This is a genomic window from Phenylobacterium sp. (assembly GCF_965229015.1).
Classification (GTDB): Bacteria; Pseudomonadota; Alphaproteobacteria; order Caulobacterales; family Caulobacteraceae; genus Phenylobacterium.
This window is the reverse complement of record NZ_CBDDIM010000001.1, coordinates 664,537-718,510: the sequence shown is the minus strand read 5'-3', so window position 1 is coordinate 718,510 and position 53,974 is coordinate 664,537. Positions and strand designations below refer to the sequence as shown.

The following is a 53,974-nucleotide window of genomic DNA, read 5'->3' as shown; positions in this document are numbered from 1 at the left end:
CCGCGGCCGGGCCGCTCTTGGCCTCGCCCTCGGCGAAGGGGTTCTTGTTCGACTTCACCGTCAGCCGCATGGGCACGCCGGGCAGGTCGAAGCTCTCCCGCAACGAGTTGATCAGATAGCGGCGATAATGGTCCGGCAACTGGTCGGCGCGGCTGGCGAACAGCACGAAGGTCGGCGGCCGGGCCTTGGTCTGGGCCATGTATTTCGGCTTGATCCGGCGACCGCCCACCGAGGGGGGCGGATGACGCTGGGTGGCCATGGAGAGCCAGTCGTTCAGGTCGCGGGTCTTGACCTTGGTGGACCAGTCGGCGTGCACCTTGAAGACCGCGGGCATCAGCTTGTCGAGGCCGCGGCCGGTCTCGGCCGACAGGGCCACCACCGGCGTGCCGCGAAGCTGCGGCAGCAGGCGCGCGGCCTCCTCGTTGAACATGGCGAGCGTCGCGCGCTGGTCCTCCACCAGGTCCCACTTGGCCAGGCAGAAGACCAGTCCCCGGCCTTCCCGCTCGACAAGGTCGGCGATCTGCAGGTCCTGGACCTCGAAGGGGTGGGTGGCGTCCATCACCAGGATGACCACCTCGGCATAGGTGATGGCGCGGATGGAGTCCTGGCCCGACAGCTTCTCCAGCTTCTCCTCGACCCTCGCCTTGCGGCGCAGGCCGGCGGTGTCCACCAGGCGGATGGCCCGGTCGTCCCAAGTCCAGTCGACGGGAATCGCGTCGCGGGTGATGCCGGCCTCGGGGCCGGTCAGCAGCCGGTCCTCGCCGATCAGCTTGTTCACCAGGGTCGACTTGCCGGCGTTGGGACGCCCGACGATGGCGATCTGCACCGGCTTCTCGACGGCCTCGCCGTCCTCGAATTCGTGCTCGACCGAATAGGGGGCGATCGCCTGATAGAGATCGGCCATGCCCTCGCCGTGCTCGGCGGAGATGGGGATCGGCTCCCCGAGACCCAGGCTGAAGGCGTCGTTGATGCCGGCGTCGCCGCGTTTGCCCTCGGCCTTGTTGGCCAGCAGGATCACCGGCTTGTCCCGGCGGCGCAGGATCTCGCCGAACACCCGGTCCATCGGGGTGATGCCGTCGCGCGAATCCACCACGAACAGGGCCACGTCGGCCTCGTCGATGGCGAGCTCGGTCTGGGCGCGCATCCGCGCCTCCAGGCTCTCGTCGGTGACGTCCTCGAATCCGGCGGTGTCGATCAGCTCCAGATCGATGTCGCCGATGGTCCCGACGCCGAAGCGCCGGTCGCGGGTGACCCCGGGCCGGTCATCGACGATGGCGAGCTTCTTGCCCGCCAGCCGATTGAACAGGGTCGATTTGCCGACGTTCGGACGCCCTACGATCGCAAGCCTGAGCGGCATGGGGTCCTGGTCTTCTCTGGCTTAGCGCAGCGCGATGAGTTGAGCCTCATCGGTCGCGATATAGATGACGCCATTAACGGCGATCGGGCCCAGCAGCACGCTGGAACCGAGGTTCATGGTCTTCTCCACCACGCCGGTCTTGGCGTTGAGCGCCACCAGCTCGCCCTGGTTGGACACGGTGATCAGCTTGCCGGAGGCCAGCAACGGGCTCGACCAGATCGGCTTGGAGACATATTTCTTGCGGCCCAGGCTGATACCCATCAGGCCGCCCTTGGCCTTGCCGCGGCCCACGCCGAGGTCGCGGATCCAGTAGATCTGGCCGCTGTCGCGGGCCACGCAGATCACCTGGCCGCCCTTGTCGATGACATAGACCACGTCCCCCGCCGGCCAGGGGGTGGTGATGCCGGTGATCGGCAGGCTCCAGCGCGCCTGACCGGTGCGCAGGTCGGTGGCCGCGAAGACGCCGGAGTGGCTCACCGCGAACACGTCGCCCTGATAGATGACCGGGCGGCCGGGAATGTCGCGGATCTCGGAGAGCGCGTTGTTGCGGCTGGCCCGCGACAGGGCCTCGTTCCACAGGTCGTTGCCGTTGGCGGCGCGCAGGGCCACCAGCTCGCCGGACCCGAAGGCGGCCACCACGGTGTCGCCCGACACCGCCGGCGTCGAGGCGCCCAGGATGCGCGAGGATTCCGACAGGGCCTGATAGGTCCAGCTGGGGGTCCCGTCGGCGGTGTTGTAGGTCAGCAGGGTGTTGTCCACCGCCACCACGAACAGGCGGCCGCCGGACACGGTGGGGGCCGCGTGGATCGGTTGCTCGGTCTTCACCTTCCAGCCGACCGCGCCGGTGTCGGCGTTGAGCTGGGCGACGAACCGATAGCCGGAGGCGACGTAGAGCTTGCCGTCGGCGATGGCGATGCCGCCGCCGAAGGATTCCTTGTCGCGCTTGCCGTCCGGACGCAGGTCGACCTTCCACACCTCGGCGCCCGACTGGGCGTCATGGGCCGAGACCGTGGCCTCGCCGTCCATCACATAGATCTTGCCGTTGACGGCCACCGGCGGGGCGGTGACGTGGGCGCCGCGGTCGGAGCCCTTGCCGAAGCCGCGCTTCCAGGCGACCGACAGGTCGCCGCCGGCGGCGACATGCTCGACCGAGTTCTCCAGCGTGCCCCCCGGCAGGGACCACTGGGTCACCTGGACGGGGTCGGGCAGGAAGAAGTCGGCGCCCTTCAGGGCCTCGGCGGCCTCCACCTTCTGGTCGAAGGCGACGATGGCGATGCGCTCGCCCTCGCTGGCGACCTCGCCGGGGGCTTCCTTCTTGGGGAAGGGATTGAGGCGGCTAAGGGTCGAGCACCCGCTCGCGGCCAGGGCGGCCGTCAGGAGCAGGGCAAGTCCGGTGCGGCTGCGAAGCGTCATTTGGCGTCCGGGGTTTGTTGCGTCGGAGCGGAAGGGCCGGCGGCGGCCCCCGGTTGGAGAAGGCTCTGCGGCGGCAGGGCCGCGGCGGCGCGAGCGGCGGCGGCCACGTTCTTGGCCGAGCCGGAGTCGATGAGGTCCATGGCGGCCTTGGCGCGGTTGCGCGCGCCTTCCGAGGCGTCGGCCAGCAGCGAGATCACCACGAAGTCGCCCCGCGCGCCGGCCAGGTCGCCGGCCATGATCTTGGCGAACGCCAGGGCTTCGCGCGCCTCGGTGCGATAGGGCCGACCTTCTTTGAGCATCGGCGTCAGGCGCGCCTCCAAGTCCTTGTAAGGAGCCGTGTCCAGCAAGGCGAAGGCGGATTTGAGGCGGGCGGCGTCACCGATGATGTCGTTCGGCGCGGCCTCCGCGGCCTGGTCGAAATACTTCACCGCCTCGGCGGTCTTGCCGGCGGCCAGCTTCACCCCGCCCTGATGCTGCAGGGCCAGGGACTTGTAGGCCTTGGAGCCCGACTTCGCGACCTCGGTCCACAGCCGGTCGGCCTCGTCGGCGCGGCCGGCGTTGAAGGCGTCCAGGGCCTGGCTGTACTGCTCCGAGGCCTTCGACGTGGTCTTGGTCTGATAGGTCTCGTAGCCCCAGATCGCGAGGGCCACCACCAGGGCGGCGACCAGGACGGCGCCGACCCAGGGCAGGGCTTTCAGCGCAAGCGCCTTGTAGCGGTCGGTGCGGAGCTGCTCCTCGACCTCTTCAAAGACATCAACCACGTCGGGAAACTCCGCACGAAAGGCGCAAGGGAATAGAGCGGCGGAACCTATAGCGGCAGCTTGGCCGCCGCAACGGTTCGGCTCTCCGCCCGACTTAACCTGCCCCGAGCTTCGACGCCATGAAAGTCTCGAAGGCGGCCATGTAGTCCGGATCCCAGCGCGACAGGGCCGATCGATTGAGGATCAGATCGTCGGCGGCCCAGCGGATGCGCTTCTCGTCGGTCTCGCGGGTGACGTCGTTGTCCGGGCACAGGATGTAGAAGTCCCCCTTCCCCATCGCCGCGATCATGAAATCGGCCACCTGCTCGGCGCTCCAGGCGCCGGGCGGCTTCTCCGTGGCCCGCGCCGTCATGCCGGTGAAGGTGAAGCCGGGAATCAGCAGGTGAGCGCTCACCTGGCCGCCCTCGACGTTGCGCAGCTGGTGCGCCAGGCCCTCGGTCAGGGCCTTCACCGCCGCCTTGCTGGTGTTGTAGGCCACGTCCCCCGGCGGATTGGTGATCCCCTGCTTGGAGCCGGTGTTGACGATGGCGCAGGGGGTCTGCTGGTCGATCATCAGCTGGGTGAAGGCCTGCAGGCCGTTGATCACGCCCCACAGATTGACCTCCAGCAGCCGGCGCCAGCGGTCCGGATGCTCCCAGGCCCCGGCCCCGCCGCCGACCCCGGCATTGTTCATCAGCACCCCCACCTCGCCGAACCGCTCGTAGGCGGCGTCCCGCAGGCGGTTGACCGCCTCGGCGTCGGAGACGTCGGTGGGGACGCCGAACACCTGGTCGGGCGCGGCCGCCACGGCGGCGACCGCCTTCACCGCGGCCTTCAGGGCCTCGGCGTTCTGATCGGCCAGGCAGACCTTCATCCCCAGGGCGGCGAACCGCTTGGCGGCCGCCAGGCCGATGCCGCTGGCGGCGCCGGCCACCACCGCGGCGCGGCCGGAGGTCAGGGCGGGGTGGGTCATGGTCGTCTCCGGGATGTCAGGGCGCGGCGGCGTCGAAGCCGGAGAGATACGGCCAACCCGCGCCGCGATATAGTGATCACCACATTGAATCGGTCACGCCATCCAGGGAGTACGCGCATGAAGACCCGTCAACTGGGGGCCAAGGGCCCGACCGTCTCGGCCATGGGCCTGGGCTGCATGACCATGACCGCCGTCTATGGCGCCCCCTCCGACAAGGCCGAGAGCCTGGCCACCCTGGACCGCGCCCTGGAGCTGGGGATCAACTTCTGGGACACCGCGGACATCTACGGCCCCTATGAGAACGAGGAGCTGCTGGGCGAGGCCCTGGCCGGCCGCCGGGACAAGGTGTTCCTGGCCACCAAGTTCGGCATCGTCCGCAAGGGCGACGCCACCGGGGTGGACGGCAGCCCGGCCTATGTCCGCTCGGCTTGCGACGCCAGCCTGAAGCGCCTGAAGACCGACGTCATCGACCTCTACTATCTGCACCGCGTCGACCGCGACACGCCCATCGAGGAGACGGTCGGCGCCATGGCCGAGCTGGTGAAGGCCGGCAAGGTCCGCCACGTCGGCCTGTCGGAAACCTCGGCCGAGACCCTGGAGCGCGCCTGCAAGGTCCACCAGATCACCGCCCTGCAGAGCGAATACTCCCTCTGGACCCGCGATCCGGAGACCGGCCCCCTGGCCGCCTGCGAGCGCCTCGGCGTCGGCTTCGTGCCCTACAGTCCGCTGGGTCGCGGCTTCCTCACCGGCGAGATCAGGACCCCCGACGACTTCGGCGCCGCCGACTGGCGCCGCTCCAACCCCCGCTTCCAGGGCGAGAACTTCGCCCGCAACCTGGCCATCGTCGACAAGGTGAAGGCGCTGGCCGGGGCCAAGGGCGTCACCGCCTCGCAGCTGGCGCTCGCCTGGGTGATGTCCAAGGGCGAGCACGTCGTCCCGATCCCGGGCACCCGCCGCATCAAGTATCTGGAAGACAACGCCGGCGCCGTCGACGTGGTGCTCACCGCCGCCGACCTCGCCGAGATCAACGCCGCCTTCCCGCCGGACATCTCCGTCGGCGACCGCTACGCCGCCGGGATGATGGGCTCGCTGAACGGCTAGAAGGTGACCGCCTGGAGTGGGAACCGGTTCATGCGACCGTCACGTTCCCACTTCAAGACTCAATGTTACTTCCGGCCCCGGCGGAACGGCTCGGGGTCGGCCTCGTGCTCGTCGAAGCCGAAGCGGGCGAAGCCCTCCTTCATCTCCGGACTCAGGGGCGCCTCCAGCACCAGGGTTCCGCTGGAGGGGTGGGGCAGGCTCAGGCGCCGGGCGTGCAGCTGCAGCTTCAGCGGCCCCGACAGCTCCTTGGAGGCCGGGGTGTTGTACTTGGGGTCCCCGAGGATCGGGTGACCCATGGCCAGCATGTGGGCCCGCAGCTGGTGGGTCCGGCCGGTGTGGGGCCGCAGGGCCATCCAGGCGGCCCGGGGCCCGGCGCGGCTGATGGTGACGAACTCGGTCTCGGCGGGCTCGGCGCCCGGCTCCTTGGGCTGGGCCGGGACCACCATCTCGCGGTCGCCGACCCCCTTCTTCACCAGGGGCAGTTCGAGAACCCCCTCCCCCGGCTTGGGGAAGCCGATGACGATGGCCCAGTAGGTCTTGTGCGCCTTGCGCCGGGCGAAGGCGCCGGCCAGCTTGGCCGCCGCGCCGGGCGTCTTGCCCAGCACCAGGACGCCGGAGGTGTCGCGGTCCAGGCGGTGGACCAGGCGCGGCCGCTCCAGCCCCTCGCCCCAGGCGCTCAGCAGCCGGTCGATATGCTTGTGGGTCTTGGTGCCCCCCTGGACCGCCAGGCCCGCGGGCTTGTTCAGCACCAGCACCTCTTCGTCCTCGTAGAGCACCAGGCTCTTGGCGTAGGCCGCCTCGCGGGCGTCGATGCCCTTGTCGCGGGTCCCCGGCTCCGGGGCGTCGGGCAGCGGCGGCACGCGGATCTGGGCGCCGGCCGACAGCCGCGAGTCCGGCTTGGCCCGGCCGCCGTCGACGCGGATCTGGCCCGAGCGGGTCAGTTTCTGGATCTGGATATGGTTCAGGTGCGGCCAGCGGCGCTTGAACCAGCGGTCCAGCCGGACCCCGTCCTCGCCGGCGTCCACGAACAGGGTGCGGACCTCCTTCATGCGAACATCCGCCGCGCCAGCAGCAGGCCCGCGAACAGGGCGGTGATGGAGAGCAGGACCGAGGCGGTGGCGTAGGAGGCGGCCACGCCATAGGCGCGCCGCTCGATCATCAGGGCCGTCTCCAGGGAGAAGGCCGAGAAGGTGGTGAAGCCCCCCAGCACCCCCACCCCCAGCAGCAGCCGCAGCCGCTCCTGGTCGGCCCCGCCGCGATGGGCCAGGAACCCGGCCAGCATGCCCATCAGCAGCCCCCCGAGGATGTTGGCGAGGAAGGTCCCGAACGGCCAGGCCGGGCCGAACAGCCGCATCGCCTGGAGTCCCAGGCCGTAGCGCGCCATCGCGCCGGTCGCCCCGCCGGCGGCCACCAGAAGCAGTTTTTCCATGGCCCCTTATGCGACGGTGCGCCGCCGCCGTCGAGAAGCCGCGCTCGGTAACCCTGGGCCGCAACGCCTAGTTAAGGGCTGGGCGGGATTATGCTCGTCCAAGTTCCTGAACCCGGCCCCGCAACGTGTCCCCCGGCGAGCCCAAGAGTATCGAGCGTCTCACCGCCGGCGGCGCCGCCGCGGCGCTCGAGCGGCTGGCCGCGACCGACCTGGTGGAACGGGGCTGTGTCACCATCATCAGCGTCGAGGCCATCCGTCAGCGCTCCGGGGACCGCTGGACGCGCAAGCGGGACGCGGTCTGGGCCTATGTCGGCAAGAAGTGCGACGAACACCTGGCCTACCAGGACATCCGCCACCGCGTCGGCGAGACCGATTTCCTGATCGCCATGACCTCGGAGGAAGGCGTCGCGGCCCAGGCCGTCAGCCTGAAGATCCTCGAGGAGGTGCTGCTGTTCTTCCTCGGCGTCGCCGACCGCGCCGACATGAAGATCCGGGCGGTCAGCGCCATCGACGGCGACGAGCTCTCCTGCTCGGAGATCGACCTGACCCGCATCGCCGCCCCGCGCGCCGCGCCGCCCGAGGAGGTGATCGCCGTCTCGCCCTACCACGCCGGCGTCGACCCGGCCGAGGAGCGCCGACGCAATCCGATCTCCTTCGTCACCGCCTCGGGCCAGAACCTGCGGATCGACTTCGCCCTGCAGGAGGTGGTGAGCCTGCGCCACAAGGTGACCGCCGCCCTGCGGGTCGATCCCACCGTGACCCACATCGCCAGCGGCCGGCTGATCCCGGCCCGGGCCTTCGGCAAGCTGTCGGACGACGACATCGCCTTCATCGACCGCTCGGCCCTGGACTTCGCCGCCCTGTTCGCCGGCGTCGAGGGCCGCCCCGCGCCGCCGCTGATCCTGCCGCTGTCCTTCCGCACCATGTCGGCGCGCAAGGGCCGTCAGGCCTTGATCTCGGTCCCCGGCCTCACCCCCGCCCGCATGAAGACCGGCATGATGGTGGAGTTGATCGATGTCGACCGCGGCACGCCCGAGGCGCGCCTGCTGGAGGTCACCGGCCTGGTGGGTCAGGTCTGCAAGGGGGTGCTGGCCCGCATCCAGCCGGTGCGCGACCCCGTCGGCGCGGTGCGGGGCGCGCGGCTCCAGGGCCTGACGGTGGACGCCGGCGATCTCGTTGGCGGGGATTCCCAGGTCGCGAGCCAGATGATCGCCCTGGCCGCCCAGGCCCGCGGCCGGGCCCCCGCCCTGATGATCCACGGCCTGACCTCCGAGGGCTTCCTGGACGTGGCCGGCGTCGCGGGCTTCACCCACGCCTCGATGAAGGTCGTCCGGCCCGCCCAGCAGCAACAGCAGCCGGCGGCCTAGACCCGCGGCCCGATGGTCGCGCGCAGCTGATGGGCGTCATAGACGTCGCCGCCCGGGGGCTTGGCGCCCTTGCCCATCACCACCTCGATCGTCTGGGCCAGGGCCGGGCCGCCGCCCAGATTGAAGCTGGTCCCCAGCCCGATCCCCACGCCGCCGCCCCGGCCATAGCTGCCGCCGCCCGTGCCCAGGGAGACCCGCGGTCCGTTGTCGGGACCGGCCTGGCGCATCACCCGGTCGGCCACCCGGAACCAGTCATAGCCGTCGGCGAGCGCGATATCGGCGGCCCGCAGCAGGGCGTAGTCGGCCACCTGCTCAGGCGGCGCGCCGGGGCCGCCGCGGAAGGTCACCCGGTAGCGGCCCGGTTCGATCCGGTAGTCGGAGAACCCGACGGCCTGGGGCCCGTTGGCGGCGGTGAAGACGGTGGGCGCGCTGGCGCAGGCCGCCAGGCTGGCGCAGAGGGCGGCGGTGAGGATCAGGCGTTTCATCGGGCGGTCTCGGTCTGGCGGAAAGTCGTTTGACTTCCAAGGCTTGCCGGACAGAACGGCCAAGCCCCGCCCCCGTTCCCCCTTACGGCTCCAGGCCGATGGCCGCCAGGATCGCCGCCATGTCCGGGGGCGTCGGCGCCTCGATGCGCTTGGTCCCGCCTTCGGGATGCGGGAACGACAGGGCCCCGGCGTGCAGCATCAGGCGGGGAACCGGTTGCCCCCCGACGGCCAGGGCGCCGCCATAGCGAACGTCCCCGGCGATGGGCCGGCCGATGGAGGCGAGGTGGACCCGCAGCTGGTGCATGCGGCCGGTGTCCGGCGACAGCTCCAGCAGGGCCGCGACGCCATTGGACGACAGGGTCTTGTACCGCGTCTTGGCGCTCTCGGCGTCGGGGTGATCGGGCGGGCAGACGCGCATGAAGGCTTCACGCCCCGCCTCGTCCCGGCGCAGGGGGACCTCGATGGTCCCGCCACTGGGATCGGGGGCGCCGGGCGTGACGATGGACCGGTAGGTCTTGGAAAACCTTCGTCCCATCATGGCCTTGCCGAGGAATCCTGCGGCGGGCTTGGTCTTGGCCGTCAGGATCACCCCGGAGGTGTCGCGGTCCAGGCGGTGGATCAGGCGGGGTCTGGCCTTGCCCGGCTTGGCGAAGGCCCAGAGCATCTCGTCGAGCGTATGGACCTGGCCGCGCCCGCCCTGGCTGGACAGACCCGCCGGCTTGTTGAGCGCCAGGATGTGCGGGTCCTCATAGATCACCAGCCCGCGGACCAGGGCGATCTCGTCAGGGGTCAGGACCACCGGCGCGGGCTCGGCCTTGCGCTTCGGCGCCGGCCTCACTTGCCGTCCCGTTCGGCGCGGATCGCCGCCCAGCGCGCCAGGCGCTCCTTGATGCGCGCCTCCGAGCCCTGGTCCTTGGGCTGGTAGAAGCTGGGCCGCGCCATGCCGTCCGGGAAGTAGTTCTGGCCCGAGAATCCCTCCTCGGCGTCGTGGTCGTAGGCGTAGCCCTTGCCGTAGCCGAGGTCCTTCATCAGCTTGGTGGGGGCGTTGCGGATATGGGCCGGCGGCATCAGGGAGCCGGTCTCCTTGGCCGAGCGCATCGCCGCCCCGAAGGCCTTGTAGACCGCGTTGGACTTGGGCGCGGCGGCCAGGTGGACCACCAGCTGCGCCAGCGCCAGGTCCCCCTCCGGCGAGCCCAGGAAGTCGTAGGTGTCCTTGGCGGCGTTCGCCAGGACCAGGGACATGGGATCGGCCTCGCCGATGTCCTCCATGGCCGCGCGGATCAGCCGGCGCGCGATGAACAGCGGGTCCTCCCCCCCGGTCAGCATGCGCGCCAGCCAGTAGAGGGCCGCGTCCGGGTCGGAGCCGCGGATCGACTTATGCAGGGCCGAGATGAGGTTGTAGTGCTCCTCCCGGTCCTTGTCGTAGGCCGGGCTGCGCTTCTGGAGGATCTCCCCCAGAGCCTTGATCGACAGGGGCTTGGCGGCGCCGATGTTGAGCAGGGTCTCGGCCAGGGTCAGCAGGTAGCGGCCGTCGCCGTCGGCCAGGGCCACCAGGGCGTCGCGGGCCTCGGGCTCCAGCGGCAGGGCGCGGGCCTCGTGGATCTCGGCCTTCTCCAGCAGCATCTTCAGGGCCTCGTCGTCCAGGCGCTTGAGCACATAGACCTGGGAGCGCGACAGCAGCGCTCCGTTCAGCTCGAAGGACGGGTTCTCGGTGGTGGCCCCCACCAGGGTGACGATCCCCTCCTCCACGAAGGGCAGGAAGCCGTCCTGCTGGGCGCGGTTGAAGCGGTGGATCTCGTCGACGAACAGCAGGGTCGATTGCCCGGCCGAACGCCGCATCTTCGCCTGTTCGAAGGCCTTCTTCAGGTCGGCGACCCCGGAGAACACCGCCGAGAGCTGCTGGAACTCGTAGCCCGCCTCCTTGGCCAGCAGCCGGGCGATGGTGGTCTTGCCGGTGCCCGGCGGCCCCCACAGGATCATCGACGACAGCCGCTTGGCCTCGGCCATCCGCCGGATCGGCCCCTCGGGGCCCAGCAGGTGATCCTGCCCCACCACCTCGTCGAGCTTCTGCGGCCGCAGGCGGTCCGCCAGCGGTGAGGGAGCATGCGGCGTCAGACCCGCGGCTTCGAAGAGGTCGGCCATGGGAGGGGTTCTAGCAAATGGAACGCGCGCGCGTCAGGGCGGATAGCTCCAAACCCCCTCCGTCACGCGCGCAAGCGCGCACCACCTCCCCCGATACGGCCTGCGGCCTGGGGGAGGAAATTCGAGCCTCCAGTTCCTCCCCCAGCGCGAAGCGCGATCCGGGGGAGGTGGATCGGCGCTTGCGCCGAGACGGAGGGGGCTAGGCCCTCCCCGTCCCTAGGTCCGGAAGGTCGCCGAGATCTCCTGCCCGCCGCGGACGATGGTCACCTGCCATTGGCCGGCGCCCGTCCCCACCACGGCCATCAGGTCGCGCACCGTGCCGATGTCGCGGCCGTTGACCCGGCGGATCAGGTCGCCGGGACGCAGGCCGGCGTTCATGGCGAAGCCGCGGCCCATCTTGGTCACCAGCACCCCCTTGCCGGAGAAGGGATCCAGGCCCAGCTCGTCGGCCACCGCCGGCGAGAGGTTCACCACCGTCGCCCCGTCGAAGGGGTGGCGGCCGCTCAGGGCCTGTTCGTCGCGGGCGGGCGTCGCGGGCGGCGCCTCGGCCTTGAGGTTCAGGGTCAGGTTGGCGCCGCCGCGCAGGACGCCGAGCTTCAGCACCTCGCCAGGACGGCTGGAGCCCAGGGCGTAGCTCACCCCGGCCGGGTCGGCCACCGGCTTGCCGTCCACCGACAGGATCACGTCCTCGGGCTTGAGGCCCGCGCGGGCCGCGGGGCCGCCGGGCCAGATCTCGGCCACCAGGGCGCCCGACGGGATGGTCATGCCCAGGCTGTGGGCGATGTCGCCGGTCACCGGCTGGGTGCGCGCGCCGAGCCAGGGGCGGACCACCACATGGCCGCCGCCGGCCGCGGTCTCGACGATGCGCTTGACCATCGCGCCGGGGATGGCGAAGCCGACGCCGGACGAGGTGCCCGAGCGCGAGAGGATGAAGCTGTTCACCCCGATCAGGTCGCCGTCCATGTCCACCAGGGCGCCGCCGGAATTGCCCGGATTGATGGCCGCGTCGGTCTGGATATAGGCGTTGGCCGCGTCGCCATTGGGGTCGGCGGTGCGGTTCAGGGCCGAGATGATGCCGTTGGTCACCGTCTGGCCGACGCCGAAGGGGTCGCCGATGGCCAGCACCAGGTCGCCCACCTGGGCTTCCCCGGTGTCGTCGATGGGCAGGACCGGCAGGCGCTCGGCGCCCACGTCGATCTTCAGCACCGCCAGGTCCGTGCGCGGGTCGGCCAGCAGCACCTTGGCGGGGAATTCGCGGCGGTCGGCCAGGGCCACGGTGATCTCCTGGCCGCCTTCCACCACGTGGTTGTTGGTGATGATCACCCCGTCGCTGCGGACGATCACGCCCGAGCCGAGGGAGCCCTCCACCCGGTCGCGGGGGGCGCCCATGCCGAACATCTGCCAGAAGGGATCGGCCTGGGTGCGGACCATGCGCTTGGACGAGATGTTCACCACCGCGGGCGCGGCGCGCTTCACCACCGGGGCGAAGGACATCTTCATGGTCATGGAGTCGCCGGGCGCGGCCCGGGTGGGCTGGGCGAGCGGCGGAATCTGCGCCTTGGACCTCGCGGTGGGATCGGAACAGGCGGCCAAGAGGGCCAGGATGGGGATCAGGACGCGATGGGCTCGCATGGGCTCTCCGAGCGGGGAAACGTCGCCGGACTCTGACGAGGTTTCAGGCGCAATGATGGCGAGGATTTAGGGCGTCTTTGTCCCACTTGGAACAGGCCGCGCGAAGACCAGGACAAGTATCCAGGCGATCAGGCTCAGAACGCCCCCCACCAGGATGGTCAGGCCCGACCAGGCCGGTCCCCAGGTCAGGGTCGCGGCGAACACCTGGGTCACCGCGATGGGGGCGGTGATGCTGGTCAGGCTGGCGATGGAGCCCATCGCGCCCTGCAGCCGCCCCTGCTCGTCCTCGCCGACCCTGGCGCTCATCAGGGACTGCAGGGCCGGCGTCGCCATGCTGCCCAGCACGACGGGCAGGTGGGCGATCCAGAACCACGGGCCGGTCGGCGCCAGGCCCACCCCCGCGAACCCCGCCACCTCCAGCGCGAGCCCCAGCAGCACGGTGCGCCGGTCTCCCAGCGCCTTGGCGATCCGCCCCGTCAGGCCGGTCTGCACCGCGATGCTGGCCACCGCCAGGGCGCTGCAGAACACGCCGAAGTCCAGCGGGCTCCAGCCGTAGCGGTGGGCCGTATAGAGGACCAGCAGGTTGTCCTTGGCCTGGAAGGCCAGCCAGATCAGCAGCAGGGCCGCGCCGAGGATCAGCAGGCCCTTGCGCTGGACCAACAGGTCCACCGCGCCCCACGGATTGGCCTTGGCCCAGCGCAGGGGCGCGCGCTTCGCCCTGGGCAGGGATTCCGGCAGGACGAACAGGCCGTAGATCCCGCCCAGGCCCGCGAAACCCGCCGCCACCCAGAACGGCGTCCGCAGGTCGTGGGCCGCCAGCAGGCCGCCCAGGGCCGGGCCGAGTATGATGGCGCTCCACATCGCCGCGCTCATCCAGCCATAGGCCCGTGTGCGGTCTTCGGGCGGAGTCACGTCGGCCACATAGGCCATGGCCGCGGCCTGGGCCCCGCAGGTCAGGCCGCACAGGATGCGCGCGGCCATCAGCCATCCGACCGTGGGCGCCAAGGCTCCCATCACCAGCTCGGCGCCGACCCCGAACACCGAGATCAGGATCACCGGCCTTCGCCCGAACCGGTCCGACAGCATCCCCAGCAGGGGGGCGGCCAGGAACTGCGGGATCGCCCAGCCCACCTCCAGGAAGCCCGTCCAGCGGGCGGCGCTGGCGGCGTCGCCCCCCAGCAGCTGCTGGGCCAGGCGGGGCAGGATCGGGAAGGAGATGGATTGGGCGGCGTAGTCCAGGAAGATGGTGACCGCGACGAAGGCGAGCGCCGCGCGGCGGGGGTTGCGAGGGTTCATGAAGGTCTCGAGGTTCCGGCGCCTGCCGGCATGACGAAGGGCCCGGCCCGGGGGCCGGATGCGAGGACTGCGGCGCCGGAGGCTCGGCCTCCGCGCGCGTCCTAGGCCCTGGTCTTCTCGAAGGCGTTCATGCTCTCGAGCCTAGCCGTCACGCGTGGCTTGGCAACCCGCCTTCGGTCTTGGCCTCCGGCGGCACATCCCTCGCGAAGGCCACCGACAGTCCCCAGGCCACCAGGGTCAGGGCCGCGCCGGCCAGGATGGTCAGCCCCGACCAGCCGGGTCCCCTGCCCGCCGCGACGGCCAGGGCGAAGACCTGGGTGAAGGCGATGGGACCGAACAGGCCCGTCAGGCTGCCGACGCTCATCATCGCCCCTTGCAGCCGGCCTTGCTCGTCCGGCTCGACCTTGGCGGTCATCATGGCCTGGAGGGCGGGACCGGCGATGTTGGAGAGCGCCATGGGCAGGTTGGCGATCCAGAACCAGACCCCCGTCGGCGACAGGCCCACCGCCGTGAAGCCGATCACCTGCAGCCCCAGGCCCGCGATCAGCACCTTGCGCTCGCCCAGCCATTTCACGGAACGTCCGGTGAGCTGGCTGGTGACCACGATGTTCACCGCCCCCAGCGCGCTGCAGAAGATCCCCAGCGCCATCGGGTCCCACTGGTAGCGGTAGGCGGTGTAGAGGACGAAGACGCTGTTCATGGCGTGCATGGCGAACCACAGCAGCAGCAGGATCAGTGCCAGGATCGGCAGGCCGGGCCTGGAGAACACCAGGCTCAGCGACCCCATGGGATTGGCGCTGGCCCAGCGCAGGGGCGCGCGGCGGTCGGCCGGCAGGGATTCCGGCAGCACGATCAGGCCATAGACCCCGTTGGCCAGGGCCACGGCGGCGGCGGCCCAGAAGGGCGCGCGCGGGTCCATCGCCCCCAGCAGGCCGCCCACCGCCGGCCCCAGGATCACCCCGGTCCAGGCCGCGGCGTTCAGCCAGCCATAGCTCTTGGCGCGCTCCTCCTGCGGGGTGATGTCGGCCACATAGGCCATGGCCGCGCCCTGGGCGCCGGCGGTGAGCCCACACAGGACGCGCCCCAGCAGCAGCCACCCGAGGGTGGGGGCGAGCGCCATGATCGCCAGGTCGATGGAAAGCCCGAAGATCGAGATCAGGATCACCGGCCTGCGCCCGAACCGGTCGCTCAGCATGCCGATCACCGGGGCGGCGAAGAACTGGGCCACCGACCAGGCGGCCACCAGCACCCCGACCCAGCGGGCGGCCGACGACACCTGCCCGCCCACCAGCTCCTCCACCAGGCGCGGCAGGACCGGGAACACCATGGTGTGGCTGACCACGTCCAGGCAGATGGTGATGGCGATGAACGGCAGGCCGGCCTTGCGGGCGGCGCTGCGCGCGGGCGGCCCCGAAGGGGGGCTGGGATCGATGGACGGGGTCATGGCGTATCTCGATGCGCCGGCCGCCGGGGCGGTCGGGGGAAGACGGTGGCGAGGCGAGGCAGGTCCGGCGCGCGGCCGGCCGCCGCCTAGGCCCTCATCGTCTCTGTCCGCGTCGTCGTCATGATCGCCTCAGGGTAGAGACGCCTCCCGTTTCGTCAAGCGGTCGCGGGCGCCGCCGCCGGCGCATGGGCCACCCGGACCCCGAGCGCCAAGGCCATCAGCAGCAGGAGGGCGGCCAGATAGATGGCCAGGCCCGGAGCGTGCAGGACGGCGTCGTGGCGGATCGACCATGCGAAGATGGTGCCGAACATCATCGGCCCCAGCACCGAGGCGATGCCCTGCAGGCTCTGGTTGGCGCCCTGGAGCTGTCCCTGGTGGGTGGGCCCCACCCGCCGGGTCATCAATCCCTGCAGACCCGGCTGCAGGAAGTTCATCACCGCGAACACCGGGGCCGAGGCGATGTAGAACCAGCCGGTCGGCGCGAACCCGTAGAGGGCGAACCCGACACAGCCGCCCGCCGCCCCCAGCAGCAGGGCGCCGCGCTCGCCGATCCGGGCCACCACGGGCCCCACCAGCAGGGTCTGGACCATCACCCCCAGCAGGCCCGTGGCCATCATGGTCAGGCCGATGATCCCGGGGCTCCAGCCGTAGCGGTAGCCGGAATAGAGCACGAAGATCGAGGGCAGCACCGTGTGGGCGAGCTGGAACAGGAAGCCGACGCCGGCCAGGCCCAGCAGGTCGCCGTGCGCCCGCAGGAAGGCCAGCGATCCGAGGGGATTGGCCCGCTTCCAGTCGAAGCTGGTGGTGCGTTTCTCCGCCGGCAGGGACTCGGGCAGCACGAAGTAGCCGTAGAGCCAGTTGATGGCCGTCAGGCCGCCGGCCACCAGGAAGGGCAGCCTCAGGTCGAAATCGGCCAGGAACCCCCCGAGCGCCGGGCCCACCAGGAAGCCGAAGGAGAAGGCCGAGCCCATCCAGCCGAAGGCCTTGGCCCGCTCCTGGGGCGGGGTGACGTCGGCCACATAGGCGTTGGCGGTGGAGAAGCTGGCCGCCGTCAGTCCGTTCAGCACCCGGCCGACGAACAGCCAGGCGAGGTTTGGGGCGAACGCCATGAACATGAAGTCGACGGCCAGGCCAAACAGCGAGATCAGCAGCACCGGCCGCCGTCCGATCCGGTCGCTCAGCATCCCCAGCACCGGCCCGCAGAACAGCTGCATGAGCCCCCAGACCGTGGCGAACAGCACGTTCCACTGCGCGGCCTCGGCGGTGTCGCCGCCGGTGAAGCTCTTGATCAGGTTGGGCAGGACCGGGATCATGATCCCGAAGGAGACCGCGTTCATCACCGCGCAGGCGAAGATGAAGCCGAAGGCGGCCTTCCGGCGGGCGGCCGTGGGCGTGGAAGATCCGTCGGTCATGGTCTCAATTCCCCCTCGCACCGAGCTTGAAACAAAACAAGAACTCACGCAACCGCGTTATGCCGTCCGCGCGTAGCTGGCCAGCAGCGCCTGCCACCATTCGGCCAGCCGCATCAGCAGGACCTGGTCGGGGAAGCCGTGGCGGGCGGCGCTGTCGGCCGGAACCTGGTGGAAGCCGCGATGCTCGATACTGACCCGCGTCTCCGCCCCGACCGCCTCGAACCGCACCTCCACCTCCGTCTTAAGCTCCGGCGGGAAGTTCGCCTGCCGCCAGGAGAATTCCAGCCGGTGCGGCGGCTCCCAGGCGGTGATGCGCCCGATCTCGAACACCTTGCCGTTGGCCAGGGTCTCGATCAGCCGCCCGCCCGCCCCGGGCTCGAAGGCCAGGACACCCGGCGGCCGCGGCGTGGTCTGGAAGAGGCCGTTGGGCTTCCACCAGGCGCCGATCTCGCCGACGAAGATCTCGAAGGCCCGCTCCGGCGTCGCCTTCACCCGCAGGGCGACGAAGACCTTCGAGGTCACGGCGCCTTCTCGACATGGGCCTTGAAGGCCAGCAGCTGTTCGCTCCACAGCCGCTCGCTCTCCTCCAGCCAGCGTATCAGGTGGGTCATGGGTTCGGGCCTCAGGGCGTAGATGCGCACGCGCGCGTCGAAGGGCGGATGGGACTCCTCCACCAGGCCGCTCTCGCGCAGGGTGCGCAGGTGGCGGCTCATGGCGGGCGCCGGCAGGCCAAGCTCGCGGGCCAGGTCGCCCGCCGGCCGCGGCCCCCGGCTCAGCAGATCCACCACCCGGCGCCGGTGCGGATCGGCCAGCGCGGCGAGCGTCCTGTCGAGCTGGGCCTGGGGCAAGGTCAGACCCAGCCCGTGATCTTCAGCCCGCTGGCGGCCTCGGCCTCCTCCCGGCTCACCACGGCCACGGTCTGGGCGACGTTCCAGATGTGCCCCTCCGGATCGCGGCAGCGATAGGTGCGGTCGCCATAGAACTGGGTCTGCGGCTCGGCATAGATCTCCGCCCCGGCGGCGCGGGCCCGCGCGCAGTGGGCGTCGATATCGTCGTCGATCTGCAGGCTGACCGTCTGGGTGTTCTTGCCGCCGATGGACCTGGGGCTCTTGTGGTCCTCCGACCACTCCGAGCCGACCATCACCATGCTGTCGCCGAAGCTGAGCTGGGAGTGGGCGACATTGCCGTCGGCGTCCTCCAACAGCATGGTCAGCTCCAGCCCGAAGGCCTTCTGCAGCCAGTCGATGGCCGCCCTGGGGTCCTGGTAGACCAGGGCCGAACTCATCCGCGCCATGGGTCTGCTCCTTGGAGTGAGGTTGCGATGTCGTGGCCGGTGGCCTTGGCCACCTGGTCCTGGGTCAGGGCCTGGACCGTCTGTCCGAAGGACCAGGGATGATCCTCTGGATCGAGGCAGGTGTAGACGCGATCGCCATAGGCCTGGGTCTCCGGCTCCCGCTCGATGCGGGCCCCGGCCGCGCGGGCCCGTTCGCAATGGGCGTCGAGCCCCTCGGCCAGTTGCACGTGAACCGACTGGGTCGCGCGGCCGCCGAAGGCCAAGGGGCTGACGGCGTGGCCGCGGGGCGGCCCCACCACCATCACCACCCCGCCCTCGATCATGGTCTCGGAATGGATGATCCCGCCGGCCCCGTCGTCCACCACCAGGGTGGTCTCGAAACCGAAGGCCGTCTCCAGCCAGGCCAGCGCCGCGCGGGGGTCGCGGTACCAGATCACGGGACTGACGGCGGGGCGGGCCATGGGCGGCATCCGGATTATGTTCTCAATTCCGGAATATTTCTATCTTTTGATAATTATCTGTCAAGAGCCCTTTCGAGCCCCGAGAGCTTCCCGTCTCCAGGCTCGCCCCGGATTCCCAGTAGCCGGGCCACCAGGGGATAGACGTCCACATTGTTCACGGTGCGCAGCCGGACGCCCCGGCGGATGTGGGGCCCCTGGGCCACGAACACCGCCGCCATCTCGGGCGCATAGGGATCGTATCCGTGCGCCCCGCCCTCGATCGGCGTCTTGGCCGCCGCCGCCCGCGTGGTGATCTCCCAACCGGTCTGCGGCAGGCAGAAGATCGGCGGGACGCGCCGGTGGGTTCCGAAATGGTAGCGGGCCGGGATCTCGCCCTTGCGCCAGCAGGTCATGTGGGGGTGGCCGCCTAGCAGCGCCTTCTCCACCTCCGGAGTGCGCCCCGGCGCAGGGATCACGGTCATGAAGGCCCCCATGGCCACCCGCCGCGCTGCGCTGTCGGCCAGGAGGTCCTCGACATAGATGGCGCGCTCGGGCGCGACCGCCGCCATGCCGTGGTCGGCGGTGATCACCAGGTCGGCGGCCAGCCCCCGCGCCTTCAGGCCCGCGGTCAGACGCCCGATGGCCGCGTCGGTGTGGGCCACGGCGGCGTTCAGGGCCGCGCTATCGGGTCCGTCATGGTGGCCGGCGGTGTCGGTCTCGTCGAAATAGAGGCTCACGAAGCCGGGCCGACGATCGGCCGGCAGGTCGAGCCAGGCCAGAACCTGGTCCACCCGGGCCTCGGCGCTCACGCTCTGGTCGTAGGTCAGCCAGTAGGTCGGCTGCGCGCCCTGGATCGCCGTCTCCGAGCCGGGCCAGAAAACGCTGGCCGACCGCACCCCCTGGCGTTCGGCGGTGACCCACAGCGGGGTGGCGTCGTTCCACCAGCGGGGATCCTTCACCGTCGCCCGGTCCCCCAGGCTGAAGGTGACCCCGGGGATCAGGGGATCGATCATCACGTTGTCCACCAGGCCGTGGTGGTCGGGCCGCAGCCCGGTCACCAGGGTGTAGTGGTTGGGATAGGTCTTGGAGGGGAAGGACGGTCGCACCGCCCCCCGCGCACCCTCCGCCGCCAGCCGCGACAGGTTCGGGGTGATCCCCCGGTCCAGATAGTCGGCGCGGAAGCCGTCCATGGAGATCAGGATCACCAGGGGCCTTTCGGCCGCGGCCGCCGGCAGGGCGACGAGCCAGAGGGCGGCGATCAGGCGAAGGAGCAGGGTGCGCATCGGCCCTCTCTAGCCGAGGTCCGTGACAGGCCCGAGGCCGAAAGCCTCAGCCGCCCGACAGATCCTTCACGCAGGCCGCCCTCTGCGCGGCGCTGAGGTCCGGAAGCACCGAGACCACCTGCAGATCGAAGCTCGCCTTGCCCTGCGGCAGGTACCGGATCAGCCGCAGCGCGCCGTCGGACCCGGCCACGCGGTAGCCGATGGGAACCCGGCTGTCGCCCTCCTTGCCCCCTTCCCGGCCCAGGCGCTTCATCCCGTCCCGCAGGCCCGCGGCATAGGCCGGCCCCGCCGGATCGACGCCGGTGATGATCCCGGTCTGGCCGCTCTTGGCGCCGTCGAAGCCCCGGTCGAACACCGGAACCTGCTGGCTGGAGATCGCCAGGCAGGCTCCGAACGCGCCGGGCTGGAGGCGGACGGTCTCGCCCCGGGTCACGTGGCGTTCCAGATCCGCCCGCACGGGGATCTCGGGCGCGACGGCGGTCAGCATGTCCGGGAACAGGGCCGCCCCCGTCCCCTTGGCCGTCCCCGCCCGCACCGCGTCCCGCTGCCGGCGCATCACGTCGTCCAGGGACAGCCGCCCGCCGCTGGCCTCGCGAACCGCCCGGTCCCAGGTCAGCGCCAGCAGGCGGCCGCGGTCATAGGGGGACTGCTGGGCGTCCTGGTCACTCCAGAACACCGCCATCACCTGGTCGGCGGTGAAGTTGCGGGCCGGGGAGCCGTCGTACCGGGTCAGGACCTCGTTGTAGCGAGCGACGTAGTCCTCCAGCGACCAGATCCCCGAGGCCAGCAGCACGCGGGTCGCGTAGAAGTCGGTGAAGCCCTCGCTGAACCAGTAGTCCCGCGCCTCGTCCGTCTCCGGCAGGCCGCCCAGCTGGTTGGCGATCCAGCTGTGCATGTATTCGTGGGCCAGGAAGTGGGGGTCCTGGGCCGGATCGCGGTTGGTGGTGGACTCGATGGCGAAGGCGTCCCCCTTCCCCGAGCCCGTCGAGGAATAGGATCCGCCCTCCCCGCCGGCCAGGGGCGTCACCGTGATCAGGAAGGGCCTGGGTTGGTCTCGCCACAGCGCGTGCTCGGCGAGCATGATCCTGGCGGCCATGTCCGCCAGCCGCTCCGGGGGCGAGGGCCAGGAACCCAGCACGGCCACCCGCAGGGGCGCGCGGCCCAGCCGGCGCTCGACCACCTTCAGCTCGGTCGCGCCCACCACCACGCTTTCGGCGACGTCGGAAACCCGCCCCGGACGGCGCGCCAGGTGATCGAGGTCCGAGACCAGGGCCCAGCCGGCGGGACGCGGGCCCCAGGCGAACCGGGCTAGCGCCGCCTGGCGTCCGGCCGGGGCGGCGAAGATCGCCTCGCCGTGGGCCATGAACCAGGTGGGGCGCACCACGGGCTCGCCCTTCAGGTGGTCGCGGCCGGGTTCGCCGGTCACCGCGAACCGGTAGGAGACCCGGATCGGCGCACCAGGCCTATGGCGCAGCACGCGCGCGGAGCCTGCACCGGGCTCCAGGGTGGCCCCCTGGACCTGCAGCTGGGTGACCAGCCGCGACAGGTCCTCCCCCTCGGCCCAGTGATCGGGCAAGTCCAGGCGGGTCTCGCCGTCGGCGTCGCCCCGGAAGGCCACCTCCACCGCCAGGGCGTTCAGCGCGCCCGCCTGCATCACCGGCGACACCCGATAGGCCACCGGCGCGTCCGCCGCCCGCGCCCCGCTGGCCGCCAACACCGCCGCCGCCGCCAAACCCCAAGCCCGCATGACCCCTCCTGTGCTCCGCGGAAGCTTAGCCATGCTGCCTCAATCGGGGGAAGACCGCCGAGACGGGATTTCCCTGGGTGTCATCCCGCATGCAGCGGCGAAGCCGCGGAAGTGCGGGACCCATACTCGCCGATCCCTCCTGAAGACCCCGCGCGTCTGGGTCCCGGACAACGCTGCGCGTTTCCGGGATGACACCGGTGGTTTGCGGGTCTTCGGCGGCCAAGGCCCGCAACCCCAAACGCAAAAACCCCGGACATCGCTGTCCGGGGCTTCTGAACTTGAATGGGCCGTTCGGCTCAGTCCTCGGTGAAGGAGGCGTCCTGAGCGGGGCCGGAGTCCTTGCCCTTTTCGGCCGGGTCACGGTCGACGAACTCGATCACGGCCAGGGCCGCGTTGTCGCCGTAGCGGAAGCCGGCCTTCAGGACGCGGATATAGCCGCCGTTGCGGGCCTTGTAGCGCGGACCGATGACGGCGAAGAGCTTGCCGACCTGTTCGACGTCGCGGACCTTGCTGATGGCCTGGCGACGGGCGTGCAGGTCGCCGCGCTTGGCGAGCGTCACCAGCTTCTCCACCACGGGGCGGAGTTCCTTGGCCTTCGGCAGGGTGGTCACGATCTGCTCGTGCTTGATCAGGCTCGCCGCCATATTGGCGAACATGGCGGTACGGTGGGCGGAGGTCCGACCCAGTTTGCGGTGGGCGTTACCGTGGCGCATCTCATATCTCCTGGACCGTCTGGTCCGCTTGGACGCTCCCGATCTCCGGAAGGTCGTCCTACCTGATCAATCCCAGCCTGCTCCCGCCTGGGTCACCACGAAGCGCCGGGACCCTCCACCGCTGGTGCGGCTTCAGTGGGCCCGGACCGCCGAGGCGGTCCGGAGCCGGCGCGGTCTTCTTACATCTGGTCTTCGAACTTCTTGGCCAGCTCTTCGATGTTTTCCGGCGGCCAGTTGGGCACGTCCATGCCGAGATGCAGGTTCATGCCCGCGAGCACTTCCTTGATCTCGTTCAGCGACTTGCGGCCGAAGTTCGGGGTGCGGAGCATTTCCGCCTCCGTCTTCTGGATCAGGTCGCCGATGTAGACGATGTTGTCGTTCTTCAGGCAGTTGGCCGAACGGACCGAGAGCTCGAGCTCGTCGACCTTCTTCAGCAGCGCCGGGTTGAACGGCAGTTCCGGCTTGGCCTCGCCTTCGACCTTCTTCTTCGGCTCTTCGAAGGTGATGAAGATCTGCAGCTGGTCTTGCAGGATGCGGGCGGCGTAGGCCACCGCGTCCACCGGCGAGATGGCGCCGTTGGTTTCCACTTCCATGATCAGCTTGTCGTAGTCGAGGCTCTGGCCCTGACGGGTCGGCTCGACACGATAGGCGACGCGCTTGACCGGCGAATAGAGGCTGTCCACGGCGATCAGGCCGATGGGGGCGTCTTCCGGACGGTTCTGGTCGGCCGGGACGTAGCCCTTGCCGTTGTGCACGGTGAACTCCATGCGCACCTGGGCGCCGTCGTCCAGGGTGCAGAGCACGTGGTCAGGGTTGAGGATCTCGATGTCCGAGCCGGCCTCGATCTGACCAGCGGTCACCGTGCCGGGGCCGGTGGCGCGCAGGGTCATGCGCTTGGGGCCCTCGGCGTGCATGCGCAGGGCCAGTTGCTTGATGTTCAGGACGATGTCGACCACGTCTTCCCGCACGCCTTCCAGCGAGGAGAATTCATGCACGACGCCGTCGATCTGCACGGCCGTCACAGCGGCGCCTTGCAGCGAGGATAGAAGAACGCGGCGCAGGCTGTTGCCCAGCGTCACACCGAAGCCGCGCTCGAGAGGTTCGGCCACCAGACGCGCCTTGCGGTTCGCGTCGGCGCCGGTCTCGATCATCGGCTTCTCGGGACGGATGAGCTCGTTCCAGTTTCTTTCGATCACGGATAGGTGTCCCTCGAACGCAGGATCGCCGGACGCGGCTTACGCGGTCCGGCGAAGGGGGATAGCAGTACTTCGGTACTCAGACTCGCCGGCGCTTGGGCGGCCGGCAGCCGTTGTGCGGAATGGGGGTCACGTCGCGGATGGTGGTGATCGTCATGCCCACCGACTGCAGAGCGCGAAGCGCCGATTCCCGCCCGGAACCCGGGCCGGAGACGTTCACTTCGAGGGTCTTCACGCCGTGCTCGGCGGCCTTCTTGCCCGCGTCCTCGGCCGCCATCTGGGCGGCGTAGGGCGTGGACTTCCGGGAGCCCTTGAAACCCATCATCCCGGCGGAAGACCAGGAGATGGTGTTCCCCTGGGCGTCGGTGATGGTGATCATGGTGTTGTTGAACGAGGCGTTCACGTGCGCCACGCCCGAGGTGATGTTCTTGCGTTCGCGACGTTTGACGCGCGCCGGTTCCTTGGCCATCGACTAGCTTTCTTACTTCTTCTTGCCGGCGATCGGCTTGGCCGGGCCCTTGCGGGTCCGAGCGTTCGTGTGGGTGCGCTGGCCGCGGACCGGCAGGCCCTTGCGGTGACGCAGGCCGCGATAGCAGGCCAGGTCCATCAGACGCTTGATGTTGACCGCCGTCTCGCGACGCAGGTCGCCTTCCACCGTGTAGTCACGGTCGATGGCTTCACGGATCTGCAGCACCTCGGCGTCCGTCAGCTGGTTGACGCGACGAGCGTCTTCGATGCCAACCTTCTGGACGATCTCGGCGGCTTTCGCCTGGCCGATGCCATGGATGTACTGAAGCGCGATGACGACGCGCTTGTTAGTCGGGATGTTTACGCCGGCGATGCGGGCCACTTGGGGTATTCTCCTGGTCACGCAGAGAAGCGCGAACAACGCCCCGGCCCAAGTTGGGAGGCCGGCACGTCCCTCGCGCGTTTCGCGGAAGCGGCCCGTTATAGGGACAGTTGCGTTTCCGTCAATGCCGGAAGCGCCGGAAAATGACCTTCTTTGGGCTCTTGCGCGCACGGCCCGCCCTCCCCTGGGGTCCAGGCGGGGGCTTGGCACGATCATCGCGCGACTTTCACGGCGAAAACAAGTCCCCGGGCCGGGCGCCACGGCCCGGCGCGGCGTTTCGAATCGATTCCGCGACGCGGAAGGGGGATACGCGGCGACCGCCCGCCCCCGGGCTTGGCCAGGTTCATCAGCTCGGAGAGGCGCGGTGCGAACGCAAGACGCCGCCGGCGCCTGTCGGGCGCGGCGGCGGTCCTGGAGCCCCGGGACGAGCCCGGGAGCTGCGTGACGATGAAGCGGGTCCCCGCCCCTAGCGCGGGGCGTCCAGGGCCTTGTCGATGGCCGCGGCGACGGTGTCGATCGACCCCATGCCGTCGACCTGCGCCAGCTTCTTCTGGCCCTCGTAATAGGGCAGCAGCGGCGCGGTGTTGTCGTTATAGGCCGACAGCCGGACCTTGAAGCTTTCCGGGTTGTCGTCGGGGCGGCCGGATTCGGCGAAGCGGCCGGCGATGCGCTCGATCAGGGCCGCGTCGTCCACCTTCAGGCGGACGACCAGGTCGATCTTCTTGCCGCGCTTGGCCAGCATCTCGTCGAGGGCCTTGGCCTGGGCCAGGGTGCGGGGGAAGCCGTCGAAGATGGCGCCGCCGGCGGCCTCGGTCTCCGGCAGGCGTTCCTCGATCAGGGCGATGACGATCTCGTCGGTCACCAGCTCGCCGCGCTCCATGACGCCCGCCACCTTCTTGCCGAGCTCGGAGCCCGAGGCGATGGCGGCGCGCAGCATGTCGCCGGTGGATAGCTGGACCATGTTTCGGCCATCCACCAGCCGCTTGGCCTGGGTGCCCTTGCCGGCGGCCGGCGGTCCGAACAGAATCAAATTCATGACTTAAATATCCCCTCCCCGCCGGCCATCCCCATGACCGGCGTCAAATTTGGTGGCGCGGCGTCTAGCGACCGCGTCCGCCCCGCAGCTTCGACTTCTTGATCAGGCCCTCATATTGGTGGGCCAGAAGATGCGACTGGATCTGGGTCACGGTGTCCATGGTCACGCTCACCACGATGAGGATCGAGGTGCCGCCCAGATAGAAGGGCGCGTTGTAGAAGGCGATCAGCGCCTCCGGCAGCAGGCAGACCACGGTGATATAGGCCGCGCCGACGACGGTCAGGCGGGTCAGGACGAAGTCCAGATACTCCGCCGTGCGCTTGCCGGGCCGGATGCCGGGCAGGAAGCCGCCGTACTTGCGGAGGTTCTCGGCGGTGTCCTCCGGATTGAAGACGACCGAGGTGTAGAAGAAGCAGAAGAACACGATCAGGGCGCCGTACAGCACCATGAAGGCCGGGCGGCCGTGCTGGAGCTGACCCACCACGGTGGGCATCCACTGCAGGTAGCTGGGCAGGTCGGCGTTGGCCAGGAAGCTCATAGCCGTGGCCGGCAGCAGCAGCAGGGACGAGGCGAAGATCGGCGGGATCACGCCCGAGGTGTTGATCTTCAGCGGCAGGAACGAGGTGTCGCCGCCGAACATGCGGTTGCCCTGCTGGCGCTTGGGATATTGCACCAAAAGCCGGCGCTGGGAGCGCTCCATGAAGACGATGACCAGCACCACGCCGATGGCCAGCGCGGTGATCAGGAACAGGGCCGCGGCCGGCAGGGCCCCGGTCCGGGTCATGGAGAACATCTGGAAGATGCCGCGCGGCAGGACCGCGACGATACCGGCGAAGATGATCAGCGAGACGCCGTTGCCGACCCCGCGGCTGGTGATCTGCTCGCCCAGCCACATCAGGAACAGGGTGCCGCCGGTGAGCGTCACGACCGTGGAGACCAGGAAGAAGACGCCGGGATTGTTCACCAGGCCCTGGCTGTTCTGCAGCCCGATGGCGATCCCGAAGGACTGCAGCAGGGCCAGGACGACCGTCAGGTAGCGGGTGTACTGGTTCAGGGTCTTGCGGCCCGCCTCCCCGCCTTCCTTCCGCAGCTTCTCCCAGGGCGGATAGACCGTCCCCAGCAGCTGCACGATGATCGAGGCCGAGATGTAGGGGCCGACATTGAGGGCGAAGATCGCCATCCGCTGCACGGCGCCGCCCGAGAACATGTTGAACATGCCCAGGATGCCCTGCGACTGGCCCTGGAAGGCCTGCTCGAAGGCGGCGATGTCGATGCCGGGGATCGGGATGTAGGTCCCGAGCCGGTAGACCACCATCGCCATGATGGTGAAGGTGATACGCTTGTGAAGCTCGGTCGCCTTGGAGAAGGCGCCGAAGTTCATGTTGGCGGCGAGCTGTTCGGCGGCCGAAGCCATAGGGTACCCCGAAGCTTTGAGACCGGTCGTACATAGGGCGTCCGACCGGCGGTGTCATCTGACGCCCGCCATCCCTCCCCGTTTGCGGGAAGGGACGGACGGAGGGTCTTAGGCTTCGGCCGATTCGGCGGCGACGGGCGCGGTCGTGGTGACCTTGCCGCCGGCCTTCTCGACAGCGGCCTTGGCCGCGGCCGAGGCCGAATGGACGGTGATGTCGATCTTGGAGCTCAGGACGCCCTTGCCCAGCAGGCGCACGCCGTCCAGTTCGCGGCGCACGATGCCGGAGGCCACCAGGACCTTGGCGTCGATGGGCTTCTTGGCGTCGAGCTTGCCGGCGGCGATCGCCTGCTCGAGACGCCAGAAGTTCACTTCGGCGAACTTCAGCGCGTTGGGATTGTTGAACCCGCGCTTGGGCATGCGCATGTGCAGCGGCATCTGGCCGCCTTCGAAGCCGGCGATGGCGACGCCGGAGCGCGCCTTCTGGCCCTTGACGCCGCGGCCGCCGGTCTTGCCCTTGCCGGAACCTTCACCGCGGCCAACGCGCATGCGGTTCTTGGTGGAGCCTTCGCGCGGCTTCAGTTCATTGAGCTTGGTCATGTGACGCCTCTCCTTGGAGATCAATCGCCGGGCTCGCGCCCGACTCGGCTGATGGAAATGTCAGAAGGGCGGCGCAAGCGCCGCCCTTCGAAGTCTTGTGCAGGCCTTTAGGCCTTGGTCTCGACCACTTCAAGCATGTGGGCGACCTTGGCGATCATGCCGCGCACCGAGGGGGTGTCCTCCAGGGTGGAGACACGGCCCATCTTGTTCAGGCCCAGGCCCACGAGCGTGGCGCGCTGATCCTTGGTGCGGCGGAGCGGGCTGCCGGTCTGACGAACAGTGACAGTAGCCATGGTTCTTATTCTCCGTCGGCGGCGGCGCTGGCGCCGTCGGCGCGGCGGCCGATCACGTCAGCGACCTTCTTGCCGCGCTTGGCGGCGACCTGACGGGGCGAAGACTGAGCCTTCAGCGCCTCGAAGGTCGCGCGCACCATGTTGTAGGGGTTGGACGAACCGACCGACTTGCCGACCACGTCCTGGACGCCCAGGGTTTCGAGCACGGCGCGCATCGGACCGCCGGCGATGACGCCGGTGCCCGGAGGGGCCGAGCGGACCATGACCTTGCCGGCGCCCCAACGGCCATTGCCGTCGTGGTGCAGGGTGCGGCTCTCGCGGAGCGGCACGCGGATCATCGTCTTCTTGGCTTCCTCGGTGGCCTTGCGGATGGCTTCGGGCACTTCACGCGCCTTGCCATGCCCAAAGCCCACGCGGCCCTTCTGGTCGCCGACGATCATGAGGGCGGCGAACGAGAAACGACGGCCCCCCTTCACGGTGGCGGCGACGCGGTTGATGTGCACCAGCTTCTCGACGATGTCGGAATCGGCGCGCTCTTCAGCGGGGTTGCCGCGGTTGCGATCGCGGCGATTGTCGCCGCCGCCGCCTTGTGAGTTTCCACGAGCCATCTGCGTACCCCTAGAAGTTCAGGCCGGCTTCGCGCGCGGCGTCGGCGAGGGCCTTGACCCGGCCGTGGTAAATGTAGCCACCGCGATCGAAGACGACGTCCTTGACGCCCTTTTCGATGGCGCGCTGGGCGACCAGGGCGCCGACGCGGGCGGCGGCGTCCTTGTCCGAGCCCTTGGCCTTCTTGTCGTCGCCTTCCAGCGAGGACGCGGCGGCCAGGGTCACGCCGCGAGCATCGTCGATGATCTGGGCGTAGATGTTCTTGGACGAGCGGAAGACCGACAGGCGCGGACGCCCGTTGGCCAGCGACCGCAGGCGGATGCGCGTGCGCTCAGCGCGGCGCTTGGCGGTGTCACGAGGAGTAAGAGCCATGACCTACTTCTTCTTGCCTTCCTTGCGACGGACCACTTCGCCCGCATAGCGGACGCCCTTGCCCTTGTAGGGCTCGGGGGGCCGGAGCCGGCGGATCTGCGAGGCGATCTCGCCAACGACCTGCTTGTCGATGCCGCTGATCTTGATTTCGGTTTGCTTGGGCACCGCGAAGGTGATCCCGCTGGGCGGGGGCACATCCACGTCATGGCTGAAGCCGAGCTGCATGGAGAGCGCTTCGCCCTTCATCGCGGCCCGATAACCGACGCCGACCAGCTCGAGAGTCTTCTCGAAACCGGTGGTGACGCCGATGACCATGTTGCCGACCAGGGTCCGCGAGAGGCCCCACATGGCTTGCGCCCGGGTGTTCTCGACCGACTTGGTCAGGTTGAGCTCGGCGCCCTCGTGCTTGACCACGATCTCTTCGGGCAGGGTCCAGGAGAGTTGGCCCTTGGGCCCCTTCACCTCGATGGTCTGACCGGAGATGGTGACCGTGACCCCGGAGGGGACGGCGACCGCCTTCTTTCCGATACGGGACATTCTAGTAGACCCTGCAGAGGACTTCGCCGCCCACGTTCGCGTCGCGAGCGGCCGTGTCGGACATGACGCCCTTGGGCGTCGACAGGATCGAGATCCCAAGACCGTTCTTCACGGGCTTCAGATCAGAGATCGACGAATAGACGCGACGGCCAGGCTTCGAAATCCGGCGGATTTCCACGATGACCGGCTGGCCATCGAAGTACTTCAGCTCGATTTCGAATTCCGGGAAGGCGCCGGGCTGCTGCACCAGGTGGTAGCCGCGGATGTAGCCTTCGTCGGCCAGGACGTCGAGGACGCGCGCGCGCATCTTCGAGGCCGGGCACATGACTTTCGCACGGCCGCGCGTGGCGGCGTTCTTGATGCGGGCGATCATATCGCCAACGGGGTCGTTCACCATGAGACCCTCCTCACCAGCTCGACTTCACGAGGCCAGGAATCTGGCCACTCGATCCCAGATCGCGCAGGGCGATCCGGCTCATACGGAGCTTGCGGTAATAGGCCCGCGGACGCCCGGTGACTTCGCATCGATTGCGGATGCGGGTCTTGGACGAGTTGCGCGGCAGCTCGGCAAGCTTGAGGCGAGCCTCGAAGCGTTCTTCGAGGGGCAGGCTCTCGTTGTTCGCAACCGCCTTCAGCGCATCGCGCTTGCTGGCGTATTGCTTGACGAGCTTCTTGACCATCTCGTTGCGGTTTACGGCGCTTTTCTTAGCCATCTGTTCTTTCCTTCCCGCCGGTTACGCTTGAACGAACGGGAATTGGAATTCCTTGAGAAGCGCGCGCGCTTCGTCATCGGTCTTCGCTGTCGTGGCGACGATGATGTCCATGCCCCACATTTGGTCGATTTGGTCGTAGTTGATCTCCGGGAACACGATGTGCTCCTTCAGACCCATGGCGTAGTTGCCACGACCGTCGAACGAGGTCGGCTTCAGGCCCCGGAAGTCCTTCACCCGCGGCAGAGCGATGGTGATCAGACGGTCCAGGAACTCGTACATGCGGTCGGCGCGCAGGGTGACCTTCGCCCCGACGACCATGCCTTCGCGCAGCTTGAAGCCGGCGATGGAGTTACGGGCCTTGGTGGGCAGCGGCTTCTGGCCGGCGATCTTGGCCAGGTCCGCGATGGCCGCATTGACCTTCTTGGAGTCGGCCACGGCCTCGCCGATACCCATGTTCAGGACGATCTTGTCCAGCTTGGGGATCTGCATCTCGTTGGTATAGCCGAACTGTTCCTTCATCACCGCGCGGATGCGCTGGCGATATTCGGACTTCAGCCGCGGCTCGTAAGCTTGCTCAGCCATTGATCACCTCACCGGTCGTCTTGGCGACGCGGACCTTCTTGTCGCCATCGACACGGAAACCGACGCGGGTCGGCTTGCCCTTGGAGTCCACGATCGCGACGTTCGAGACGTGCAGCGCGGCTTCCTTGCTCTTGATACCGCCCTGGGGATCGGCTTGGGTCGGGCGGGTGTGACGCTGAACCAGGTTCAGGCCTTCCACCACGACACGCTCTTCCTTGGGCATGACCTTCAGGACGGCGCCTTGGCGGCCCTTGTCCTTGCCGGCGAGGATCACGACGCGATCCCCCTTCTTGATCTTCGCGGCCATCACAGCACCTCAGGCGCGAGGGAAATGATCTTCATGTGGTTCTTGGCGCGCAGTTCACGGGGAACCGGGCCGAAGATCCGCGTGCCGATCGGCTCGCTTTGCTTGTTCACGATCACGGCCGCGTTCTTGTCGAACCGGATCACCGAGCCGTCCTTGCGCTTGATGGCGGAGGACGTGCGCACGACGATGGCCTGAAGGACGTCGCCCTTCTTCACGCGACCGCGCGGGATGGCTTCCTTGACGGAGACGACGATCTTGTCGCCCACGCCGGCGTAACGACGGCCAGCGCCGCCGAGCACCTTGATGCACATCACACGACGGGCGCCGGAATTGTCGGCGACTTCGAGGTTAGTCTGCATCTGGATCATGGGATCAGACTTTCCTTACGAGCCCTGGACAGCGGCGGCCTTAGGCAGCGCTTCCCAGGTCTTGGTTTTCGATTTCGGCGCGCATTCGATGATGCGGACGATCTCGCCGGCCTTGTAGACGTTGGCCTCGTCATGGGCGTGGTACTTCTTGGACCGACGGACGGTCTTCTTCAGCACCGGGTGCAGGAAGGTCCGTTCGACCTTCACCACGAGCGTCTTGTCACCCTTGTCGGAGACGACGACGCCTTCGAGAATTCGCTTGGGCATGTGTCGTTCTCCTTAAGCCGCAGCCTGCTTGGCGCGCAGGATGGTCTTGATCCGCGCGATGTCCTTGCGGACTTCGTTCGAGCGGTGGGTCTTCTCGACCTGGCCCGTGGCGGCCTGGAAGCGCAGGTTGAACTGCTCCTTCTTCAGGTTCAGCAGGGACTCGGCCAATTGATCGGGGGTCATGCCCCGGACGTCTGCAATCTTCATCACGCGGCCTCCGCCGTGACGGTTTCGATCCGCGTGACGATGCGGGTCTTCACCGGGAGCTTGGCCGCGCCGAGGCGCAGGGCTTCACGGGCCACATCGTCCGGCACGCCGTCGATTTCGAACATGATCCGGCCCGGCGCGACGCGCGCGGCCCAGTACTCGACCGCGCCCTTGCCCTTGCCCATCCGGACTTCGGCGGGCTTGTCGGTGACGGGAACGTCCGGGAAGATCCGGATCCAGACCCGACCTTGACGCTTCATCTGGCGAGTGATCGCGCGACGGGCGGCTTCGATCTGGCGGGCGGTGATCCGCTCGGGCTCAATGGTCTTCAGACCGTAGGAGCCGAAGTTCAGCGTGAAGCCGCCCTTCGAGTTCCCGTGGATCTTGCCCTTGAACTGCTTGCGGTACTTGGTTTTCTTCGGTGACAGCATAGCTCTGGATCCTACGCTCCGGCCTGGTCGCGACGGTCACGGCGCGGCCCACGGTCCGGACGGTCGCCCGAACGGTCACGTCCGCCGCCTTCGCCGGCCGGGCCGGATTCGGTGGCCAGACGCTTGTCCAGCGCCATCGGGTCATGGTCGAGGACTTCGCCTTTGAAGACCCAGACCTTCACGCCGATGATGCCGTAGGTGGTCTTGGCTTCGGTGACGCCGTAGTCGATGTCGGCCCGCAGGGTGTGACGCGGAACGCGGCCCTCGTGATAGCTCTCGGTCCGCGCGATTTCGGCCCCGCCGAGGCGGCCGGCCACTTCGACCCGCATCCCCTTGGCGCCCAGACGCAGCGCGCTTTGCAGCGAGCGCTTCATGGCGCGGCGGAAGGCGATCCGGCGTTCCAGCTGCTGGGCGATGTTCTCGGCCACCAGTTGAGCGTCGGTCTCGGGCTTGCGGATCTCGACGATGTTCAGGTGAACCTCGCCGTCGGTGATGGTGTTGACGTCCTTGCGGAGCTTGTCGATGTCCGCACCCTTCTTGCCGATGATCACGCCAGGGCGCGCGGCATAGATGGTGATGCGGCACTTCTTGTGCGGACGCTCGATGATGATGCGCGAGACGCCGGCCTGATAGAGACGCTTCTTCAGCATCTTACGGACCTTGATGTCTTCGTGCAGCAGCTTGCCGTACTCCGGACCGTCGGCGAACCAACGGCTGTCCCAGGTACGGTTGATGCCGAGGCGAAGCCCGACCGGATTTACTTTCTGACCCATCAGGCAGCCTCACCCAGTTCGCGGACCACGATGGTGATCTCGCTGAACGGCTTTTCAATGCGCGACGCACGGCCGCGAGCGCGGGCGGCGAAACGCTTCATCACCAGGTTCTTGCCCACGAAGGCCTCGGCGACGACGAGCGAGTCGATGTCGAGGTTGTGGTTGTTCTCGGCGTTGGAGATCGCCGAATAGAGCGCCTTGCGGACGTCCTGGGCGATGCGCTTGGGGCTGAACTCGAGTTCGTTCAGGGCCCGCTGCACCTTCAGGCCGCGGATCGACTGGGCCACGAGGTTCAGCTTCTGAGCCGAGGTGCGCAGGGTGCGCACCTTGGCCATGGCTTCAGCGGCCTCGAGCCGACGGGGTTTCGCTTGCTTGGACATGCTACTTCCTCTTCGCCTTCTTGTCGGCGGCGTGGCCGGGGAAGTACCGGGTGGGCGCGAACTCACCGAGCTTCATGCCGACCATGTCTTCGCTGACCAGCACGGGGACGTGCTTCTGGCCGTTGTGCACGCCGAACGTCAGACCGACGAACTGCGGCATGATGGTGGAGCGGCGCGACCAGGTCTTGATCACGTCCTTGCGGCCGGACCCTTGGGCGGTCTCGGCCTTCTTGAGCAGGTATCCGTCGACGAACGGACCTTTCCAGACGGAACGGGTCATGGATTAACGAGCCTTCCGAGCATGGCGCGAACGGATGATGTACTTGTCCGTCGTCTTGTTGGTGCGGGTCTTGGAGCCCTTGGTCGGCTTGCCCCAAGGCGTGACCGGGTGACGACCGCCCGAGGTGCGGCCTTCGCCGCCGCCGTGGGGGTGGTCGACCGGGTTCATGACGACGCCGCGGACGTGCGGGCGGAAGCCCATGTGACGCGTGCGGCCGGCCTTACCCAGGACCTGGTTCATGTGGTCCTGGTTGGACACCGCGCCGACCGTGGCCATGCAGGTGTCCTGGACCATCCGAAGCTCGCCCGAACCCAGACGGATCTGGGCGTAGCCGGCGTCGCGGCCGACCAGCTGGGCGTAGGCGCCGGCGGACCGGGCGACCTGGCCGCCCTTGAGGGGCTTCAGCTCGATGTTGTGGATGATCGTGCCGATGGGCATGCCACGAAGCGGCATGGCGTTGCCCGGCTTCACGTCGGCCTTCTCGGAGGCGATCACCTGGTCGCCGACCTTGAGGCGCTGCGGAGCCAGGATGTAGGACAGCTCGCCGTCCTCATACTTGATCAGCGCGATCCAGGCGGTGCGGTTGGGGTCGTATTCCAGGCGCTCGACGGTCGCGGGCATGTCCCACTTCCGGCGCTTGAAGTCGACCATCCGATAGAGGCGCTTGGCGCCGCCGCCGCGGAAGCGAACGGCGATACGACCACCGCCGCCACGACCGCCGGACTTGGTCAGGCCCTGAACCAGGGACTTGACCGGCCCGCCCTTGTGGAGCTCGGAACGGTCGACCAGCACCAGGCTACGACGGCCCGGCGAAGTCGGATTGTAATGCTTCAGAGCCATCGGCTTAGAGCCCCGTGGTGATGTCGATCGACTGGCCTTCGGCCAGGGTCACGACAGCTTTCTTGACGTCCGAGCGACGGCCCGGACGGCCCCGGAAGCGCTTGGTCTTGCCCTTGACCACCAGGGTGTTGACCTTGGTGACCGTGACCTTGAACAGCGCTTCGACGGCTGCGGAGATTTCGTCCTTGGTCGCGTCCATGGCCACGCGGAAGACGACCTTGTTCTGCTCGGAGAGCAGGGTGGCCTTCTCGGTGATCACGGGCGACAGGATCGCGTCGTAGTGGCGGGCGACGGGGTTAGCCATCACGCGGCCTCCTTCTCAGCGAAACGGGCGTTGATCGCATCCACCGCGTCCTTGGTCAGGACCAGCGTATGGCGACGCAGCACGTCATAGACGTTGAGGCCGGCGTTCGGCAGCACATCCACGTTGGGAATGTTGCGAGCGGCCAGGGCGAAGTTGTTGTCCACTTCGGCGCCGGCGATGATCAGCGCGTTCTTCAGGCCCATGGTGTCGAACTGGGCGCGAAGGGCGGCGGTCTTCGGATCGGTCAGCACCGCGGCGTCCAGGACGACCAGCGAGCCGGTCTTGACCTTGGAGGACAGCGCATGGCGCAGGGCCAGGGCGCGGAACTTCTTGGGCAGGTCGAAGGCGTGGCTGCGGACCACGGGACCGTGGGCCTTGGCGCCGCCGACGAACTGAGCCGCACGGCGCGAACCGTGACGGGCGCCGCCGGAGCCCTTCTGCTTGTACATCTTCTTGCCCGTACGAGAGACCTCGTTGCGGACCTGGATCTTGTGGGTCCCGGCGCGGCGCTTGGCGAGTTGCCAGGTCACCATGCGCTGAAGGATGTCGCCACGGATCTCGTCGATGCCGAACACGGCGTCGGACAGTTCGATCGAACCACCCTTGGCGCCGTCAAGTTTGATGACGTCGAGTTTCATTATTCTGCGCCCTCGGCTGCGGGGGCTTCGGCCGGAGCCTCGTCCACCGGCGCCGCGTCAGCGGCGGGAGCGACCTGGCCAGCCTTGCGGAAGCCGCCGGGGACCGGGGCTTCAGCCGGACGGGCCGACTTGATGGCGTCGCGGATCTTTACGTAGGTGCCCTCGGTGCCGGGGACCGCGCCCTTGATCAGGATCAGGCCGCGCTCGACGTCGATGCGCCAGACCGAGACGTTCAGGGTGGTGACGGTTTCCTGGCCGAGGTGGCCGGCCATCTTCTTGCCCTTGAAGGTCTTGCCCGGATCCTGCCGTTGACCGGTGGAGCCGTGCGCCCGGTGGGAGACCGACACGCCGTGGGTGGCGCGCATGCCGCCGAAGTTCCAGCGCTTCATGGCGCCCTGGAAGCCCTTACCGACCGTCTTGGCCGTCACGTCGACCTTCTGGCCGGGGACGAAGTGGTCGGCAGTGAGCTCGGCGCCCACGTCGATGAGGTTGTCCGCGGTGACGCGGAACTCGGCCAGCTCGTGCTTGGGCTCGACTTCGCTCTTGGCGAAGTGACCACGCATGGCCTTGGAGGTGTTCTTGGCCTTCTTGACGCCGGCTCCGAGCTGGAGGGCGACATAGCCGTCTTTATCCTGGGTCCGATGAGCGGTGACCTGGCAGCCTTCGAGGCTGAGGACGGTCACCGGCACATGGGTTCCCGCTTCATCGAAGAAGCGCGCCATGCCCAGTTTCTTGGCGATCACGCCGGTACGCATCGACCGATCCCCTCTAGAGCTTGATCTCGACGTCCACGCCGGCGGACAGGTCGAGCTTCATCAGCGCGTCCACGGTCTGCGGGGTGGGGTCGACGATATCGAGCACGCGCTTGTGCGTGCGGATTTCGAACTGCTCGCGCGACTTCTTGTCGATGTGCGGCGAGCGGTTGACGGTGAATTTTTCGATGTGCGTCGGCAGGGGGATGGGCCCCCGGACGGTCGCGCCGGTGCGCTTGGCCGTATTGACGATCTCACGCGTGGAATGATCCAGCACGCGGTGATCGAAGGCCTTGAGCCGGATGCGGATGTTCTGACGATCCATATCGCTCTTCAATTTCCCCTACAGACGACGGTCCGTCCGCGTGACTTTGACCATTTCAAAGACCAACCCAAACGCCCCCCAAGGGAGACGCTCGTACGCGTAAGTCCGCTAAAAACGACATAGGCCCGCGCGAAAGGTTTCCGCGAGGGCCCCGCCCGGTCGCCCGATTTCTCAGGGTTCCGGGTCGTTCTGCGAACCGCGTCTGCGCCTCAAATCACTTCGAAGCGCACAGCCGATCCAACAAGAGGCGCGTCTATACGTGTGCGACTCGGCCTCGTCAAGGCCAGCAACGGCCCCGGTTCAGGAAGTTTCGGAGGCTCGGTTCAGTAGCAGGCCAGGCCCGCGCAGAACTTCTTGCCCTTGGGTCGGCCCCACCGGACATTGCCGTCCCCGTCATAGGCCACCTTCGCCTGTCCGGCGAGCAGGCGCACCGTGATCAGGCCCGATCCGCGCATCTCGGCGTCCAGCATGCCGACGGTTCCCCGGTCGTCGATGCGGCCGTCGCCCTTCATGATCAGCTTGGCGGTGGAGGTGACCCCCTGCCCCACCACGATGGTCCCGGAGCCGTCCACGGTCGCCTTCAGGGCGCCGTCCACGTGGCTGGCGATCACCTGGCCAGGTCCGGTCTGGGTCACGGTCAGGCCGCTGGAGAGGGGCGCCAGCCGCCAGGTCCCGCAACCGGTCGCCGAGAGCTTCAGGGACCGGCCGGCGCCGGCCTGGCCGAACACCGCGCCGCGGGTGGTGATGTCGGCGTCCAGGGGAACCCGCGCGGTCAGGGTGGGCAGGTCCTTGAGGGCGATGGCCCGCCCCCAGCGGCTGACGCCGGCGGCGGTGCAGCGATAGCCGAACACCCAGGGCAGGGTCTGCTCCAGCCAGGAGCTGGCCCCGGTGACCCGGGCGCCGCCGCCGGCCACGGGATGGATGGCCAGCCGCGGGTCGGCGGTGAGCGCCATGTCGGGCCGCGCCTCGGGGATGACCACCAGGCGGGCCGCCGGCGCCTCCAGGGTCAGGGCCGGCGCGGCCAGGGCCAGGGCCGGCGCCCCCAGGGCGATCGTGAGACTGAACAGGAACTTCATGGCCTGACCAGACCAGAGAAGTTTACATCTGTAAATCCCAAGCCCCCCGGGCGCACCACTTCATCAACCGCCAATTCAGCCGATGCTCACATTGCCCGAGCCGACGATGGCCTTGGATACAGCACCGGTCACCGACTTGACGTGGACGTCGCCGGACCCTGCGATCTTCGCCGTCAGGCTGCCCGCCACGCCGTTGAAGTCGACATTGCCCGAGCCGGCGATGGAGGTGGTCACCTGGCTGGCGTGGCCGCCGGAGATCTTCACGTCCCCGGAGCCGGCGATCTTGACGTTCAGCGGACCCGAGATCGAGGCCACGTCCACGTCGCCCGACCCGGCCACGGACACCTCCAGCGCCCCGGCCACGGCCTGGGTGCGGACGTCCCCGGACCCGGCCACCCGCAGGTTCGCCTCCCCGGCCGAGCCGGTGCTGGTGTCGCCCGAGCCGGCGACGTTGATGTTCATCTTCCCGGCCACATTGCCCACCGTCCAGTCGCCGCAGCCGGCGTTGGAGAGCTCCAGGCTGGCGGTCTTGCCCACCGAGCCGAACACCGCCCCGCCGGCCTCGACCTTGGCGTCCTTGGGGGTGCGGATCACAATCTGGGGCATGTCCTCATAGGCCACGTCGCCGATTCCCGAGACAAAGACCCGGGTCCGACCGCCGCTGCTGTTGCAGCTCTTGATCTTCCGATCGAGATCGCCGTCGACGATGGTCTTGCCGCCCATGCTGCGGACCTGCAGCGGCAGGCTGGGATTGGTGGTCAGGAACTCCACCTTGATGTCGCCCCGGTCCTCGGGGATCACCACCACCCGGGCGACGGCGTCCTTGACCTCGACGGTGGCGGCGTTGGCGGCGGACGCGGCGCCGGCCATCAGGGCCAGGGCCGACGCGGCGGTGAGAATGGTCGGAAGACGCATGGGGTCCCCTCCTCTTGATGGATCAATCTTGAGGCGACGGTAGACGGCGCTGCAGGCCAAGGCAGCTTAATTCGAGGTCATGACAGCCCGGTCATCTGGCCCCCGCCTCGAAGGCCGCCAGCAGCCGTTCGTGGCGCCACTGCTCTCGGGCCTTGTCGCTGCCGGCCACCAGGGCCGCGCAGGGGCCCGGCCTCGGCTCGACCTGGCCGATCTGACCGGCGCAGGCCTTGGCCGGCCGCCGATAGGTCCCCGGATCGGACCACAACCCCTCCCCGCTCAAGAAGGAATAGGCGATGGCGTTGCGCGCCGAGGCCTTCAGGTCGCCGTAGCTCGCCCCCTCGTCGGCGGCCCGGGCGTATTCGTGGGAGAGGTCGATCCGCAGGATGCCGGCGTCGTCGGTGGAGAGGCTCACCGGCACCCGGCGCTGGCGCAGCCAGGCATAGGGATGGGCCTTGCCGGACACCTCCAGGATCTTGTCGTTGGACGTGAGGTTCACCTCCACCAGGATTCCCTGGGCGGCCATCTCCGCGGCCAGGCCCTCGGCGTCGGTCTCCAGGGGCAGGTCGACCCCGTGCCCGATGCGGCGCGCGCCGGCCACCCGCACCGCCTGCGCGATGTGGAAGCGCAACGCCTCAGGCGTGGCGTACTTGAAGGAAAGCTCGCCGGCGTGCAGGGCCGCCTTGGCGGTCCGGCCATGGTCGGTCAGATAGTCCACCATCCTCATGTGCAGGCTGTAATTGGCCAGGGCCTGGGGATGGTCCTCCGGGGCCACCAGCTGCAACCCGACCCAGCGCCGGTCGGCGGCGATCAGCGCCACTCCGAGCTGGAGCTGGGCGAACGTCTGCTCCGGCGGCCCGACACGCCCGGCCTGGACCAGGTAGCGCACGGTCACCTGGCAGCCCGGCGCGGCCTCCGGCGTCCCGCACTTCATCACCGCCCGCGCCCGCGCCTCCAGGGCGTCGGTCTCGGCCATGGCGGCCGGAACCAGCGCCTCGAGGCCCGCGGCGCTGTTGGCCGCCTTCTGGGCCGCCAGATCCCCGCCTTTCCAGCCGACCTTCGCCCCCAGGATCCGCGACGACGCGCCTTGAGGCGTCACCATGGCCTCGAGATAGAAGGTGTTCTGCCGGGCCAGGCCGTCCATCACCAGGGCCAGACTATCCCCGCCCCGCTTGGCGCCCACCGCCCCGAAGCGTCCGAAGGCGCCGAAGAACTGGTCGTGGCCCGAGCGGTCCAGGAAGTCGGGACGCCGCACCGACAGGCTGTCGATCATCGCCGTGCGCAGCAGGTCGTCGCCGGCCAGGACCGCGGCCAGCTTGAGATCCTCCCCCGGCTGGCAGGGCGGGGTCAGGGCCAGGGTCTTGAGGTTGACGCAGAGGCCGTCCTCCGCCGCCCAGGCCAGCAGGGTCTCGGGGAAGATCGCGCCGGCGATGTGGTTGTGCAGTTCGCCGCCCTTGGGCATCTGCCGCGTGAAGGCGGTCAGCTCGCCGCCGGTCATCCTGGCCAGGTCCGGCGCGGCCTGCGCCCCGCCCGCCGCCAGGGCCAGAACCAGCCCCGCCGCCGCCCAGAATCTCCTCGCCATGATCCCCGCTCCTTTGCCGCAGGCGGCCCGAGGCGGACGGGGGAGTCAAGAGCTTGACCGGGAAGTCTAACTCTCGTCCCGCGCCCGCGAAAATTAACGATCCGAGATTTGACAGCGGCCCCCTGGCCGCCTCGATCCTGTCTCCATCCTGGGGAGGATCATCATGCCACGCCTCAAGCTGCTCGCGCTGACCGTCCTGGCGCTCCTGGCGCCACGCCCGGCCGACGCCGAGGCTCCCAAGCCCGCCGCCCAGGCCGTCGCCCCCGGCGTCTGGCTGATCCCAGGGGGCATCCCACCGCGCCGCCAGCCCGACGGCAATACGGTGATCTTCACCGGCCCCAAGGGCCTGGTGGTGATGGACACCGGGCGCCACGCCTGGCAGCGCCAGGCCATCCTCGACTTCGCGACGGCGCAGGGCCGCCCCATCGCCGCCATCGTCAATTCCCACTGGCACCTGGACCACGTGAGCGGAAACCCCGACCTGAGGCGCGCCTACCCGGCCGCGAGGGTCTATGCCAGTTCCGCCATCGACAAGGCCTTGACCGGCTTCCTGGCCAAGAGCGCGGAAGATGGTCGGGCCTATCTGAAGGCGGGCGAGCTGCCCCGGGAGACCCTGGAGGACATCGCCGGCGACATCGCCACCGTCGAGGCCGGCGCGGCCCTCCGCCCCGACGTGGTGGTCACCGGCTCCGAAGCCCGGAAGCTCGCGGGCCTGCGGCTAGCGGTGAACCTGGCGCCCAACGCGGCGACGGCCGGCGATGTCTGGCTCTACGATCCCGCCAGTCGCGTGGCGGCGGTGGGCGACCTGGTCACCCTCCCCGCCCCCTTCCTCGACACCGCCTGTCCCGCGGGCTGGCGCAGGGCCCTGGATCAGGTCTGGGCGACGCCCTTCACCATCCTGGTCCCCGGCCATGGCGCACCCATGACACGGGCGCAGTTCGGACTCTACCGCCAGGCCTTCGCCGCCGTGATCGACTGCGCCGCCTCCGCCGAGACCAAGGCGGCCTGCGCGGCGGCCTGGACCCGCACGGTCCAGCCTCTGCTGGGGCGGGATCCCGCCGACCTCAGGCGAGCCCAGGGCATGACGGAGTACTATGTCGGCGATGTCCTGCGGGCTCCTGGCGAGAAGGCGGCCTGCCAGACCGCCTAGAAGCTCGGCCTTTTCGCCGCTCCAGCGTCGCCATAGGGTGGAGGCAGGGACGGTTCTCAATCGGAGTGGGCTATGAAGATCAAGACATGGGCCGCAGGCGCGGCCGCCGTCGCGAGCGTGGCGGCCTTGGGAGTCGCGGCGCCGGGCAGCGCCCAGCCGCAGGGTTACGCGCCGCCGCCGGGAAGCTATTGGCAGTCTTGTCAGAAGGTGCGGGTGACCGACAGTGGTCGCCTGACCCTGTGGGCGGAGTGCCGCGACTATAACGGCCGTTACCGGGCGACCAGTCTCGACTTCGAGGGTTGCCGCGGCGAGATCACCAACGAAAACGGCCAGTTGAGTTGCCGAATGGCCGGGCCCTATGGCGGCCAAGGCGGCTATGGCGGCTATGGCGGCTACGGCAGCGGCGGCTGGGGCTCCAGTGGCGGATATAACGGAGGTTACAATGGCGGCGGCTATAGCGGCGGCGGCTACGGCAACGGCGGCTATAGCGGCGGCGGCTACGGAAACCAGGGCGGCTATGGCGGCCAAGGCGGCTATGGCGGCCAAGGCGGCTACAACGGCGGCTACGAGCGCCCTCGGGCCCGGGGCGGCTCCATCACCCTCTATGACGGCCTGAACTTCACGGGCGGGGCCTACGCCACCAGCACCGAGATCACCAATCTGCCCAAGCAGAACAACGACCGCACCCTCAGCATCAAGATCGGCCGGGGCGCGTGGGAGGTCTGCACGGACAAGGACTTCGGCGGCCGCTGCCTGATCCTGGATAAGGACGTGGCGGACCTGAACCGGATCGGCCTGGCCTACGCCATCACCTCTCTGCGGCAGGTCCGATAGCGCCATAGGAAAAGGGCCGCCCGGGTTTCCCCGGACGGCCCTGATCTGGGTCGAAGGTCGCTTAGGCCGAAAGGCCTACTCGACGATCTTGGAGACCACGCCGGCGCCGACGGTGCGGCCGCCTTCGCGGATGGCGAAACGCAGGCCCTGGTCCATGGCGATCGGGGTGATCAGCTCCACGTCCAGCTCGGCGTTGTCGCCCGGCATGATCATTTCCACGCCTTCCTTCAGCTTGATGATCCCGGTCACGTCGGTGGTCCGGAAGTAGAACTGAGGACGGTAGTTGGTGAAGAACGGGGTGTGACGGCCGCCCTCTTCCTTGGTCAGGATATAGGCTTCGGCCACGAACTTGGTGTGCGGGGTGATCGAGCCGGGCTTGCAGAGAACCTGGCCGCGCTCGACGTCTTCACGCTTGGTGCCGCGCAGCAGCACGCCCACGTTGTCGCCGGCCTGGCCCTGGTCCAGCAGCTTGCGGAACATTTCCACGCCCGTGCAGATGGTCTTCTGGACGGGGCGGATGCCGACGATCTCGACTTCCTCGCCGACCTTGACGATGCCCTTTTCGATCCGGCCGGTCACAACCGTGCCGCGGCCCGAGATCGAGAACACGTCTTCCACCGGCATCAGGAACGGCAGGTCCACCGGACGCTCCGGCTGCGGGATGTAGGCGTCCACCGTCTCCATCAGCTTCAGGATCGACTTCTCACCGATTTCCGGATCGCCGCCGTCCAGCGCCACCTTGGCCGAACCCATGGTGATCGGGATGTCGTCGCCCGGGAACTGGTACGACGACAGGAGCTCGCGCACCTCCATCTCCACCAGTTCCAGCAGCTCGGCGTCGTCCACCAGGTCGACCTTGTTCATGTAGACCACCAGGGCGGGCACGCCCACCTGACGGGCCAGCAGGATGTGCTCGCGGGTCTGCGGCATCGGGCCGTCGGCGGCCGACACCACCAGGATCGCGCCGTCCATCTGCGCCGCGCCGGTGATCATGTTCTTCACATAGTCGGCGTGGCCGGGGCAGTCGACGTGGGCGTAGTGACGGTTGGCCGTCTCATATTCCACGTGCGCGGTGTTGATCGTGATCCCGCGCGCCTTCTCCTCCGGAGCCGCGTCGATGTCGGCATAGGCCATCGCCTTGGCCCCACCGGCCTTGGCCAGCGTCATCGTGATCGCGGCCGTCAACGTCGTCTTGCCATGGTCAACGTGACCAATCGTGCCGATGTTGCAGTGCGGCTTAGTGCGTTCGAACTTTTCTTTAGCCATTTCAAGCTCCAGCCCTGTCCGGGCTCGTCCTCTAAACTAGGGTTGGGGTTAGGCGAACTTCTTGATCACTTCGTCGGCCACGGCCTGCGGCACCGTCTCGTAGTGATCGTAGGTCATGGAGAAGTTGGCGCGTCCTTGGGAGAACGAGCGCAGGGTGTTGATGTAGCCGAACATGTTGGCCAGCGGCACGAAGGCCGTGACCACCTGGGCGTTACCCCGGGTTTCGGTGCCCTGGATCTGGCCGCGGCGGCTGTTCAGGTCGCCGATGACGTCGCCCATATATTCGTCGGGCGTCACCACTTCGACCTTCATGACCGGCTCGAGCAGCTTGGGAGCGCCCTTCTCGCGAAGTTCGCGGAAGGCGGCGCGGGCGGCGATTTCGAAGGCCAGGACCGAGGAGTCGACGTCGTGGTAGTTGCCGTCATACAGCGTGGCCTTGAAGTCGATCAGCGGGAAGCCGGCTAGCAGGCCATTTTCCTTGGAGGTGTCGAGACCCTTCTGAACGCCGGGAATGAACTCCTTCGGGATCGAGCCGCCGACGACGGTGTTCTCGAAGACGAAGCCCGACCCGGGCTCGCCCGGCTCGAAGAGAATCTTGACGCGGGCGAACTGGCCCGTACCGCCGGTCTGCTTCTTGTGGGTGTAGTCGATGTCGGCCTTGCGGCCGAGGCTCTCGCGATAGGCCACCTGCGGCGCGCCGATATTGGCGTCGACCTTGTAGGTACGACGCAGGATGTCGACCTTGATGTCGAGGTGAAGCTCGCCCATGCCCTTCATGACCGTCTGGCCCGACTCCTGGTCGGTGAAGACCGTGAAGGACGGATCCTCGGCGACCATCTTGGCCAGGGCGACGCCCAGCTTTTCCTGGTCGGCCTTGGATTTCGGCTCGATGGCGATCTCGATCACCGGCGCCGGGAAGTCCATCTTCTCGAGGATGACGGGCGACTTCAGGGGGTCGCAAAGGGTGTCCCCAGTGCGGGTGTCCTTGAGGCCGGCCAGGGCGACGATGTCGCCGGCGAAGGCTTCCTTGATGTCCTCGCGGTTGTTGGAGTGCATCAGCAGCATGCGGCCGACGCGTTCCTTCTTGTCGCGGGAGGAGTTCAGCAGGCCCATGCCGGTTTCGAGCTTGCCCGAATAGATGCGGCAGAAGGTCAGCGAGCCCACGAAGGGGTCGTCCATGATCTTGAAGGCCAGGACCGACAGCGGCTCCTCGTCGGAGGCCTTGCGGACCACCGGCTCTTCCGTCTTGAAGTCGATGCCCGGGGTCGGCGGAATGTCGATCGGCGAAGGCAGGTAATCGACCACGGCGTCGAGCAGGGGCTGGACGCCCTTGTTCTTGAAGGCCGAGCCGGCGAGGATCGGATAGAAGGCGCCGGTCAGAACCGCCTTGCGCAGGCACTTCTTGATGACCTCGACCGACGGCTCTTCGCCGCCGAGGTAGGCTTCCATCGCCTCATCGTCGAGTTCGACCGCGTTCTCGATCAGGTAGTGGCGGGCTTCTTCAGCCTTGGCCTGCATGTCGGCCGGGATTTCCTCGTCGCGATAGGTCGCGCCCAGGCCGTCATTGTCCCAGACCACGGCCTTCATGCGGACCAGGTCGACGATGCCCTTCAGCGAGGCTTCCGAGCCGATCGGCAGTTGGATCGGTACGGCCTTCACGCCCAGGCGATCACGGATCGTCTTCAGGCACATTTCGAAGTCGGCGCCGATCTTGTCCATCTTGTTGACGAACACGATGCGCGGAACGTTGTAGCGGTCGGCTTGGCGCCAGACGGTCTCCGTCTGGGGCTCCACGCCCTGGTTGCCGTCCAGCACCGCGACGGCGCCGTCGAGCACGCGCAGCGAGCGTTCGACTTCAATCGTGAAGTCCACGTGGCCGGGGGTGTCGATGATGTTCAGGCGGTGACCGTTCCAGATGGCGGTCGTCGCGGCTGACGTGATCGTGATGCCGCGTTCCTGCTCCTGCTCCATCCAGTCCATGGTGGCGGCGCCATCGTGGACCTCACCGATCTTATGGCTCTTGCCGGTGTAGTAGAGGATCCGCTCCGTGGTCGTGGTCTTCCCGGCATCGATGTGGGCCATGATGCCGAAGTTACGGTAGTCAGCGATTTTGTGCGCGCGGGCCATAGCGGATAGCTCTGCTGGAAAAGGCGTTCGGGATAGGCTGAACGAACAGCGCGGGCGGTTTAGCTCAAACCGCCCGCGCCGAAAAGGGATGGTTCGTGCTGGTTACCAGCGGTAGTGCGAGAAGGCCCGGTTGGCTTCGGCCATCTTGTGGGTGTCTTCCCGCTTCTTGACGGCGGAACCCCGGTTCGAGGAGGCGTCCAGCAACTCGCCGGCCAGCTTCTCGGTCATGGTGTTCTCACCGCGCTTGCGGGCGGCGGTCACCAGCCAGCGGATGGCCAGGGCCTTCCGACGGTCGGGACGCACTTCGACGGGCACCTGATAGGTGGCGCCGCCGACCCGGCGGGAGCGGACTTCGATGCCCGGCGCGACGTTTTCCAACGCGGCGTGGAAGGTTTCCAGGGGACCCTGGTCCTTGCGCTTGGCTTCGAGGATGTCGAAGGCGCCGTAGAGGATATTCTCGGCGACGGCTTTCTTGCCTTCGTACATCACGTAATTCATGAACTTGGTGACCGTCAGGTCCCCGAACTTCGGGTCGGGCAGGACTTGACGTTTCTCGGCGCGACGGCGGCGGGACATTCTTCTTATTCCTTACTTAGGACGCTTGGCGCCGTAGAGCGAACGACGCTGCTTGCGATCCTTGACCCCTTGGGTGTCGAGCACGCCGCGCAGGATGTGGTAACGGACGCCAGGAAGGTCCTTAACCCGGCCGCCGCGGATGAGCACGACGGAGTGCTCCTGCAGATTGTGGCCTTCGCCCGGGATGTAGCACACCGCTTCGATGCCGGTGGTCAGACGCACCTTGGCGACCTTACGAAGCGCGGAGTTCGGCTTCTTCGGGGTCGTCGTATAGACGCGGGTGCAAACGCCACGGCGCTGAGGGCAGCCCTTGAGGGCCGGCACCTTGTTGCGCACCGGCTTATTCTGCCGGGGCTTGCGGATGAGCTGATTGACTGTTGGCATCTATTCTCTGCTCTGGAGGCGTGTGCCGTTGGGCCGTGGCGCCTCAGTTGGGGTCCGTATTCAAAAGCTCCGAAACCGGCTCGCTGAACGCAAAAACTCGCCGGCGCGCTTTGGGTCGCGTTCCGGCGGGTCTGGCTGTCCGTTTCGGGACTTGCCGTTCAACGGGGCGAAGGGAAGAATCCCCGGCCTCGAAAGGAGCGCGGTTCATACTCGCCAAGCCCCTCGGCGTCAACGTTTGCGAAAGCGCGCGCGCCTCGCCCGCTTTCGGACATGAATTCGCCCCGCCCGTCCTCGCCCTATGGCGAAGGTTGCAGGAACGGGACTGGGCATGCGGAACGGGAGGCGCTGGCGACTGGGAGCCCTCGCGGCGGCGTCCCTCGTCGGCCATGTGGCCGTGCTGTCGGTCCTGGCGGTCAACCACGCCAAACCGGCGCGCTACGAGCCCGCCCCGGTGTTCGAGGTCACCATCGCGCCCCGCATCGTCGAATCGGTTCCCCAGACCTCGCCCCGGCCGCGGCAGCAGTTGCGCCCCCGTCCCTCGCGCCTGCGCCCGGACGATCTCTCCGTCACGCCGTTGTTCGTCCCCGAGGCGCCGCCGCCGGCCGCCCCGGCGCCCACGCCTCCAAGCCTGACGCCCCAGCTCTCGGCCACGCTGCGCCGCAGCCTCGGCTGCGCCAATATCGGTGGCTCAGGCCTGAGCCAGGCCGAGCGGGACGCCTGCATGGAGCGCCTGGGCGAGGGGGCGAAGGACGCCGCCTATATCCCGCCCGGCCTCAGCCGGCCCAAGCAGGCCCTGCTGGACGAGGCTGCGGCCAAGCGGAAGGCCTATCGCGACTATCGCGACGCCCCGACGCCGCCAGGCCTATCCACCTCCGACGCCGCCGGCGGCCTGACCGGCCTCGGCGAGGCCGCGCCACACAAGACCACCAAGCCCTTCTAGCCCCGCAACGCAGAACGGCCCGGGGTCACCCCCGGGCCGCCTGCAGAGCGCGATGAGGTCCTAGGCGGCGATCACCTCGTCGCCCCGCATCAGGGGGGCCTCCAGGGTGGCCCAGTCGATCTGGCCGTCGTGCTTGAGGTTCTCGAACTGCAGGACGCCCAGGGCCTCGAACTTGGGACGGATCTTCTCGGTCAGCAGGCCGATCCGCTTGAGGTTGGGGATCATCCGTTCGAACAGGAAGGTGCGGAAGGCCCGGCCGCCCTGGGTGGCGTTGTTGATCTCGATCGCCTCGGCCTCGGTGAAGCCGAACTCCTGGGCCACGTTGGTGGAGACCAGGCGGTCGCGCATGACCAGGCAGGCCTCGTAGGCGAACTGGGCGCGCTCCTCGATCTGGTCCTCCGGCAGGGCCCGGATCCAGTCCTCCAGATAGTTCACCCCGAAGGCCACGTGCCGGCCCTCATCGCGCATCACCAGGCCCACAACGTCGCGCAGCAGCGGGTCCTCGGTGGTCTGGTGGATGGTCTGGAAGGCGGCCAGGGCCAGGCCCTCGATGAGGATCTGCATGCCGATGAACTTCAGGTCCCAGCGCGGGTCGGTGAGCACTTTGTCCAGCAGGAACTTGAGGCTCGGATTGATCGGGTAGATCATCCGGCAGCGCTCCATCAGGTACTTGTGGAACACCTCCACGTGGCGCGCCTCGTCGAAGGTCTGGGAGGCGGCGTAGAGCTTGGCGTCATGGGTCGGCGCGCAGCTCACCAGCTGGGAGGCCACCATCAGGGCCCCCTGCTCCCCGTGCAGGAATTGCGACAGCGTCTGGGCGTTGGAGCGGTGGGAGAACTCGCGCTTCTGTTCGGCCGTCAGGGCCTCCCACTTGGGATGGCCGGCGAACCCCTCGGGCCCCTCCCCGGCCGCCACGTCGCGAGGCGGCGGCGGCGCCTGGGTCCAGTCGATGTCGAGCTCGGTGTTCCAGTTGAACCGCTTGCCCAGCTCGTAGAGCCGCCGGATCTTGGAATTGGCCGTCTCGTAGTCCCAGTTATAGGAGCCGGTCAGCGGCGTGTTGAAAATCTCTCGGATCACCTCGACGTCGTGGTCCGACAGGCGGGCGGCAAGGTCCTCGGAATCGAAGGTCTGGACCTCGGTGGGCGGTCCGTCGACGAGCGTCACGTGCAGCATGGCTGGCTCCCTTTCGCCCGGTCACGCGCCGGGCTCTAGGGACGACGATAAAGATGACGCCGGCGTCATCTTTGATCCAGATCAAGAATGACGCCCAAACGAAACGGCCCGGGATCGCTCCCGGGCCGCTCGTTACGCGCACTGACTGGACGGTTTGGGCCTAGCCTTCGACCTTCTCGGCCTCGGCGTCGGCCGCGATGATGTCCGGCAGGGGCTCCATCGCCTCTTCGCGGCTGGCCGAGAGGGCCTCGTCGCGCTTGGTGGCGATGCGCTGCAGGTTGCGCAGGTACGAGCCCGTGCCCGCCGGGATCAGGCGGCCCACGATCACGTTTTCCTTCAGCCCTTCGAGGGTGTCGGTCTTGCCCTGCACCGAGGCTTCGGTCAGCACGCGGGTCGTTTCCTGGAACGAGGCCGCGGAGATGAAGCTGCGGGTCTGCAGCGAGGCCTTGGTGATGCCCAGCAGGACCGGCTGGGTGATCGCCGGGCGGCCGCCGCGGGCTTGCGCCTTGGCGTTCTCCTCGTTGACTTCCGTCATGTCGAGGTGGTCGCCCTTGAGCAGGCCGGTGTCGCCGGGCTCGAGGATCTCGCCCTTCTGCAGCATCTGACGGACGATGGTCTCGATGTGCTTGTCGTTAATCGGCACGCCCTGCAGACGGTAGACTTCCTGGATTTCGTCCACGAGGAACTCGGCCAGGGCCTCGATGCCCAGGATGCGCAGGATGTCGTGCGGATCCGGGTTGCCGTCGATCAGGTACTCACCGCGGCGGATCACGTCACCGTCGTGGACGGCGATGTGCTTGCCCTTGGGGATCAGGAACTCGACCGCTTCGCCACCATCTTCCGGGGTGATCTTGATGCGGCGCTTGTTCTTGTAGTCGCGGCCGAATTCGACGCGGCCGTCCATCTCGGCGATGACCGCGCAGTCCTTGGGACGACGGGCTTCGAAGAGTTCGGCCACGCGGGGCAGACCCCCGGTGATGTCCCGGGTCTTGGCGCCTTCCGTCGACATCCGGGCGATGACTTCACCCGGCTTGATCTCGTCGCCGTCGCCCACCGAGAGGATCGCGCCCACCGGCAGGAGGTAACGGGCCTCGCCGCCGTTGGAGATCCGCATATAGGCGCCGTCGGCGTCCAGGACCGCCATGGCCGGACGCAGGTCCGAGCCCTTGGTGGAGGTGCGCCAGTCGATGACCACGCGGTTGGAGATGCCGGTGGCTTCGTCGGCCTCCTCGCGGACGGAGAAGTTCTCCACCAGGTCCTCGAAGCGGATCTTGCCGCCGACTTCGGTGATGATCGGGATCGAGTAGGGGTCCCACTCGGCCAGACGCTGGCCGCGCTTGACCTTCTCGCCGTCACGGACCTTCAGGCGCGCGCCGTAGGGCGGCTTGTAGGTCTCGCGATCCTTGCCGTCGACCTGCACGCTCATCTGCAGGTTCCGGGAAAGGCAGATCAGCTCGCCGTCGGGAGCGATGACGGTGTTGCCCCCGGCCAGCTTCACGGTGCCGGTGTTGGTGCTCTCGTAGAACGACTGCTCGGCCACCTGGGCGGTGCCGCCGATGTGGAAGGTCCGCATCGTCAGCTGGGTGCCGGGTTCGCCGATGGACTGGGCGGCGATGACGCCGACCGCTTCACCGATGTTCACCGGGGTGCCGCGGGCCAGGTCGCGGCCGTAGCAGGTCGCGCAGACGCCGTTGGCGGCCTCGCAGGTCAGGACCGAGCGCACCTTCACCGACGGGACGCCGGCGTTGTCGATCAGGTCGCAGATGTTCTCGTCCATATAGGTGTCGGCCGGAACGATGACCTCGCCGGTGCCCGGATCCTTGATGTCCTCGGCGGTGGAACGGCCCAGGATGCGCAGCCCCAGCGAGACCAGGACGTCGCCGCCCTCGATGACCGCGCGCAGGGTGATGCCCCGCGTGGTGCCGCAGTCTTCCTCGTTGATGATGCAGTCCTGCGCCACGTCCACCAGACGACGGGTCAGGTAGCCGGAGTTGGCGGTCTTCAGGGCGGTGTCGGCCAGGCCCTTACGGGCGCCGTGGGTGGAGTTGAAGTACTCCTGGACGGTCAGGCCTTCCTTGAAGTTCGAGATGATCGGCGTCTCGATGATCTCGCCGGAGGGCTTGGCCATCAGGCCGCGCATCCCGCCGAGCTGCTTCATCTGGGCCTGCGAACCGCGGGCGCCGGAGTTGGCCATCATGAAGATCGAGTTGATCTCCAGCTCGCGGCCGTTCTCGTCCTTCGGCTGGGTCGAGATTTCGGCCATCATCTCGTCGGCGACGCGGTCGGTGGCTTTCGCCCAGGCGTCGACGACCTTGTTGTACTTCTCGCCCTTGGTGATCAGGCCGTCGGCGTATTGCTGCTCGTACTCTTCCACCAGCTTGCGCGTCTGGGTGACGATGGGCTTCTTCCGCTCGGGGATGATGATGTCATCCTTGCCGAAGGAGATGCCGGCCTTGGCCGCTTCCTTGAAGCCCAGCCCCATGATCTGGTCGGCGAAGATGACCGTCGCCTTCTGACCGCAGTGGCGGTAGACGATGTCGATCAGGTTGCCGATTTCCTTCTTGGTGAGGTTCTTCTCCAGGAGCCGGTGACCGACCGCCGGGTGGTGCGGGAACAGGGCCGAGATCTTCATCCGGCCCGGCGTCGTATCGATCAGCTTGCGCTCCAGCACGCCGTCGGCGTTCATCTCGCTGTGGCGGGCCTTGATCTTGGAGTGGATGCTCACCACGCCGTGGTCGAGCGCGGCTTCGATCTCGCCCAGGTCGGAGAAGATCTTGCCCTCGCCCGGCTCGCCCTCGCGGGCCAGGGACAGGTAGTAGAGCCCCAGCACGATGTCCTGCGACGGCACGATGATCGGTCGGCCGTTGGCCGGCGACAGGATGTTGTTCGTGCTCATCATCAGCACGCGGGCCTCCAGCTGGGCTTCCAGCGAAAGCGGCACGTGGACGGCCATCTGGTCGCCGTCGAAGTCGGCGTTGAAGGCCGCGCAGACCAGCGGGTGAAGCTGGATGGCCTTGCCCTCGATCAGCTTGGGTTCGAAGGCCTGGATGCCCAGACGGTGCAGGGTGGGCGCGCGGTTCAGCAGAACCGGGTGCTCGCGGATCACCTCGTCCAGGATGTCCCAGACGGCGGGCTGCTCGCGTTCCACCATGCGCTTGGACTGCTTGACGGTGCCCGACAGGCCCTTGGCGTCGAGGCGCGCATAGATGAAGGGCTTGAAGAGTTCGAGCGCCATCTTCTTGGGCAGGCCGCACTCGTGCAGCTTCAGTTCCGGACCCACGACGATGACCGAACGGCCGGAATAGTCGACGCGCTTGCCGAGCAGGTTCTGGCGGAACCGGCCCTGCTTGCCCTTCAGCATGTCGGCCAGCGACTTCAGGGGCCGCTTGTTGGCGCCCGTGATGACCCGGCCGCGACGGCCGTTGTCGAACAGGGCGTCGACGGCTTCCTGCAGCATACGCTTTTCGTTGCGGATGATGATGTCGGGCGCGCGCAGCTCGATCAGGCGCTTCAGGCGGTTGTTGCGGTTGATGACCCGGCGATAGAGGTCGTTCAGGTCGGAGGTGGCGAAGCGGCCGCCGTCCAGCGGCACCAGGGGACGCAGTTCCGGCGGGATCACGGGGACCACCGACAGGATCATCCATTCCGGCTTGTTGCCGCTTTCGATGAAGCTCTCGATCAGCTTCAGACGCTTGGACGTCTTCTTGAGCTTCATTTCCGAGGTGGTGGTGAGGAGGTCCTCACGCAGCCGGTCGGCTTCCTTGGGCAGGTCGATGGCGCGCAGCAGGCCCTGGACGGCTTCGGCGCCGATCTCGGCAGTGAAGCTGTCGTCCCCGAACTCCTCCTGGTAGCGCATGTACTCGTCTTCCGAGAGCAGCTGATGCTGCTTCAGCGGGGTCAGGCCCGGCTCGGTGACGATGTAGTGCTCGAAATAGAGCACGCGCTCGATGTCCTTCAGGGCCATGTCCAGCATCATCGAGATGCGGCTGGGCAGGGACTTCAGGAACCAGATGTGGGCGACGGGCGACGCCAGTTCGATGTGGCCCATCCGCTCGCGCCGGACGCGGGCCAGGGTGACCTCGACGCCGCACTTCTCGCAGATGATGCCCTTGTACTTCATGCGCTTGTACTTGCCGCACAGGCACTCGTAGTCCTTGGTCGGGCCAAAGATCCGCGCGCAGAACAGGCCGTCACGTTCCGGCTTGAACGTCCGGTAGTTGATGGTCTCGGGCTTCTTGATCTCGCCGAAGGACCACGAGCGGATCTTCTCAGGCGAAGCCAGGGCGATGCGGATACGGTCGAAGGTCGGAACGGCCTGGACCGGGTTGAAGATATTCAGGACTTCCTGGTTCATCAGAATTCCAGTTCGTCAGCAGTTTCAGTGGCGAAGCGGGAGGAGCTGACGGGCCCCTCCCCTCGCATTGACGATGGCGTGCGACGCCGGCGTTAGCCGTTCTCGAGCTCGACGTTCAGGCCCAGGGAACGCATTTCCTTGACCAGCACGTTGAAGCTTTCCGGGATCCCGGCCTCGAAGGTGTCGTCGCCGCGGACGATGGACTCGTAGACCTTGGTCCGGCCGGCCACGTCGTCGGACTTCACCGTCAGCATTTCCTGCAGGGTGTAGGCCGCGCCGTAGGCTTCCAGAGCCCAGACCTCCATCTCCCCGAACCGCTGACCGCCGAACTGGGCCTTGCCGCCCAGGGGCTGCTGAGTGACCAGGCTGTAGGGGCCGATGGAACGGGCGTGGATCTTGTCGTCCACCAGGTGGTGCAGCTTCAGCATGTAGATGTAGCCGACCGTGACCGGGCGCTTGAACTGCTCGCCGGTCTGACCATCGTAGAGGATGGATTGGCCGGAACGGGCCAGGCCCGCCTTCTCGAGCAGGTTCTCGATGTCGTCGATGTGGGCGCCGTCGAAGACCGGGGTCGCGAAGGGCACGCCCTTCGACAGGTTCTTGCAGAGCTCGATCAGTTCCTCCTCGGTGTCGGGGAGTTCCTGGTCCTTGCCGTAGATGCTCTGCAGGTGGTCGATCAGAGCCTTCTTCTGGCCGCCGTTCTGCCAGGCTTCCAGCAGTTCGGCGATCTGACGGCCGAGGCCGGCGGCGGCCCAGCCCAGGTGGGTCTCGAAGATCTGGCCGACGTTCATGCGCGACGGCACGCCCAGCGGGTTCAGCACGATGTCCACGTTCTGGCCGTTGGCCAGGTAGGGCATGTCCTCGATCGGCAGGATCTTGGAGATGACCCCCTTGTTGCCGTGACGGCCGGCCATCTTGTCGCCGGGCTGAAGCTTGCGCTTCACGGCCACGAAGACCTTGACCATCTTCATCACGCCGGGGGGCAGTTCGTCCCCGCGCTGCAGCTTGTCGACCTTGTCCTCGAAGCGGCGGTCCAGACGCTTGCGGGCCTCGTCGAACTGGCGGCGCATGGCCTCCAGCTCGCCCATGGCCTTTTCGTCGTCCAGGGCGATCTGCCACCACAGGCCGGGCGCGATCTCTTCCAGCTTCTCGGCGGTGACTTCGCCGCGGCCCAGGCCCTTGGGGCCGGAGATGGCGGTCTTGCCGGTGAGCAGGTCGCGAAGGCGCGAGGTCATGTTGCGGTTCAGGATCGCGAACTCGTCGT

General features: G+C 68.1%; 61 protein-coding genes (2 of these 61 running past the window's edge). 5 read left to right on the top strand and 56 right to left on the bottom strand.

The features are described from left to right. The 4 genes from der to ACO06I_RS03550 form a co-directional block, all read right to left on the bottom strand. On the bottom strand, positions 1 to 1,357 hold the 5' portion of the coding sequence (gene der / locus ACO06I_RS03565) for a ribosome biogenesis GTPase Der (protein ID WP_421931236.1). 245 nt of this gene lie to the left of the window's left edge; the window shows 1,357 of its 1,602 coding nt (coding positions 1–1,357); its start codon is at positions 1,355 to 1,357; the stop codon falls past the left edge of the window. 21 nt (positions 1,358 to 1,378) lie between these two features. Then, positions 1,379 to 2,770, bottom strand: coding sequence for a PQQ-binding-like beta-propeller repeat protein (locus ACO06I_RS03560; RefSeq protein WP_421931235.1), 1,392 nt, complete (start codon positions 2,768 to 2,770; stop codon positions 1,379 to 1,381). Continuing rightward, positions 2,767 to 3,531: a tetratricopeptide repeat protein gene (locus tag ACO06I_RS03555; protein ID WP_421931234.1), complete on the bottom strand. Its 765-nt coding sequence runs from the start codon at positions 3,529 to 3,531 to the stop codon at positions 2,767 to 2,769. Before ACO06I_RS03555 ends, ACO06I_RS03560 begins: the two co-directional genes overlap by 4 nt. A 94-nt stretch (positions 3,532 to 3,625) precedes the next feature. Next, the gene (locus ACO06I_RS03550; RefSeq protein ID WP_421931233.1) at positions 3,626 to 4,483 is read right to left on the bottom strand and encodes an SDR family NAD(P)-dependent oxidoreductase; all 858 of its coding nucleotides are present in this window, start codon (positions 4,481 to 4,483) and stop codon (positions 3,626 to 3,628) included. A 117-nt stretch (positions 4,484 to 4,600) separates the two neighbouring features. Between ACO06I_RS03550 and ACO06I_RS03545 the strand changes: the two genes are divergently transcribed. Further along, positions 4,601 to 5,584 carry an aldo/keto reductase gene (locus tag ACO06I_RS03545; protein ID WP_421931232.1) on the top strand — a complete coding sequence of 328 codons (984 nt, stop codon included), beginning with the start codon at positions 4,601 to 4,603 and terminating at the stop codon, positions 5,582 to 5,584. A gap of 65 nt (positions 5,585 to 5,649) precedes the next feature. Here the strand turns inward: ACO06I_RS03545 and ACO06I_RS03540 are convergent, their stop codons facing one another. Next, positions 5,650 to 6,633, bottom strand: coding sequence for an RluA family pseudouridine synthase (locus tag ACO06I_RS03540; RefSeq protein ID WP_421931231.1), 984 nt, complete (start codon positions 6,631 to 6,633; stop codon positions 5,650 to 5,652). Continuing rightward, the gene (gene crcB, locus ACO06I_RS03535) at positions 6,630 to 7,013 is read right to left on the bottom strand and encodes a fluoride efflux transporter CrcB (RefSeq protein WP_421931230.1); all 384 of its coding nucleotides are present in this window, start codon (positions 7,011 to 7,013) and stop codon (positions 6,630 to 6,632) included. The genes ACO06I_RS03540 and crcB overlap by 4 nt, the downstream gene beginning before the upstream one ends. A 125-nt stretch (positions 7,014 to 7,138) precedes the next feature. On the opposite strand from crcB, the gene ACO06I_RS03530 reads away from it, so the two are divergent. After that, positions 7,139 to 8,380 (top strand): hypothetical protein, encoded by a 1,242-nt coding sequence (locus ACO06I_RS03530; RefSeq protein ID WP_421931229.1) that lies wholly within the window; start codon positions 7,139 to 7,141, stop codon positions 8,378 to 8,380. Here the strand turns inward: ACO06I_RS03530 and ACO06I_RS03525 are convergent. The 43 genes from ACO06I_RS03525 to ACO06I_RS03315 form a co-directional block, all read right to left on the bottom strand. Then, on the bottom strand, positions 8,377 to 8,865 hold the full coding sequence (locus ACO06I_RS03525; protein WP_421931228.1) for a CC0125/CC1285 family lipoprotein: 489 nt from the start codon (positions 8,863 to 8,865) through the stop codon (positions 8,377 to 8,379). The genes ACO06I_RS03530 and ACO06I_RS03525 overlap by 4 nt on opposite strands. A gap of 82 nt (positions 8,866 to 8,947) precedes the next feature. Next, a complete protein-coding gene (locus tag ACO06I_RS03520; protein ID WP_421931227.1) occupies positions 8,948 to 9,703 on the bottom strand; it encodes an RluA family pseudouridine synthase in 756 nt (251 codons plus the stop codon). Next, positions 9,700 to 11,007, bottom strand: coding sequence for a replication-associated recombination protein A (locus ACO06I_RS03515; protein ID WP_421931226.1), 1,308 nt, complete (start codon positions 11,005 to 11,007; stop codon positions 9,700 to 9,702). The genes ACO06I_RS03520 and ACO06I_RS03515 overlap by 4 nt, the downstream gene beginning before the upstream one ends. A gap of 216 nt (positions 11,008 to 11,223) precedes the next feature. Next, positions 11,224 to 12,639: a Do family serine endopeptidase gene (locus ACO06I_RS03510; protein WP_421931225.1), complete on the bottom strand. Its 1,416-nt coding sequence runs from the start codon at positions 12,637 to 12,639 to the stop codon at positions 11,224 to 11,226. Between the two features lie 66 nt (positions 12,640 to 12,705). Then, complete coding sequence (locus ACO06I_RS03505; protein ID WP_421931224.1) at positions 12,706 to 13,935, bottom strand: MFS transporter; 1,230 nt, start codon at positions 13,933 to 13,935, stop codon at positions 12,706 to 12,708. Positions 13,936 to 14,083: 148 nt separating this feature from the next. Continuing rightward, positions 14,084 to 15,379: an MFS transporter gene (locus ACO06I_RS03500; RefSeq protein ID WP_421931223.1), complete on the bottom strand. Its 1,296-nt coding sequence runs from the start codon at positions 15,377 to 15,379 to the stop codon at positions 14,084 to 14,086. Positions 15,380 to 15,534: 155 nt separating this feature from the next. Then, positions 15,535 to 16,791, bottom strand: a complete 1,257-nt coding sequence (locus ACO06I_RS03495) for a TCR/Tet family MFS transporter (RefSeq protein ID WP_421931222.1) — start codon at positions 16,789 to 16,791, stop codon at positions 15,535 to 15,537. Positions 16,792 to 16,848: 57 nt separating this feature from the next. After that, entirely contained in the window at positions 16,849 to 17,313 is a 465-nt protein-coding gene (locus tag ACO06I_RS03490; protein ID WP_421931221.1) for an SRPBCC family protein, read from the bottom strand. Next, positions 17,310 to 17,639: an ArsR/SmtB family transcription factor gene (locus ACO06I_RS03485; protein WP_421931220.1), complete on the bottom strand. Its 330-nt coding sequence runs from the start codon at positions 17,637 to 17,639 to the stop codon at positions 17,310 to 17,312. The genes ACO06I_RS03490 and ACO06I_RS03485 overlap by 4 nt, the downstream gene beginning before the upstream one ends. Before the next feature lie 2 nt (positions 17,640 to 17,641). Beyond that, on the bottom strand, positions 17,642 to 18,085 hold the full coding sequence (locus ACO06I_RS03480) for a VOC family protein (protein ID WP_421931219.1): 444 nt from the start codon (positions 18,083 to 18,085) through the stop codon (positions 17,642 to 17,644). Further along, positions 18,073 to 18,546, bottom strand: coding sequence for a VOC family protein (locus ACO06I_RS03475; RefSeq protein WP_421931218.1), 474 nt, complete (start codon positions 18,544 to 18,546; stop codon positions 18,073 to 18,075). Before ACO06I_RS03475 ends, ACO06I_RS03480 begins: the two co-directional genes overlap by 13 nt. A 53-nt stretch (positions 18,547 to 18,599) precedes the next feature. Further along, positions 18,600 to 19,808 (bottom strand): ectonucleotide pyrophosphatase/phosphodiesterase, encoded by a 1,209-nt coding sequence (locus tag ACO06I_RS03470; RefSeq protein WP_421931217.1) that lies wholly within the window; start codon positions 19,806 to 19,808, stop codon positions 18,600 to 18,602. A 46-nt stretch (positions 19,809 to 19,854) separates the two neighbouring features. Further along, positions 19,855 to 21,555, bottom strand: coding sequence for a M61 family peptidase (locus ACO06I_RS03465; protein ID WP_421931216.1), 1,701 nt, complete (start codon positions 21,553 to 21,555; stop codon positions 19,855 to 19,857). A 296-nt stretch (positions 21,556 to 21,851) separates the two neighbouring features. Further along, positions 21,852 to 22,268, bottom strand: coding sequence for a 50S ribosomal protein L17 (gene rplQ, locus ACO06I_RS03460; protein WP_421931215.1), 417 nt, complete (start codon positions 22,266 to 22,268; stop codon positions 21,852 to 21,854). 179 nt (positions 22,269 to 22,447) lie between these two features. Next, complete coding sequence (locus ACO06I_RS03455) at positions 22,448 to 23,464, bottom strand: DNA-directed RNA polymerase subunit alpha (protein ID WP_421931214.1); 1,017 nt, start codon at positions 23,462 to 23,464, stop codon at positions 22,448 to 22,450. 79 nt (positions 23,465 to 23,543) lie between these two features. Then, positions 23,544 to 23,933 carry a 30S ribosomal protein S11 gene (gene rpsK, locus ACO06I_RS03450; RefSeq protein WP_056730086.1) on the bottom strand — a complete coding sequence of 130 codons (390 nt, stop codon included), beginning with the start codon at positions 23,931 to 23,933 and terminating at the stop codon, positions 23,544 to 23,546. A 12-nt stretch (positions 23,934 to 23,945) separates the two neighbouring features. Continuing rightward, the gene (rpsM, locus tag ACO06I_RS03445; RefSeq protein WP_215340948.1) at positions 23,946 to 24,314 is read right to left on the bottom strand and encodes a 30S ribosomal protein S13; all 369 of its coding nucleotides are present in this window, start codon (positions 24,312 to 24,314) and stop codon (positions 23,946 to 23,948) included. Between the two features lie 466 nt (positions 24,315 to 24,780). Then, positions 24,781 to 25,350, bottom strand: a complete 570-nt coding sequence (locus ACO06I_RS03440) for an adenylate kinase (protein WP_421931213.1) — start codon at positions 25,348 to 25,350, stop codon at positions 24,781 to 24,783. A gap of 64 nt (positions 25,351 to 25,414) precedes the next feature. After that, positions 25,415 to 26,764, bottom strand: coding sequence for a preprotein translocase subunit SecY (gene secY / locus ACO06I_RS03435; RefSeq protein WP_421931212.1), 1,350 nt, complete (start codon positions 26,762 to 26,764; stop codon positions 25,415 to 25,417). Between the two features lie 108 nt (positions 26,765 to 26,872). Continuing rightward, complete coding sequence (gene rplO, locus ACO06I_RS03430; RefSeq protein ID WP_421931211.1) at positions 26,873 to 27,361, bottom strand: 50S ribosomal protein L15; 489 nt, start codon at positions 27,359 to 27,361, stop codon at positions 26,873 to 26,875. Between the two features lie 107 nt (positions 27,362 to 27,468). Further along, positions 27,469 to 27,654: a 50S ribosomal protein L30 gene (gene rpmD / locus ACO06I_RS03425; RefSeq protein ID WP_215340952.1), complete on the bottom strand. Its 186-nt coding sequence runs from the start codon at positions 27,652 to 27,654 to the stop codon at positions 27,469 to 27,471. Between the two features lie 5 nt (positions 27,655 to 27,659). Beyond that, positions 27,660 to 28,262, bottom strand: a complete 603-nt coding sequence (gene rpsE / locus ACO06I_RS03420) for a 30S ribosomal protein S5 (RefSeq protein ID WP_304700164.1) — start codon at positions 28,260 to 28,262, stop codon at positions 27,660 to 27,662. Between the two features lie 10 nt (positions 28,263 to 28,272). Then, a complete protein-coding gene (rplR, locus tag ACO06I_RS03415; protein ID WP_421931210.1) occupies positions 28,273 to 28,632 on the bottom strand; it encodes a 50S ribosomal protein L18 in 360 nt (119 codons plus the stop codon). A 3-nt stretch (positions 28,633 to 28,635) separates the two neighbouring features. After that, on the bottom strand, positions 28,636 to 29,169 hold the full coding sequence (gene rplF, locus ACO06I_RS03410) for a 50S ribosomal protein L6 (protein ID WP_421931209.1): 534 nt from the start codon (positions 29,167 to 29,169) through the stop codon (positions 28,636 to 28,638). A gap of 1 nt (position 29,170) precedes the next feature. Then, positions 29,171 to 29,566 (bottom strand): 30S ribosomal protein S8, encoded by a 396-nt coding sequence (gene rpsH / locus ACO06I_RS03405; RefSeq protein WP_304700156.1) that lies wholly within the window; start codon positions 29,564 to 29,566, stop codon positions 29,171 to 29,173. A gap of 10 nt (positions 29,567 to 29,576) precedes the next feature. Then, a complete protein-coding gene (rpsN, locus tag ACO06I_RS03400) occupies positions 29,577 to 29,882 on the bottom strand; it encodes a 30S ribosomal protein S14 (RefSeq protein ID WP_304700154.1) in 306 nt (101 codons plus the stop codon). Positions 29,883 to 29,903: 21 nt separating this feature from the next. Next, positions 29,904 to 30,464: a 50S ribosomal protein L5 gene (gene rplE, locus ACO06I_RS03395; RefSeq protein WP_421931208.1), complete on the bottom strand. Its 561-nt coding sequence runs from the start codon at positions 30,462 to 30,464 to the stop codon at positions 29,904 to 29,906. Continuing rightward, complete coding sequence (rplX, locus tag ACO06I_RS03390; RefSeq protein ID WP_215340959.1) at positions 30,457 to 30,771, bottom strand: 50S ribosomal protein L24; 315 nt, start codon at positions 30,769 to 30,771, stop codon at positions 30,457 to 30,459. Before rplX ends, rplE begins: the two co-directional genes overlap by 8 nt. Continuing rightward, positions 30,771 to 31,139 (bottom strand): 50S ribosomal protein L14, encoded by a 369-nt coding sequence (gene rplN, locus ACO06I_RS03385; RefSeq protein ID WP_056018090.1) that lies wholly within the window; start codon positions 31,137 to 31,139, stop codon positions 30,771 to 30,773. The genes rplX and rplN overlap by 1 nt, the downstream gene beginning before the upstream one ends. Positions 31,140 to 31,154: 15 nt before the next feature. After that, complete coding sequence (gene rpsQ, locus ACO06I_RS03380) at positions 31,155 to 31,406, bottom strand: 30S ribosomal protein S17 (protein WP_215340960.1); 252 nt, start codon at positions 31,404 to 31,406, stop codon at positions 31,155 to 31,157. Between the two features lie 12 nt (positions 31,407 to 31,418). Further along, positions 31,419 to 31,613: a 50S ribosomal protein L29 gene (gene rpmC / locus ACO06I_RS03375; RefSeq protein ID WP_421931207.1), complete on the bottom strand. Its 195-nt coding sequence runs from the start codon at positions 31,611 to 31,613 to the stop codon at positions 31,419 to 31,421. After that, complete coding sequence (gene rplP / locus ACO06I_RS03370) at positions 31,613 to 32,044, bottom strand: 50S ribosomal protein L16 (protein ID WP_421931206.1); 432 nt, start codon at positions 32,042 to 32,044, stop codon at positions 31,613 to 31,615. Before rplP ends, rpmC begins: the two co-directional genes overlap by 1 nt. Before the next feature lie 11 nt (positions 32,045 to 32,055). Further along, the gene (rpsC, locus tag ACO06I_RS03365) at positions 32,056 to 32,817 is read right to left on the bottom strand and encodes a 30S ribosomal protein S3 (protein WP_215340963.1); all 762 of its coding nucleotides are present in this window, start codon (positions 32,815 to 32,817) and stop codon (positions 32,056 to 32,058) included. Beyond that, positions 32,817 to 33,197 (bottom strand): 50S ribosomal protein L22, encoded by a 381-nt coding sequence (gene rplV / locus ACO06I_RS03360; protein WP_421931205.1) that lies wholly within the window; start codon positions 33,195 to 33,197, stop codon positions 32,817 to 32,819. Before rplV ends, rpsC begins: the two co-directional genes overlap by 1 nt. A 1-nt stretch (position 33,198) precedes the next feature. Further along, positions 33,199 to 33,477: a 30S ribosomal protein S19 gene (gene rpsS, locus ACO06I_RS03355; RefSeq protein WP_056730050.1), complete on the bottom strand. Its 279-nt coding sequence runs from the start codon at positions 33,475 to 33,477 to the stop codon at positions 33,199 to 33,201. Positions 33,478 to 33,480: 3 nt separating this feature from the next. Continuing rightward, the gene (gene rplB / locus ACO06I_RS03350; RefSeq protein ID WP_421931204.1) at positions 33,481 to 34,317 is read right to left on the bottom strand and encodes a 50S ribosomal protein L2; all 837 of its coding nucleotides are present in this window, start codon (positions 34,315 to 34,317) and stop codon (positions 33,481 to 33,483) included. 4 nt (positions 34,318 to 34,321) lie between these two features. Next, a complete protein-coding gene (locus tag ACO06I_RS03345) occupies positions 34,322 to 34,621 on the bottom strand; it encodes a 50S ribosomal protein L23 (protein WP_421931203.1) in 300 nt (99 codons plus the stop codon). Beyond that, positions 34,621 to 35,259, bottom strand: coding sequence for a 50S ribosomal protein L4 (rplD, locus tag ACO06I_RS03340; RefSeq protein ID WP_215340968.1), 639 nt, complete (start codon positions 35,257 to 35,259; stop codon positions 34,621 to 34,623). The genes ACO06I_RS03345 and rplD overlap by 1 nt, the downstream gene beginning before the upstream one ends. Continuing rightward, a complete protein-coding gene (gene rplC / locus ACO06I_RS03335; protein ID WP_421931202.1) occupies positions 35,259 to 36,014 on the bottom strand; it encodes a 50S ribosomal protein L3 in 756 nt (251 codons plus the stop codon). The genes rplD and rplC overlap by 1 nt, the downstream gene beginning before the upstream one ends. A 13-nt stretch (positions 36,015 to 36,027) precedes the next feature. Continuing rightward, the gene (rpsJ, locus tag ACO06I_RS03330; RefSeq protein ID WP_056730043.1) at positions 36,028 to 36,336 is read right to left on the bottom strand and encodes a 30S ribosomal protein S10; all 309 of its coding nucleotides are present in this window, start codon (positions 36,334 to 36,336) and stop codon (positions 36,028 to 36,030) included. A gap of 323 nt (positions 36,337 to 36,659) precedes the next feature. Beyond that, entirely contained in the window at positions 36,660 to 37,412 is a 753-nt protein-coding gene (locus ACO06I_RS03325; protein ID WP_421931201.1) for a hypothetical protein, read from the bottom strand. Positions 37,413 to 37,487: 75 nt separating this feature from the next. Beyond that, complete coding sequence (locus ACO06I_RS03320) at positions 37,488 to 38,327, bottom strand: GIN domain-containing protein (RefSeq protein WP_421931200.1); 840 nt, start codon at positions 38,325 to 38,327, stop codon at positions 37,488 to 37,490. Positions 38,328 to 38,418: 91 nt separating this feature from the next. Beyond that, positions 38,419 to 39,906 (bottom strand): adenosine deaminase family protein, encoded by a 1,488-nt coding sequence (locus ACO06I_RS03315; protein WP_421931199.1) that lies wholly within the window; start codon positions 39,904 to 39,906, stop codon positions 38,419 to 38,421. A 163-nt stretch (positions 39,907 to 40,069) separates the two neighbouring features. Between ACO06I_RS03315 and ACO06I_RS03310 the strand changes: the two genes are divergently transcribed. Next, positions 40,070 to 41,056, top strand: coding sequence for an MBL fold metallo-hydrolase (locus ACO06I_RS03310; protein WP_421931198.1), 987 nt, complete (start codon positions 40,070 to 40,072; stop codon positions 41,054 to 41,056). Positions 41,057 to 41,128: 72 nt separating this feature from the next. Beyond that, positions 41,129 to 41,890 (top strand): beta/gamma crystallin-related protein, encoded by a 762-nt coding sequence (locus tag ACO06I_RS03305; protein ID WP_421931197.1) that lies wholly within the window; start codon positions 41,129 to 41,131, stop codon positions 41,888 to 41,890. Positions 41,891 to 41,965: 75 nt separating this feature from the next. Here ACO06I_RS03305 and tuf read toward each other — a convergent pair whose 3' ends face one another. The 4 genes from tuf to rpsL all read right to left on the bottom strand — a co-directional run bounded on the left by tuf (position 41,966) and on the right by rpsL (position 46,243). Beyond that, positions 41,966 to 43,156: an elongation factor Tu gene (gene tuf, locus ACO06I_RS03300; RefSeq protein WP_421931186.1), complete on the bottom strand. Its 1,191-nt coding sequence runs from the start codon at positions 43,154 to 43,156 to the stop codon at positions 41,966 to 41,968. A 48-nt stretch (positions 43,157 to 43,204) separates the two neighbouring features. Next, on the bottom strand, positions 43,205 to 45,283 hold the full coding sequence (gene fusA, locus ACO06I_RS03295) for an elongation factor G (RefSeq protein WP_421931196.1): 2,079 nt from the start codon (positions 45,281 to 45,283) through the stop codon (positions 43,205 to 43,207). Positions 45,284 to 45,385: 102 nt separating this feature from the next. Then, positions 45,386 to 45,859, bottom strand: a complete 474-nt coding sequence (rpsG, locus tag ACO06I_RS03290) for a 30S ribosomal protein S7 (RefSeq protein ID WP_293492233.1) — start codon at positions 45,857 to 45,859, stop codon at positions 45,386 to 45,388. Positions 45,860 to 45,871: 12 nt separating this feature from the next. Next, positions 45,872 to 46,243 (bottom strand): 30S ribosomal protein S12, encoded by a 372-nt coding sequence (gene rpsL, locus ACO06I_RS03285; protein WP_111278705.1) that lies wholly within the window; start codon positions 46,241 to 46,243, stop codon positions 45,872 to 45,874. 328 nt (positions 46,244 to 46,571) lie between these two features. Between rpsL and ACO06I_RS03280 the strand changes: the two genes are divergently transcribed. Further along, positions 46,572 to 47,183 (top strand): hypothetical protein, encoded by a 612-nt coding sequence (locus ACO06I_RS03280; RefSeq protein WP_421931195.1) that lies wholly within the window; start codon positions 46,572 to 46,574, stop codon positions 47,181 to 47,183. Positions 47,184 to 47,243: 60 nt separating this feature from the next. Here the strand turns inward: ACO06I_RS03280 and ACO06I_RS03275 are convergent, their stop codons facing one another. The 3 genes from ACO06I_RS03275 to rpoB all read right to left on the bottom strand — a co-directional run. Continuing rightward, positions 47,244 to 48,356, bottom strand: a complete 1,113-nt coding sequence (locus ACO06I_RS03275; protein WP_421931194.1) for a ferritin-like domain-containing protein — start codon at positions 48,354 to 48,356, stop codon at positions 47,244 to 47,246. Positions 48,357 to 48,516: 160 nt separating this feature from the next. After that, complete coding sequence (rpoC, locus tag ACO06I_RS03270; protein ID WP_421931193.1) at positions 48,517 to 52,710, bottom strand: DNA-directed RNA polymerase subunit beta'; 4,194 nt, start codon at positions 52,708 to 52,710, stop codon at positions 48,517 to 48,519. Positions 52,711 to 52,802: 92 nt separating this feature from the next. Further along, positions 52,803 to 53,974, bottom strand: the 3' end of a protein-coding gene (rpoB, locus tag ACO06I_RS03265; RefSeq protein WP_421931192.1) for a DNA-directed RNA polymerase subunit beta. The gene runs 2,917 nt beyond the window's last position; the window shows 1,172 of its 4,089 coding nt (coding positions 2,918–4,089); its start codon lies beyond the right edge, outside the window; its stop codon occupies positions 52,803 to 52,805.

Excerpts from the sequence above, each read along its gene's own strand:
- ACO06I_RS03560 (WP_421931235.1), bottom strand. The coding sequence starts at position 2,770 with ATGACGCTTCGCAGCCGCACCGGACTTGCCCTGCTCCTGACGGCCGCC.
- ACO06I_RS03550 (WP_421931233.1), bottom strand. The coding sequence starts at position 4,483 with ATGACCCACCCCGCCCTGACCTCCGGCCGCGCCGCGGTGGTGGCCGGC.
- ACO06I_RS03545 (WP_421931232.1), top strand. The coding sequence starts at position 4,601 with ATGAAGACCCGTCAACTGGGGGCCAAGGGCCCGACCGTCTCGGCCATG.
- ACO06I_RS03540 (WP_421931231.1), bottom strand. The coding sequence starts at position 6,633 with ATGAAGGAGGTCCGCACCCTGTTCGTGGACGCCGGCGAGGACGGGGTC.
- crcB (WP_421931230.1), bottom strand. The coding sequence starts at position 7,013 with ATGGAAAAACTGCTTCTGGTGGCCGCCGGCGGGGCGACCGGCGCGATG.
- ACO06I_RS03525 (WP_421931228.1), bottom strand. The coding sequence starts at position 8,865 with ATGAAACGCCTGATCCTCACCGCCGCCCTCTGCGCCAGCCTGGCGGCC.
- ACO06I_RS03515 (WP_421931226.1), bottom strand. The coding sequence starts at position 11,007 with ATGGCCGACCTCTTCGAAGCCGCGGGTCTGACGCCGCATGCTCCCTCA.
- ACO06I_RS03510 (WP_421931225.1), bottom strand. The coding sequence starts at position 12,639 with ATGCGAGCCCATCGCGTCCTGATCCCCATCCTGGCCCTCTTGGCCGCC.
- ACO06I_RS03505 (WP_421931224.1), bottom strand. The coding sequence starts at position 13,935 with ATGAACCCTCGCAACCCCCGCCGCGCGGCGCTCGCCTTCGTCGCGGTC.
- ACO06I_RS03500 (WP_421931223.1), bottom strand. The coding sequence starts at position 15,379 with ATGACCCCGTCCATCGATCCCAGCCCCCCTTCGGGGCCGCCCGCGCGC.
- ACO06I_RS03495 (WP_421931222.1), bottom strand. The coding sequence starts at position 16,791 with ATGACCGACGGATCTTCCACGCCCACGGCCGCCCGCCGGAAGGCCGCC.
- ACO06I_RS03480 (WP_421931219.1), bottom strand. The coding sequence starts at position 18,085 with ATGGCGCGGATGAGTTCGGCCCTGGTCTACCAGGACCCCAGGGCGGCC.
- ACO06I_RS03475 (WP_421931218.1), bottom strand. The coding sequence starts at position 18,546 with ATGGCCCGCCCCGCCGTCAGTCCCGTGATCTGGTACCGCGACCCCCGC.
- ACO06I_RS03470 (WP_421931217.1), bottom strand. The coding sequence starts at position 19,808 with ATGCGCACCCTGCTCCTTCGCCTGATCGCCGCCCTCTGGCTCGTCGCC.
- ACO06I_RS03465 (WP_421931216.1), bottom strand. The coding sequence starts at position 21,555 with ATGCGGGCTTGGGGTTTGGCGGCGGCGGCGGTGTTGGCGGCCAGCGGG.
- rplQ (WP_421931215.1), bottom strand. The coding sequence starts at position 22,268 with ATGCGCCACGGTAACGCCCACCGCAAACTGGGTCGGACCTCCGCCCAC.
- rpsK (WP_056730086.1), bottom strand. The coding sequence starts at position 23,933 with ATGGCCAAGGAACCGGCGCGCGTCAAACGTCGCGAACGCAAGAACATC.
- ACO06I_RS03440 (WP_421931213.1), bottom strand. The coding sequence starts at position 25,350 with ATGAATTTGATTCTGTTCGGACCGCCGGCCGCCGGCAAGGGCACCCAG.
- secY (WP_421931212.1), bottom strand. The coding sequence starts at position 26,764 with ATGGCTTCGGCCGCCGAACAGCTCGCCGCCAACATGAACTTCGGCGCC.
- rplO (WP_421931211.1), bottom strand. The coding sequence starts at position 27,361 with ATGACCAAGCTCAATGAACTGAAGCCGCGCGAAGGCTCCACCAAGAAC.
- rpmD (WP_215340952.1), bottom strand. The coding sequence starts at position 27,654 with ATGGCTACTGTCACTGTTCGTCAGACCGGCAGCCCGCTCCGCCGCACC.
- rpsE (WP_304700164.1), bottom strand. The coding sequence starts at position 28,262 with ATGGCTCGTGGAAACTCACAAGGCGGCGGCGGCGACAATCGCCGCGAT.
- rplR (WP_421931210.1), bottom strand. The coding sequence starts at position 28,632 with ATGGCTCTTACTCCTCGTGACACCGCCAAGCGCCGCGCTGAGCGCACG.
- rplF (WP_421931209.1), bottom strand. The coding sequence starts at position 29,169 with ATGTCCCGTATCGGAAAGAAGGCGGTCGCCGTCCCCTCCGGGGTCACG.
- rpsH (WP_304700156.1), bottom strand. The coding sequence starts at position 29,566 with ATGGTGAACGACCCCGTTGGCGATATGATCGCCCGCATCAAGAACGCC.
- rpsN (WP_304700154.1), bottom strand. The coding sequence starts at position 29,882 with ATGGCTAAGAAAAGCGCCGTAAACCGCAACGAGATGGTCAAGAAGCTC.
- rplE (WP_421931208.1), bottom strand. The coding sequence starts at position 30,464 with ATGGCTGAGCAAGCTTACGAGCCGCGGCTGAAGTCCGAATATCGCCAG.
- rplX (WP_215340959.1), bottom strand. The coding sequence starts at position 30,771 with ATGGCCGCGAAGATCAAGAAGGGGGATCGCGTCGTGATCCTCGCCGGC.
- rplN (WP_056018090.1), bottom strand. The coding sequence starts at position 31,139 with ATGATCCAGATGCAGACTAACCTCGAAGTCGCCGACAATTCCGGCGCC.
- rpsQ (WP_215340960.1), bottom strand. The coding sequence starts at position 31,406 with ATGCCCAAGCGAATTCTCGAAGGCGTCGTCGTCTCCGACAAGGGTGAC.
- rpmC (WP_421931207.1), bottom strand. The coding sequence starts at position 31,613 with ATGAAGATTGCAGACGTCCGGGGCATGACCCCCGATCAATTGGCCGAG.
- rplP (WP_421931206.1), bottom strand. The coding sequence starts at position 32,044 with ATGCTGTCACCGAAGAAAACCAAGTACCGCAAGCAGTTCAAGGGCAAG.
- rpsC (WP_215340963.1), bottom strand. The coding sequence starts at position 32,817 with ATGGGTCAGAAAGTAAATCCGGTCGGGCTTCGCCTCGGCATCAACCGT.
- rplV (WP_421931205.1), bottom strand. The coding sequence starts at position 33,197 with ATGTCCAAGCAAGCGAAACCCCGTCGGCTCGAGGCCGCTGAAGCCATG.
- rpsS (WP_056730050.1), bottom strand. The coding sequence starts at position 33,477 with ATGACCCGTTCCGTCTGGAAAGGTCCGTTCGTCGACGGATACCTGCTC.
- rplB (WP_421931204.1), bottom strand. The coding sequence starts at position 34,317 with ATGGCTCTGAAGCATTACAATCCGACTTCGCCGGGCCGTCGTAGCCTG.
- ACO06I_RS03345 (WP_421931203.1), bottom strand. The coding sequence starts at position 34,621 with ATGGCTAACCCCGTCGCCCGCCACTACGACGCGATCCTGTCGCCCGTG.
- rplD (WP_215340968.1), bottom strand. The coding sequence starts at position 35,259 with ATGAAACTCGACGTCATCAAACTTGACGGCGCCAAGGGTGGTTCGATC.
- rplC (WP_421931202.1), bottom strand. The coding sequence starts at position 36,014 with ATGCGTACCGGCGTGATCGCCAAGAAACTGGGCATGGCGCGCTTCTTC.
- rpsJ (WP_056730043.1), bottom strand. The coding sequence starts at position 36,336 with ATGGATCGTCAGAACATCCGCATCCGGCTCAAGGCCTTCGATCACCGC.
- ACO06I_RS03325 (WP_421931201.1), bottom strand. The coding sequence starts at position 37,412 with ATGAAGTTCCTGTTCAGTCTCACGATCGCCCTGGGGGCGCCGGCCCTG.
- ACO06I_RS03320 (WP_421931200.1), bottom strand. The coding sequence starts at position 38,327 with ATGCGTCTTCCGACCATTCTCACCGCCGCGTCGGCCCTGGCCCTGATG.
- ACO06I_RS03315 (WP_421931199.1), bottom strand. The coding sequence starts at position 39,906 with ATGGCGAGGAGATTCTGGGCGGCGGCGGGGCTGGTTCTGGCCCTGGCG.
- ACO06I_RS03310 (WP_421931198.1), top strand. The coding sequence starts at position 40,070 with ATGCCACGCCTCAAGCTGCTCGCGCTGACCGTCCTGGCGCTCCTGGCG.
- ACO06I_RS03305 (WP_421931197.1), top strand. The coding sequence starts at position 41,129 with ATGAAGATCAAGACATGGGCCGCAGGCGCGGCCGCCGTCGCGAGCGTG.
- tuf (WP_421931186.1), bottom strand. The coding sequence starts at position 43,156 with ATGGCTAAAGAAAAGTTCGAACGCACTAAGCCGCACTGCAACATCGGC.
- fusA (WP_421931196.1), bottom strand. The coding sequence starts at position 45,283 with ATGGCCCGCGCGCACAAAATCGCTGACTACCGTAACTTCGGCATCATG.
- rpsG (WP_293492233.1), bottom strand. The coding sequence starts at position 45,859 with ATGTCCCGCCGCCGTCGCGCCGAGAAACGTCAAGTCCTGCCCGACCCG.
- rpsL (WP_111278705.1), bottom strand. The coding sequence starts at position 46,243 with ATGCCAACAGTCAATCAGCTCATCCGCAAGCCCCGGCAGAATAAGCCG.
- ACO06I_RS03280 (WP_421931195.1), top strand. The coding sequence starts at position 46,572 with ATGCGGAACGGGAGGCGCTGGCGACTGGGAGCCCTCGCGGCGGCGTCC.
- ACO06I_RS03275 (WP_421931194.1), bottom strand. The coding sequence starts at position 48,356 with ATGCTGCACGTGACGCTCGTCGACGGACCGCCCACCGAGGTCCAGACC.
- rpoC (WP_421931193.1), bottom strand. The coding sequence starts at position 52,710 with ATGAACCAGGAAGTCCTGAATATCTTCAACCCGGTCCAGGCCGTTCCG.